This is a genomic window from Yersinia alsatica, from assembly GCF_902170305.1.
GTDB classification, from domain to species: Bacteria; Pseudomonadota; Gammaproteobacteria; order Enterobacterales; family Enterobacteriaceae; genus Yersinia; species Yersinia alsatica.
The window spans coordinates 115343-173013 of the sequence record NZ_CABHWW010000007.1 but is presented as its reverse complement, the minus strand read 5'-3'; the positions used below and the strand labels follow the sequence as shown (position 1 = coordinate 173013).

Below are 57671 nucleotides of genomic sequence, written 5' to 3'. Positions count from 1 at the left end.
AAACGGCTTATAACACCAGCGGGAGTAGTTGGAGCCTTGTTTGGCGGCATCACAGCTGAACAGAGTGGCGAAGAAGTTGTCTGGGTCCCCATTGTCCCCGGTCCACCCCATCATCACAGTTTCATGTTCGCCGTCTTTAGCACGTTTGAGGTACTCGCCCCACTCGTAAGTCACGATTTTGGCTTTCACGCCAACTTTCGCCCAGTCAGACTGGATCATTTCAGCCATACGACGAGCATTTGGGTTATAAGGGCGTTGAACTGGCATAGCCCACAGGTCGATGGCGAAACCATCTGGCAGACCCGCTTCTTTCAGCAACTCTTTCGCTTTAGCCGGATCATATGGGTAATCTTTCACCTCATCGTTGTAGCCCCACATAGTTGGTGGGATCAGGTTCTTGGCCGCTTGGCCCGCGCCCTGATAAACCGCATCGATAATGGCTTGTTTATTAACTGCCATGGTCAACGCTTGGCGAACTTTCACGTTATCCAGTGGTTTTTTCTCAACGTTGAAGGAGAGGTAACCGACGTTCAGGCCCGGTTGCTCCATCAGGCTGATGGTTTTGTCTTCTTTCATGCGAGCAATGTCAGCCGGGTTAGGGTATGGCATAACCTGACATTCATTTTTCTGCAATTTCGCATAACGAACAGAGGCATCTGGTGTAATCGAGAAGACCAGACGATCAATTTTCGGTTTGGTGCCCCAGTAGCCATCAAAGGCTTTGTACAGGATGCGAGAATCTTTTTGATATTGCTGTAACTGGAACGGGCCAGTGCCGATTGGGTTCAAATCGACTTTTTCTGGCGTGCCGGCTTTCAGCATGCCGTCAGCATATTCAGCAGACAGAATTGACGCGAAGTCCATCGCCAAGTCAGCCAGGAATGGCGACTCTGGACGAGCCAGCTCGAAGCGAACAGTATTATCGTCAACTTTAACAATATTGGTGATCAAATCACCCATACCCATACCCTGGAAGTATTCATAGCTGCCGCCAGACACTTTATGGTACGGATGTTTATCATCTTTCTGACGCATGAAGGAGTAGATCACGTCATCAGCATTGAAATCGCGGGTGGGTTTGAAGTCTTTATTATCTTGCCACTTCACACCTTTACGCAGATGGAAAGTGTAGGTTTTGCCGTCTTCACTGATTTCCCATTTCTCAGCCAGACCGGGTTCAATTTCGGTCGTCCCGAGTTTGAATTCAACCAGACGGTTGTAGATAGGTACCGAGCTTGCATCATATGTCGTGCCAGAGGTGAAAAGCTGCGGGTTGAAACCTTCCGGAGAACCCTCAGAACAATAAACCAATGTTTTCGCTTGTACACTGGCCGCGACAGTCAGTGCAATCAGCCCAATACCGAATTTCAGTATCCCTGTTTTTCCCAAGGAAATCGTCATCGCTTGTGCTCCATTATGGTGATGTGTGTTGTGTGTACGGCCAGGCCCTATAATTTTTTAGTCCGCGGACTGTGCCGTTTTTGCCCATTAATAGCAGGGATGCGGGATTGAGATGCCGGATAAATGCTATCGCGACGACAATTTTGAATGAGTGGAATCAGCCAAACTGCTCTCGATTACTACCCCTGAGGGTACCAATTTGGCAACAGTTGATGGCAACGTCAATACGGTCTGAAAGGATTTATCAAGACAATGAGAAACAGCATGCAAACATAAAAAAAACTTCTTGTTAACATTATCAGCATTAAAATTTATGCTATTAGCAATTAACTAGAGGGATTAACTGGCTAGATTAAATAAAGCAGTTGCAACATCCACTGACAAACAAAAAAACTTTGTTGCGAATTGATGTCTATCTGTTCAGATTTTTTTGTAATATCGACAGAAAATAGATGGAAATGCTGTTGCCGCAGCCGATAAGTGACGTGAATGTTGTCACATACAACCGGAATCACGCACATCCTGCGTGCTGCTAAAAAAGCGAAATATTCACTCGGCAATAGATTATAGCCAACAGCCGCTATAACACACCGACCCGACGCACAATATTGGCGCCCCAAACCAGTGCATGGCATTTTACCTGGTAATAGAAGCGGTAAGGTTTACCGACATTGCCAAGACAATGGCGTCGCAATGGCAACACCGAATTGCAGCATTGAGCATGAGGATGGCTACATTGATGGCTTAGGGCTTAATCGTTCGATTGACTTCAATACCTGCGTGTATAATCCCCTCCTCGCTGATTAGTGTTTTATAACCCAGATCCACGTTTTTAAACGCGCTGATAATCCTACCTTTATTATTTCTTAACTCAGAGGCATCAATCTGTATATTCTGAGATGTCACTATTTGGCCATAATCGTTGGTTATTATTTTAGCCTTTATTCTGATGTCAGCAGGCCCAGAAAGCGCATTTGATTTAATGACACCATCCCAATTATTAAAAAACCCCTTAGCTTTAATCGACGTGTATCCACTGTTAGCATAGATGCTCCCAGCTCGGTTATTAACATTCCGCCCTGAAATCCTAATACCGAACTTCTCATTAGCCTGATAGTCCAAGCCGTGCCGCTCACTTTTAATCTTCCCATCTATATTATCAATATCGCCTACACTTCTGAGTTTTAACTTAGGGGCGTATATCCTACCACTGCTATTTTTAATAAATGATGTTGAAACTAAATTAGCCACCGTTTTAGCATCTATCATTCCTTTATTCTGGACACCACCACTATTGGCATAAAGGAATATTTTATTAGTATACATCCCGCCCAACTTAGTCACATCAATGGCAACATTAGCACTATTATAAGGGCAATTATCTCTCGGTTTAATATCAAATTTTTCACCAATATCAGTAAAACTAATATGGCTTTTCCCTATCACCGCCAAGATATCCTCCGCTCTGACTTCTCCTTCCACAGTGAGTGAAGTAGAAAATAAATTGAGAAAGGTATCTGAGCCATCATGGTGTTTTAGCCCATTTCGGCCAATACTCACCGCGCCTTGCTGAATATCATAACCCATTAAAATATCAGAATTAAATACAGGCACCCCGGTAGTAAGAGTGACATGGCCCATATTACTAAATTGACAGTTATTGCAATAAATCCCTGATGGGTTAGCAATAATAACATGGGCTTGAGAACCAATAACGGCCAAATCTCCATGCAACAGACTTGGCTTATTTGATGTTACTTCATTTAAAATAACCTTTGCTGTTTTATCGACTAAATTAGGGTTACCAACAAAGCCAGGAGCATCAATTTTCTGGTTATTAAAAAATAATTTATTATGCCCTGGACCAAACGTCAAACTGAGTTCATCGTACTTATTATGTGAAATCCCTTGTTCATTTGGTGTTACTATATTTATAGTCGTAAATATAGCCCCCTGACAATGAGCATTTTGAGTCATACATAATTTTTTATTCTCAATATAATGATGTATTTCTGGTTGCTGATCTTTGGGTGCTTGAGTGTCGGCAATAATATTGGCAAATGAGTAAAAGCTCATGGTTGCTAATAGACAGTAAATAATCAAGAATAATTTATGAATGAAAATTTTATATTTTTCTACTACATAGCAGTATATGCCCATTATTTTACCTCACTGCTTTTATAAAAATATAATTGTAGTGAGTTACATACTCAAATAATCAGCCAATGACCACAAGCTTAAAAATACAAAGTATATATATTAATTATGATATGCCCTACTTATATAAGGATCATTAGCTAGTATTGCCAATTAATCATAAAACCCAAAACTAAGGCATCAGTTTGAAAATTAGCCGGTTTATAGAGCGGAATGCCAACATTCAAATCATAACCAAATCGATGATAGCCACCGCGAATACCTGCAACAGCACCAACTAAAGTGTCACCAAGTAAGAATTGCTCCCCTTTTTCACTCACTTGACCATAATCCATCCCCATATAGAGCTGGCTACCAATATGTTGATTTACCCATACAAGGTCATTTTTCAAAAACCACCCTTGAGAACCGGTTAGCACATTGCCGGTCGAGAAGCCGCGTACTGAATTACGCCCTCCAATAGAGAATTGGTCCTGCATCTTAAGATTGGACCGTGAGTATTGATGGCTAAATTCAGGTTGAAAATGAAATCGCTGTTCACCCAGCATAAAAGGGATGTCCAGCGCCGCGGTGACATTAACCAGCCTAGTTGCCTGGAATGCGGTTGTGCCTGCCGAAGAGCCGGAGCCAAACCATTGAGTGCCTTGCTGATAATTAATCCCCCCAGTTATCGTGGCCCAGTGGGTATAGTGAAGATGTCGAAAACCGAGTTGCCAATCGACAGTATCCTGTCGCTGAATTTCCAGTTCAATATCAGCAAAAAAACGATTGGATTTACGAATTAATGCGCCAGTGTAGCCCACCGTTTTATAGTTATGGCCTCGCATTAACAGCCGTTGAATTTGTATATCCAGGGATTGCCAGTATGTACGATATTCAAAGGCAGTATCGGCTATCAGTAATGTTTGATAGTAAGTCCCCTGACTACCCGTAATACTCCACAACCAATTCCCAAAGGGGACGGAGTAATGTAGCGAAAGGTAACCACTCCCCTTATCATGATGATTGTCCAACTCCCGGCTAGCAGACAGATAAACCAAGTCACTTAACGATAAGGGATTATCCAGAAATAACGTCGCTCCAGCACGATAACGACCGACGGCATCATAGCCCGCATTATCAAGAAAAGTATTGATACGCCAGAAACGGGACTGTTGCCGATTCACCACAATCTGGCTAGTTAAATCCTCCTGATTTAATTGAATTTCCATAGTGGCATCTACCGACGGCAGGCGCTGCAGATTCTCCAGCCCTTGTTCAATATCGCGCAAATTTGCCAAGCCACCGGCCTTGCTCGGGAATAATGTATTGAGCTGTGCATAACTATCACTATTTTCATGATGCTCAATGCCATTCACTCGACCAGGAATTAAAGTCAGAGACAGTACCCCATCGGCATAGCTGTCTTCCGTGAAAGTTACCTGTGAAGTGATATAGCCGTCATCCACCAGTTGCCACTGAAGATTATTCTGCAATGCTGATAGCCCTTTCTCACCTAAGCAGTGTCCCTGAGCTTGTTTTGCCCATTGCGCTAACCGGGCTGCATTGGGAAAGGCACTCATATTAAGCAGCTCGACGCGGTCAATAACCAAACAGGATATTTCATCTGAAGAGATAACACCGTCCAGTGTCGCTGATTCACTCTTCATTTGAGTATGTGATAATGGCGGCGTGAGGCTATTTTTTAACTCTCGCTGCTGTTGTTCTAAAATAACTGCTTGAGTTGAATTGACATCGGCATAAGTGATTAAGGGGAAAAAAAATATAAAAGTCCGTAAAGACAATAAGATTGCTGTTATCCATTTTTTATTATAGCCACGTGAAACACCCTCACTTACTGCTAGCAGCTTCATGCCATAAACTCCATTTCAATTAAATTTTGAAAACAGTTAGCCACAGATATAGCCAACTGTTTTTATTAAAATAATTACGGCTTATTTACTATAAATTTCTTTCTATTAGAACTTAATTCCCGCTAATTTATATAACATCGTCTTAATTATATTTAACCTTTATATTCTCAACATACACAGTGTCATAACCACTACGATGTATATCTTTATCTTTTATTGTCATCTTTTCACCAGAATTATAGATATCACCTTTAGCACCGATATATAGCTGACCATTTGCCACTTTCATATTCGGATTCTTTATCACATTAGCATCAGAAATAATACGTATCCTCTTAGCATACATTCCCCCAACATCACTAATATCAATAGCTGTGTATTTATTCGCATTATCCAAACGTTCAGATATTTTCTTAAACCCACTCGGATTCCCATCTGAGTCTACTTTTATTTGATGGCCGCCGGCCAGTATATCAATCCCATCGGCATAAAAGTTACCACTTGCTTTTAGATCATAGGAGTACATTTTTAAATATAGAGGAGCATCTCTTTTACTAAATCCATGAATATTGATACCACCGCTCATAACGTTGAAACCTTCAAGCTTTCCATTATTAAATAATGGGTTACCCGTGGTTAAAGTCGCATTAGTTATGCTGGTACTTAAACACCCATTACAATCAATACCCGCTGGATTAGCAATAATTACATGAGCATCCTGTCCGGCAATACTCACTATTCCATTTAATTGACTTTTTTTATAAGAATTTACCTCATTTAAAATAACTTTAGCAGGAACTCCTTTTAAATGTGGATTGCCATTTTCTTCACTAGACAATTTATTATTCAGAATGATTTCGTCAAAAAAACCATGGGTATTAAATTTAGTATATTTATTATGTGATAAACCATTGTCATCTGGTAATTGAATATTAACAACTGTTGTACTTCCACAACCGCCAGGCGTACGACAATCAAAGTGAACGGTCGTATTTTTTATATCAGCTTGTTGATGACTTGGTGCTTCTTTATCGGCAATAACACCAGCTGATACAGAAGCAGAAATACCACAAAGTGAAAGGGATATAGAAAGAGGCAAGACTGATAGCTTTATTTTATTGTTTTCATGAATTGAATTCATATAATCACCTTATATATTAATTGGTTCGCTTATAATATTGTTTATATTGTCGATTAAAAACGACGATTAATTAGCGGTTTTTTATAAAACAAAGTCAATACAGCAAAGTATATAAAATATATTATAAGAATGATAAATATAGGTTTTAAAATTAGTAATATATATAAGATAAAAAGAGATCATTGTGAAAACAAAGAGGGTTTATAGCAGTGAGGATTGAGAAAAAATGAGGTTAGATTAAACGCTATCTGAGTTAATTAAGAAAAAAACACAAAAAAACCCTGACGTTTCCGTCAGGGTTCTTAAATTTGGTCGGCGAGAGAGGATTCGAACCTCCGACCCACTGGTCCCAAACCAGTTGCGCTACCAAGCTGCGCTACTCGCCGAATTGGGCCGCATCTTACTGCTACACATTTGGGCCGTCAATCACTTTTTAACAACCCGCTGGCGACTGTTGTTAAAAGCATCACCCGCGGTTAAAACTGAATCACTCAGGCTATACCTGAGCTTCGGCGGTTTTTAGTTGAGGTGATTGCGCCCGCAGGAATGGCAGTAAGAAGAAGGCAGATAAACAAGCAGCAACTGAAATCACCACAAAGAAACCATTCCAGTGCCAAACCTCCATCACACGGGCAATCGGATAACCCGAAAGCGCGGCACCCAAGTAAGCAAATAACCCAACAAAGCCCGTCGCAGCCCCAGCTGCATCCTTATGCGAACATTCTGCGGCAGCCATACCAATCAGCATCTGAGGGCCAAAAATAAAGAACCCAATGGCAAAGAAACATCCCGCCTGCAACACATAGCTGATACCGGGCATCACCCACAGTGATGCGACAGAAAGGAAAATACCGATGGCGAATATCAGATTCATTGGGCCACGATTACCACGGAACCATTTATCTGACCCCCAACCCGCGACCAGAGAGCCGATAAACCCACCCACTTCAAATAATGAAATGGCAGAGTTAGCGGTCATTAATGAATAGCCTTTCTCTTGAGTCAGATAGAGATTGCCCCAGTCATTAATTGCCGTGCGAACGATATAAACCAGCACATAGGACACTGCCAGCAACCAGATATATTTATTGGTTAACACATAGCGCTTCACAATCTCTTTGTTCGATAGCCCCTGACCTTCAGACTCCTGCACCAGTTCCATGGCATCATTGCGCCACTTACCCACACTTGGCAGCCCCATGGTGCTGGGCTTGTCTCGCAGACGCCAACACATCAGCAAACCAATGACCACACCAATAATACCGGGGATAATCATGCCGTAACGCCAGCTAAAGTGCAGAGAAATAAAACCAACTAACAATGGAATCAATGCGCCACCAAAATTATGCGACGTATTCCAGATCGCCCACCAGCTACCGCGTTCTGAGCGAGAATACCAACTGGTGAGTATTTTGGAACATGGCGGCCAGCCCCAGCCCTGAAAGAAAGCATTGATAATCCACAAGCTACCGAACACTAACAGTGAGGAACTCATACCAAACAGGATATTGATAACCCCGGTCATGACCAGGCCAATGCCCATAAAATAACGGGGATTTGAGCGGTCGCTAATCATCCCCGAAATAAATTTTGAACACCCATAAGTGATATAAAACAATGTACCTAAAATCCCAACATCTGACATCGTCAGGCCCAAGTCGCTGAGCATGGCTGGCATAATGAAGTTAAAGCTTTTGCGAGTGAAATAAAAAGCCGCGTAGCCGATATACATCGTCCACATTAATTGAATGCGCCAATATTTATAGGACGAATCAATCTGCTCTTGATTCGTTACCACCACTTCGCTATCGCGACTTTTGAGGAAAGACCACATGTTGAACCTCAGAATATTTTACAAGTGCAGTCATCATGCTGCGCACGCGCGCGAAACTAATTAGGGAAATTCCCGCTGCATACGAGAATATTTCTTAGTTTCCATCAATGGGTTAGGAAACTGTGGGTAGGATCACATTTAAACAAGTGCCCTGATCCACACTCAAGTTAAAACTTCCCCCCAGCGCGCTCACCCGCGATTGCATGCCACGTAGCCCATAACCCGGCGTTAGTGTAGCCAAATCTATACCTTTTCCATTATCCCGAATCGTCAGATATATCTGCTGGCTATCCTGCCTCGCATTAATCTCAATCCGGCTGGCGGCACCATGCCGATAGGCATTGGTCACCCCTTCCTGACAAATCCGGTATAGCGTAATTTTGAGTGTTTCATCGATAGGATTATCATCAAGCTGCCAGTGCAGCACACCGACAACAGATTGATCTTGCGGAATAAGCTCACGCATTAGTGCCGCAATGGCCGCCGACAGCGGTAAGTTATTTAATGCCGCTGGCCATAATTTAGCTAATACATCATGGACACCGTCATAGACCCGCAATGCCTGTGTTTCGATCATTTCGGCGCTGGTCAGCACCGGCTGCTGTGTAGTTAAGCGCTTAATAACACTGGCCTGAGTGCGGATAACCGTCACCGTCTGCCCGACCTCATCATGCAGTTCACGCGCCACATCACACCGGGCGTGTTCCTCTGCTACCACCAATGCTTTGGCTAGCTCGCGATTTTCATTCAGCCGTATTTGCAATTGCTGGTTCAGCTCCCGCTGCCGCTGAATTCCCGCTCCCAGTAATAACCCCGTCAGGCTTTGTGCCAGCAGTGATAACAGCAGGTCGCGGTGAGAATCTAATTGCAAAGGAGTATTGATTAATAACACCACGCCATTCAGTAATGTTGCGACAGATGCCCCCTGCCAACCATAACGATAAGCCATGAAAACAATAGGTATCGCCAAACAGAATGGGGCAAACAGGTATAAATCTGATTCAGTGACTTGATTCTGTAGCCAGATACTCAAGGCAAAGAGCAACAGATACCACATGATATGGTGCAAACGCAGATTAATAGGCTTATGAATCAGCCCCGGCTCTAAAGGTAGCCAAATCTGGCGTGCCAGATAGTGCCACAATAACAAGCACGTCGGCGCAATGGTGAAGCCACCGACTAACCCCAGTAATAAGGCCATTGCCCCTTGACCACTGGCAATTTGCCATCCCAAAGCCTGTATCAATACCGCCCCAACAATCACTGCACCTTGCATTAAGGGCCATTGCCATTCGTTCTGATTTTTCTGATGGCGTAATAACCAAGGGGAGGCAAAAAAGGCCAGCAACGTCGTCGCCAATAGCAGTGGAATAGCGCACCACAGCAGATCTACATAGCCAAACTGGTCAGTCAGCAACCACCATAGCAAGGCATCCCCGAGCAGAATTCCCGGCCAGTACTGACGCGGGCTTTGCAATAAAATCCCAATACGCAAGCCAAAGGGGAACAACAGCAATGCCTGTAAAGGGCGGTCAACAAGCTGGGTGCCGACTGACCATAAACAAAAAGCTGCAGTGGTATAGATAAAGAACAGTGCCAACACCATGACCAACCGCTGCATCATAGATTCAGCACCTGCTTCGCCAGTTCAACATTGTTATTAACACCGAGCTTGGCAAATAAGTTAGCGCGATGGACATGGACGGTTTTGGGGGATAGCCCAAGTAACTCGGCAATTTCGCGCACTTCTCTACCTTGCGCCAATAATATGGCGACCTCACGCTCACGGCGGGTCAAGGGATCGACTGCAATACGGGCGAGTTTTTGTGCAATTTCGGGCATCAGATACACCCCTCCACTGCCCACGGTTCGGACGGCAGAAACCAAATCTTCCGGTTTACAACGTTTGGTGAGAAAGCCACGCGCACCGCGCTCTAAAGCCATTTCGACTAAAGCCGGGCTATCATGCATCGACAACATAATGACGCCCATTCCCGACGGGAGATCTTTCAATAAATCCAAGCCACTTTCATCAGGCATAGAAATATCACAAATACAGATATTCGCCTGCAAGCCCGGTAATCCGGCACGCGCCTGTTTTGCCGAGCTGAATTCTCCTACCACCTGAATATCATCTTCCAGAGAGAGAAGCTGGGCAAAACCGGAGCGCACAATGTCATGATCATCAATAAAGGCAACACGGTAGGTCATGGCAGACTCCAGCCGGGAAGGGATATGAGCTGAAGTATACCGCAACCTTATAATTGCGATGTGAATTGGTATCAAGGTTTACGCCATATCAGATGTTACCTACATCAATTGGCTATATTGCAGGCTGAGCCTGCCGGTCAGGTGCGCGGCACCAGTTATTCTCTGCATTAATTCCACCATCCGGTGAGGTATAACCTAAGCAACCCAGAATTGAGTCAAACAGTTCAACCTGACGGTGAGTTTTGCCGACCCGCTGCTCTGCCTGGAGCTGTTCGAAAGCAGTGAGGTGCTCCGGTTGTGCCAGAAATTTATCTGATGCCCAGACCATCAATGGCACTCTAAACTGCTCCGGTGGTGCCATTTCTCGTGGGGTGCCGTGGAAGTGAGAGTTATCGTCAATAGATTCGCCATGGTCGGCGGCATAGAACACTAAGGCTTTTTTATCTCGCATTTGGTCAATCACATTAGCGATAAATGAATCGGTATATAACACGCTGTTATCAAAAGCATTAACCAACTGCTGTTTGCTGCAAAAATCATCTACGCCCATACATTCCGGTTGATAGCGGGCATAGCTGCGGGGATAGCGCTGAGAATAAAGATAATGGGAGCCTTTGGTGTGGAGCACCACCAGATGCTTGCCCGCAGGATAACGCGCCAGTGACTCTTTCAACTCATCCACCAGCAACATGTCATCTACCGGCTTATCATCATTGCGCTTCTCGGAAGCGATCAATTCTCGGAATGAATAGTTATCGGTATTTGCATTATTGTAGAACCACATCTCGCTCTGCATCGCGAACAACTCGGAGGTGAAGCCCAGCGACTTCATCACCGCGAACACATTTTGCTCTTTCAGCGTGCGCTGAGGGTTATCTTCTGTGCCGCCCTCCCGCACAAACATACAGCGCAGTGAAAGTTTGGTCGAGGTGTCACAGGATGTGCCACGAAAAGCGACTAAATTCTTTTCTTTACTGAGACGAGGGGTGGTATCTCGTGGATATCCCAGCAAGCCCATATGGTCCCAGCGAGTTGTTTCACCAATGATAAACACAACATAAGTGTCATCAATACCAGCAGGTGCAACATAAGTGTGATGCTCCGCGGGGTTGTACAAAGTTGCCGCGTCATACTGCTCATCGTACTGGGTATAAACGTATAAACCCAATGCTGCCAACCAGTTAGAAGGTAAGTAGGAGTGAGCAACCACACCACCATAGCTGGGTAAATCTACCGTTTTTAGCTGTTCATCAGCATGCTGCACTTTATCCAGATAGCGAATAGGCAACCAAACCAAGGCGACGGTAATCAGCATCAATAAGACCGGTTTAATACGTTGGCCCGGCGTGCGCAATTGCTCCAACAAAGTTAAGTGCAGGGTATTTTTCCAGATAAGCAGTAGAGGCAATGCGCTGACCAGCGCCATCCAAATGACAAAATGGAGGCCAATGACCTCTTTAGAAAGGTCGGTATCCGTGGTCAATACGGAAATAACGATGCCATAACCAATCACGACATTGAAAAAAGTCATGTAATAACTGGCGGCGACTGAAATTAATACCAGCAGGGTGGCAACCACGCGGTAAAACCACCGCCCACCAAGGGAGATAACCCGCATGACAAAGAAGGTAAACAGAATAATGGCTATCACTTCAGTGATAGCTGACACGACTTTTATGCCTTGAATACCTTGGCTAAAGGTGTCAAAACGACGATAAAAGACAGAAATATTCAGGAAAATACCAATATAAACTGCCAACAACAAAGAGATGCTTTGCTGCGATAAAGATTTAACTCTGTCCATATAACGCAAGGTCTCCAAAGACACTATTTGTGGCTTGAATCAATCAGACAGTGAACCCCTCCTCAGGTTCAGTGCAGAAAAGATAAGCGTGCTATTGATTTTAATTACAAGAATTATCTTAATCATTCTTAGTGAACAAATCCGCGAGCCAGCGCTTAATACGAGGAGTATATATTCGTCTATTTGTTTGAAAACAGGGGATAAGAAAATGTAAGAGAATCACGTAACACTCAGAACCCCACAAGATAATTCTCATGAGATTCTGAGGCGAATTATTGAGTTACTTGATATTCAGAGTGACGTCGATATTGCCACGTGTGGCATTAGAGTATGGGCAGACAACATGTGCTTTCTTCACTAAATCTTCTGCTACGCTGCGTTCAATTCCCGGCAAACTGATATCCAACTGAACTTCAATGCCAAAACCTGTTGGGATCGCCCCGATACCGACGGTACCTTCAATACTGGCATCATCAGGTACTTTTATCTTTTCTTTTGATGCAACAAACTTCAGTGCCCCGAGGAAGCAAGCAGAGTAACCGGCAGCAAACAGCTGTTCTGGGTTAGTCACCGCACCACCTGCGCCCCCCATTTCTTTAGGAACACCCAATTTCACATCCAGCACGCCATCAGAGGATGTTGCCCGACCGTCGCGGCCACCAGTGGCTTTAGCTTTGGCACGGTATACGACTTTTTCAATAGACATAGTGCTTTCCTTTAAGGGTCATTAAATATGAATATACCCTGCATATCGGGGTATAGGCTTATGATACAACTAGTTAAATAACTTGCGATTAAATCGCACACTACTTAATTAGTTGCATACTAATAAGTGTAGAACATATCCCATACTTAGCCTCTGCAGGCCAAGTAATGCATCTCAGTTGGTAACGGTTGTTTCTATCCAACCCAGCGACATCATTCAACTAATCAATAATATTTAGCCGTGCTGTAGCAGCTTGCCACGTAAGGATTCAAGTTGCTGTTTAATATCAACTAACTGATCAACATCGCACTCGCTTGCACACATAATTGCTGCAGGAATTGACTGCGCCTGTTCACGTAAGTTTCTGCCCTGCTCAGTCAGACGAATGATGACCTGACGTTCATCATCCATGGCGCGTGAGCGAATTAATAAACCAGCACTTTCCATACGTTTCAGCAAGGGCGTCAATGTAGCGGAATCCAGAAACAACCGCTGACCAATATCAGAAACCGTTAATTCATCCCCTTCCCATAACACCAACATGACCAGATATTGCGGATAGGTTAGGCCCAACTGATTCAGCAACTTACGGTAAACCTTATGCAAGGCCAGATTGGCTGAATACAGGGCAAAGCACATCTGCTGGTCCAGCAATAACGGATTTTTCACCTGAAACTCACTGCGTGGTGGATCAATACACTCAATATAGATAGCGCACGATATAATAGCAAGCGTGTTTTTTATGAACGGCTAATCATGAAATGCGGGCTATAAAAAAGCCCCCAATTTGGGGGCTTCAGAAGCAATCTTATTTAGCCGGTGTATCTATCTTGTCGTCTATGCGCTGCAACATATACGGATAGAATGGGTTTGATGAAATTCGCATCAGTGAATCTAATCCAACCACCAGAACTGCACGCTCACCACGAGCAGCAAACGTCCCCAAGCTGATACCGTATTGGTCACGTGGATCGGGATAACGACCATATAACGAATCACTCATTGGGAATGGCAATGCCACATGAGATAACGAGAAGATATCTGGTGGATAAATCAGCCCAGTCGGCACGGACGTCTCGTTAGTCTGACCCGCCAGAGTAGTCAGCGCTACAGTTTCATTACTTTGCGGCGAAACGTTGGTGATCACCGTGGCACTGTAATTACGTGGTGGTGGCGGTAACAAGCGCGCCAAAGCAGTATAAGAAGAAGTTCTCAATAACGGGCCGAAGCTAGCCGCACGGTTCAAGTCGAACAGCACCACTTCGCTGCCATTTTTCGGCAAGTGGTTATAAAGCGCGGTCACTACTGCTCGAGTACTAACCGTCGAGTCCATTAATGACTGGAAGGTCAGGATTGGCGGTAACTCTTCCATCTTATTGTTTCTGGCATCGCGCGCAATTTGCTGTTGCAACACAGAGGTCAGTAAATACGACTGACGAGCAGCATTAACCGGGAATGAGTTGTATTTGAAAGGATTAAACTCTGGCACTATCCCCAGCCAAGCCGCTTTGGCAAAGGCAGGGAAAATAGCTGGCCAACCGGCAATACCTGCAAAACGCGCAAAGCTTGTTACGCCAATCATTGGAGATATCAATATGACCCGCGCGGGTTTTGCCAGTGTTGGATCATCCATTGAGTCCAACGTGTATTTCATTGCCAACGCGCCGCCATTAGAAAAACCAACAACATGCAGTGGTAAATCTGGGCCACTCAATGCTTTAGCTTCACGAACTGCCAGCCGTGTTGCCGCGAGCCAATCTTGCCACTCAACATCGGTCAGGCCCGCTGGCACAGTGCCATGAGCAGGCAAACGAATACCCACGGCAACATAGCCACGTTGACGATAGTTCTCTGCAATATGGCGCAAGCTGTAAGGGGTATCAGTTAAGCCATGCAGTAATACGACCGCACCTTTAGGTTTACCTTCGGGTTGCAGAATATAAGAACGGTTCCAATCATTTTTAAAATGAGGTGGATAAATCGCGCTACCAGAATAATAACGATTTAATGGAACCTGGGTTCTTGGTTCCAATTTCTCGGTAACATTAATCCGAACTTCATCAAAAAGATTATTTTCGGCTTTGATGTAATCCGCCCAATTGGCTTTATCAATTTCAGCGGCGCGCATATCGTGAGGAACAAACGTATGCCAAAGCTCAAGCTTCGGGCCTCGTTGTGTATCGTAAATTCGTATTGCCAGTATGGTAACGGACATTACCACCAAAACCAGAACAATCCGTTTAATCCACCGCTTAATGGCTATGGCAGGCATGGGCCGTTACTCCGTATCTATATAATTTTTCACAATTGAGGTCAGTTTATCACCCTCTATCTACGCCGCTACTTTAAACGCAAAACATTATCTTGGTATATAGTGCGCTATTAATAAAATTAGTATGTAGTTATTACTGTCAAAGAAACCGTCTTAAACAGCTTAATTTCCCGTTATTCATCTCATTTCACTATAGTATTAAATAACCTTGTTTAGCTTTATTGCGGTAATTTCATATCAAAACCGCTCACTTGCCAGGATTGCCAACTATGAAAACGACTGAATCGGTGACCGAACAGCAGCCAATCCGCCAGCGGAAAGTAGATTACTTTCGTTTCCATCGCCCACATGAGCATTTATCTAACCCTTTCGGTAATGGCTGGTTTGCCCTAAAAGCTGAAGCTTTCGCACGCTTTTTTGGCACACCGGTTTTTCTCGGCGCACAGACATTAATTGTGGTGGTATGGATTGGCCTGAATGTAATTGGCGTCGTCAAGTTTGACGTTTATCCCTTTATTTTGCTGAATTTAGCTTTCAGCTTGCAGGCGGCCTATGCTGCCCCACTCATTTTACTGGCACAGACTCGTCAAGCCGAGCGTGATAAAGCCAACGCCGACGCCGATGCACAACACCGTGAAGCGCTGGCCATCGCCAATGAAGAACGCCAAAAAATAGCGGCACAAAATACGGAGGTAATGTTGGAATTACTGCGGCAGAATACCGAATTAACGGCCCTGACTAACCAATTAACAACTCGCCTTGAGAGCATGGCACTGGAGTTACATCAGAAATTGGTGCTCAATCCCCCCACTCCGCCGCATGTCTGAAAATAGATCGGGCCACTCACCCTATGATTGTGGCCCGAAACAGTGTTATCGCGGCTACGCTTCGCGACTTTCTACCGGTTCTTGAATGATACGTGGTGGCGCTTTGCGCAACCAAATCCACCAGGCAAGTGTCATTAATGCCACCCAAGCCAGGCCGACATACATGGCAATTCGGGTGTCAGGGAAATACCCCAGAACCGCAATAATAAATACCATAAAGATAATGGTCAGAATCGGTGCTGCTGGCCAGAAGGGAACAGGGAAGGCCAGACGGGCAACATTTTCTTTGCTCATCGAGCGGCGCATCGCCACCTGTGATATCAGAATCATTAACCACACCCAGACCGTCGCAAAAGTCGCAATTGAAGCAATAATCAGGAATACATTTTTCGGAATCAGATAGTTCAACACCACGCCACATAACAGCGCAATTGCCATCACCAAAATAGTCATCCATGGCACACCATTGCGCGTCAGGCGGCTAAAGCACTTAGGTGCTAATCCTTCCTGTGCCATGCCATACATCATACGGCCCGCACCATAGATGTCGCTGTTGATCGCTGAAATAGCCGCAGTGATCACCACTAGATTCAGAATATTGGCTGCGGAGCTAATACCCAAGCTACTGAAAATTTCCACAAAAGGACTGCCATTTTGCCCAATACTATTCCATGGATAGATGGCCATCAGAACAAATAGAGTCAAAACATAGAACAACAGAATGCGTACCGGAACAGTATTGATAGCGCGGGGCAATACTTTCTCTGGATTCTTCGCCTCACTGGCGGTTACCCCAATAATTTCAATACCGCCAAAAGCAAACATCACTACGGCAAATGAAGCAATCACGCCCGAAATTCCATTGGGCATAAACCCTTGATGAGACCATAAATTGCTGACCCCGGTACTCTCATGACCCGCACCAAAGCCAAACATCATAATCCCCAGCCCTGCTGCAATCATGGCGATAATCGCGGTCACTTTTAGCAGAGATAACCAAAACTCCATCTCACCAAAAACTTTGACTGAACAGAGGTTTAGCGCACCAATAAAGAAAATAATGCTCAAAACCCAAACCCATTGCGGGGCATCAGGGAACCACAGGCCCATATAAATCCCAAACGCCGTGACATCGGCCAGCGCCACAATAATCATCTCAAAGGTATACGTCCAACCGGTCAGAAAACCGGCCAGTGGCCCCAGATAGCGGCTGGCATAGTGACCGAAAGAGCCTGCAACCGGATCATGTACGGCCATTTCGCCCAGTGCTCGCATCACCATAAACACTGCAGCGCCACCAATCAGGTAAGCCAGTAATACTGCCGGCCCTGCCAGACGAATTGCCTCGGCAGAACCATAAAATAAGCCGGTACCAATAGCGGAACCTAACGCCATGAACCGGATATGCCGGGCACTAAGGCCGCGTTTCAGCGTGGATGAATCATTCTTCATGGTACATTCTCGCAAGATTTGTGCCCTTTCAGGCAGGGGTTCAGAGAGGGTGATCCCGGTTACCGGGATCACCTATAGGTCAATATAATGACTGCTTATTATTCGATTAGTTATTAAAGACTTGGTAGTAGATGCGGAGGCATCAATTCATTCATATGATGCTGAGCAATAAGTTGACTTGCAGCTTCAATATCGGGGGCAAAGAAACGATCTTTTTCGTAGTAGGCAACATGCTTACGTAACAAGTGGCGCGCGGGTTCCAGCGCATCTGATGTTTTCAAGCCTTTACGCAAATCCAGCCCCTGACACGCCGCCAGCCACTCGACAGCCAAAATACCGCGCACGTTCTCAGCCATCTCCCATAAGCGTTTACCTGCTCGTGGAGCCATAGAAACATGATCTTCCTGATTGGCTGAGGTTGGGATGCTATCGACACTCGAAGGGAACGCCAGCCCTTTGTTCTCACTAGTGAGGGCCGCGGCCGTGACCTGAGCAATCATAAAGCCAGAGTTTACACCGCCGTTTTCCACCAAGAATGGCGGTAACTGCGACATATGTTTATCCATCAATAGCGAAATACGCCGCTCGGATAACGAGCCAATTTCCGCCAATGCCAGTGCCAGATTGTCCGCCGCCATAGCCACCGGCTCTGCATGGAAGTTACCACCAGATAACACGTCGCCTTGCTCCGCAAACACCAATGGGTTATCTGACACTGCGTTTGACTCAATTGCCAGCACTTCTGCTGCCTGACGCATTTGGGTCAGGCAGGCACCCATGACCTGTGGTTGGCAACGCAGAGAATATGGATCTTGCACTTTGTCACAATTTCGATGAGATTCAGAGACTTCGCTCCGCTCGCCAAGTAAATGACGATAAGTGCTCGCGGCATCAATTTGCCCACGCTGGCCTCTCACTGCATGAATACGCGCATCAAATGGGCTGCGAGAGCCTAATGCCGCTTCCACCGTCAAGCTGCCAAAGACCGAGGCCGCAGCATACAGATCTTCTGCTTCAAATAAGCCGCGCAGTGCATAAGCGGTAGAAACCTGTGTGCCATTAAGCAGTGCCAGCCCCTCTTTTGCCGCGAGAGTCAGAGGTTGCAAGCCCGCTTTAGCCAATGCGGCGCGGGCATCCAGCCACTCCCCTTGATAACGAGCTTTACCTTCACCGAGCAATAACAAGCTCATGTGAGCCAGCGGAGCCAGATCACCAGAAGCCCCCACTGAGCCTTTTAGTGGGATATGCGGGTAAACTTGTGCATTAACCAAGGTGATTAATGCTTGAATAACCTCTAGACGAATGCCGGAGAAACCACGAGCCAGGCTATTGATTTTTAACACCATAATCAAGCGCACAATAGCATCATCATTTGGTTCGCCAACACCTGCCGCATGGGACAGAACAATTGAGCGTTGCAGGTTTTCTAAATCTTCGGTCGCAATACGGGTCGATGCCAGTAGGCCAAAGCCGGTATTGATACCATAAGCTGTGCGCTTCTCTGCCAATATGGCCTGCACACAATCCACACTTTGTTGAATAGCCGCATAAGCATTTTCATCCAGAGTGATATGAACTGGATGTTGATAAATATGCCGCAAGTCAGCCAGAGTCATCTGGCCGGGGCGCAGGGTCATGGTTTCGAGGGTTGTTTTCATTATTTTTTACCTTGAGTCGCGGCAACCATTGGCAGGTTCAACCCCTGCTCTTGTGCGCAATGAATAGCGATGTCATAACCCGCGTCAGCATGGCGCATCACGCCAGTCGCCGGATCGTTATGTAATACTCGGGCGATACGTTCTGCGGCCTCGTCACTGCCATCACATACCACCACCATGCCTGAATGTTGTGAGAAGCCCATCCCCACACCGCCACCATGATGCAGTGACACCCAAGTTGCACCACTGGCAGTATTTAGTAATGCGTTAAGCAGCGGCCAGTCAGAGACGGCATCAGAGCCATCCTGCATCGCTTCGGTTTCACGGTTAGGGCTGGCCACTGAGCCAGAGTCCAGATGATCACGACCAATCACAATCGGAGCCGATAATTCACCGGTACGTACCATCTCATTGAAGGCCAAGCCTAATTTAGCGCGCTGACCTAAACCGACCCAGCAAATACGAGCCGGTAGCCCTTGGAAGCTAATACGCTCACGCGCCATATCTAACCAGTGATGCAAGTGCTCATCATCAGGGATAAGTTCTTTAACCTTAGCATCCGTTTTATAAATGTCATCCGGGCTACCAGAGAGTGCGACCCAGCGGAATGGACCAATGCCACGGCAGAAGAGTGGGCGAATGTAAGCAGGAACAAAACCAGGGAAATCAAAAGCATGGGTCACGCCCATATCTTGTGCCATTTGGCGGATATTATTGCCGTAATCAAAGGTCGGGATGCCCATATTGTGAAAGGCCAGCATCGCTTCAACATGTTCAGCCATAGAGGTTTTCGCTGCGTTAACCACTAGCGCTGGCTCACTTTCAGCACGTTGACGATACTCTTCCCAGCTCCAGCCTTTTGGTAAATAACCATTTAGTGGATCATGAGCACTGGTTTGGTCGGTCACCATGTCCGGGCGAACCCCGCGGCGTACCAGTTCAGGTAAAATCTCGGCCGCATTGCCACACAAGGCGATAGAAACAGCATCACCCGCCGCGGTGTATTTTTTGATTCGAGCTAATGCGTCATCCAGATCAATGGCTTGTTCATCAACATAACGAGTTTTCAGGCGAAAATCGATGCGACTCTGCTGGCACTCAATATTGAGAGAACAAGCGCCAGCCAAGGTTGCTGCCAGCGGCTGTGCTCCCCCCATGCCACCCAATCCTGCCGTCAATACCCAGCGCCCTTTTAGACTACCGCCAAAGTGCTGTCGACCGGCTTCCACGAAAGTTTCATAGGTGCCCTGCACAATGCCTTGGCTGCCGATATAGATCCAACTGCCCGCCGTCATCTGGCCATACATAGCCAGCCCTTTAGCATCTAATTCGTTAAAATGTTCCCAATTAGCCCAATGAGGCACCAGATTCGAGTTAGCAATCAATACTCTAGGTGCATTACTGTGAGTTTTAAATACTCCCACCGGCTTGCCTGACTGGATCAGCAAAGTCTCGTCATCATTCAGATGCGTCAGACTTTCCACAATCTTGTCATAACATTCCCAGTTGCGGGCGGCACGGCCAATACCGCCGTAAACCACTAATTCTTTGGGATTCTCAGCGACTTCAGGATCAAGATTATTCATCAACATACGTAGCGGAGCTTCAGTCAGCCAACTTTTGGCAGTAAGTTTTGTGCCACGCGAGGCTCGAATCTCATTATCACGGAATCTGTTTTGGGCAGTCACGGCAATTTCCTTCAACCAGTTTTTCAGGTATCGACGACATTACTTAGCTTGAGTATTTATTAACATATACTCGTATAGACAAGTACAATCAAGCAGCAAAAAAATGATGAACGCTCGCAATGCCTCAAAAAAACAGAGACAGTAATTTTCTTTAAAATTAGTTAGTTATATAAAACCCCATTCTATATTAAGGCCAAGCGGGAGGATTTTTGACATGATTTCAGCAACCAAAGCAGCATAAAATTGGTTTGTTTTTGCGCACGAAGTCACATATATTTCACACGAATTTTACATTACATCACCAAAAATGCGGGATGCCTCGCGTGACAATTGAGGGATATTTGCCACTTAACTTAAGAAGGTCAGTAGCAAAGAGATAGCAGAAAGGGTCGATTAGAGTTGCGGTTTGCCCTAGTAACCCCTGCCAACCTATTTATTTGTGATGAGCCTGGCTATCAACGGGCGCCTGCTCTCGTTCCGTTAAACCATAGTCCCGCACTACCGTCGCAACCCGCAGACGATAACCGGCGAAGACGCCATCACGCCCAGCCTCTTGAGCCATTCGATGCTGTTCAATATTTCGCCATTGCTTAACCGCATCTTCATCACGCCAGAATGACAGCGACAGTAATTTTTGTGGGTGGCTCAAACTTTGAAAACGCTCCACCGAAATAAAGCCATCCATTTGTTCTAACAAGGGTTTTAATGCTGCGGCGTAGTCTAAATATGCATTGTATTCACCCTCTGCGGGTTCTACTTCAAAGATGACTGCGATCATAGGGTTACTCCTGCCAGTCGGGTCTTCAGAACAGCACGGTTTTGCTTCTAAAGTCAGTTCGCTATAGCCAAGTTATTAGCAACTAAGCCAGTGCTAATGAACTGCATTCGTTATGACGATATCGGCAATGTAATCAAATAGTTCGAAACTTTATAGTGCTCATTTTTAGCTGACGCTGCAATTCACTACCTCACATAGCCCCAACTCCATACCTATCTTCATAGCGAAATGTGATCCACTGCTGATTATTATTTACTCACCTGAACTATTATTTGGACATTATTAAATGCAAACGTTGTCATTATTCTCTGTGACAGCCTTAGTGTTTATATCTATTAATTTGTTTTGTATGAGATTATTTTTTTAATCATTTATGCAAACGTTGTCATTAAGGTGATGCATGGCCAATATAATTGATATTGCGAAGAAAACAGGTCTTTCTGCCTCAACCGTGTCACGCACCTTGACCCGGCCCGAGAAGGTCGCGGCGGCAACGCGTGAACGCGTGATGAAAGCCATCGATGAACTGGGCTATGAAGCCAATATCTTTGCCCGTAATCTTCGCCAAGGCGGCTCACAAGTCATTGGTTTGGTGGTGTCCGATATTCTCAACACTTTCCACGCTACCATTGTGAAAGCGGTACAGGACGTTGCTTATAAAGCAGGTTATACCCTGATTGTCGGCAGTACTGATGAAGACTCGCTACGTGAAGAGCAACTGATGACACAGCTGCGTAGCCATATGCTACAAGGCCTAATAATCACTCCAACACATAACACACGCGATAACTTACAGCGTTTTACCAATATTCCGGTGGTAGAAATAGACCGAATTTCAGGCCATGCCGGTAGCGATACTGTATTGCTGAATAATATCCTCGGGGTGAATATGGCAGCCCGTCACCTGCTGGACTTACAGCATTCCCGTATTGCTTATATTGGTGGTAGCACACAGACCATCACTTTTGCTGAACGTTTGGCGGGTTTTCGCCAATCTTGTCCCGAACAGGCCAATACCGATGTGATTGAAATTCCAGCAACAACATCACTGTTTGCCGATGCCTGCGAACAAACTCATCTGTTGATGTCCAAACCCGCCGCCCAGCGCCCAACGGCAATTATTGCAGCAAATAACGATATCGCCGCGGGTGTAGTGCATGCCATTTATCAGCGCAATATCAGAATGCCTGATGAAGTCTCAGTGGTCGCCTTTGACGATCCGGATTGGGCCAGCTTCTTCCCATGCCCACTCACAACAATTCGCCAGCCGGTATATGACATGGGGAAACATGCAGCTGAGTTATTAATAGAACGCCTACGAGGCAATATCAGCGGAGCTGCTGTTTCAGAACGTTTTGATCCACAACTCATTGTACGCGCATCAACAGCACGGCCTTATTGAGGCCAGCTTTTTTTGTTTTTTTAAACCAATACCAGGGAATTATTAGAGGATAAATGATGACTATAGCCTTACATACCATCCCATTAATTGAGCCAACTGCGGAGAACCTTGCCCCCTTTGCCCGTTGGGTCGGTCAACCCACAACCTCTCCCACATTGGCAAGAGGCGATATCGATTGTTATCACAACATTTGTGATGCCAATGATTTCAATGAGCATCCGGTCGCCAGCTACCTGATTTGTTATCCACGTCCGTTATTAATGGAGCAAATAGAGCGGCATCGCTTAATGGAAGAAGCTTTTATCCCCTTAAAGGGAGACAGTGTGATGGTACTTGGCGCTCCCGGTGAGCTTGATCCGCAAAAACTGGTCGCAGTTTATATGGATGGATCGTTTGGATTAATTCTTTACCGTGATACTTGGCATTTCGCTCCCTTTGCATTAGGACAACCAGCAACCTATATGCTGCTGTCAGGTAAAGATTCGGGGCCAGATATCGAAGTCGTTGATCTCGGTCCGTATCCTATTAGCCAACCGGAATATCAGGAGCGAAAATGAAACGGATTATTTGTTATGGCGAGAGTTTGATCGACTTTACTCATGACGGTCATGCTTTTATTCCTCACCCCGGCGGCTCACCCTATAACGTGGCTATTGCACTTGGTCGCCTGGGCTCACAGGTAGATTATTGCACGCAACTCAGTACCGATATGTTCGGCAATATGCTATTGCAGCATTTACAGCTCAATCATGTGGGCACCACCACCATTAGCCGTAGCCCAGCACCTTCAACATTGGCATTTGTATTAACTCATCCGGAGACTGAACCCGAATATGCATTTTATTCCCGTCAGGCCGCAGATGTTATTATTCAACCAGAAGATCTCCCCGCACCAATTGATGCAAAATTACATCATTTCGGGTCTATTTCTTTGATGCAAGAACCCTGTGGAACAACATGGGAACATTATTTAACACGACTTGATGGTTTTATTTCCTTTGATCCTAACATTCGCTCAAGTTTAATTCCTGAACGCCAGGCTTATCTTGACCGATTTAATCGCATCACCCGGAAAATACAATTATTACGCCTCAGTCTGTCTGACCTTCAATGGCTAGCTCCCGATGAAACCGTTGAGCATTTTGTCGCTCGAATGTTTGCACAAGGCATTTTGATGGTGGCCATTACCAGTGGCAGTGATGGTGCTTGGGTTTATACCCCACAGTCGAAGCAATACCAACCCGTCACACCAGTGGAAGTGGCTGATACCATTGGGGCTGGCGATACATTTACTGCAGGACTATTGTCAGTTCTGGTGGAGGGGATTGAAGGCAAAACCTTGGCGAAACTGAATGACAGTATGCTATTACGGGCACTGAAAACCGGCAGTATCGCAGCGGCATTAAACTGTTGTAATAAAGGAGCAAATCCGCCAACAGCAGATGAAATAAATAAATTGATGTAATTATTCACCCTCTTACAGATAAAAGATATGCCCTTCCATGGGTAGGGCCACTTTTATCTGAAAACAAAAAATCATGGGGTAATATTATGAGCATAAAAAATATGTTCACCACGCCTGATGGAAAAAACCACGGGTTTACATTCTTTCTTCTTACCTGTCTTTTTTTAGTATTAGGTTTCAGTACCGGGTTAATTGATATTCTGAATAAACATTTTCAAAATACCTTGCAGGTTTCTAAAGCTGGCTCTGCATTAGTACAATTTGCTAACTATATCGGTTATTTCGTCATGGCAATCCCCGCGGGGATACTGGCTCGACGTTATGGATATAAAGGCGGTATTTTTATTGGGTTAGCATTAATCGCACTGGGAGCATTCTGGTTTATTTCTGCTGCCAGCATCGGGGAATATTGGGCGTTTTTGGTCGGGCTATTTATTCTGGCAACCGGCCTAACCTGCATTGAGACGATTGCTAATCCTTTTGCTACTGTGATGGGTTCACCTGAACAGGGTGCGGCACGTCTGAACTTATCGCAATCCTGTACCGGTATTGGCTTGATATTTGGCCCACTGATCGGCGGACACTTTATTTTATCGGCCACCGGCGATGTAAATACCAGTAATGATGCTCTATTCATTCCATATATGGGCATTGGTTTGGCAGTCGCCATACTGGCACTGGTTTTTTTCTTCACAAAAATTCCAGATATCACCCCCGAATCGGATATTCCGCAAGAGGGATATACCCAGAACACCCCTTCTTTATGGCAGCGCCCCCATTTTGTGTTAGCCATTGTTGCCCAGTTCTTATATGTGGCAGGGCAAACCGGTGTATTTAGCTTCTTTATCAACTATGTTGTCGACCACTCCCCTCTATTTAGCCAAGTTGTCGCAGCATTTTTACCCGATAGCTGGAGCTGGCAATCACCTGATGGTTGGAAATTCACTGAACGAGGTGCCTCACAGTTATTGGCATTTGGTGGCTTTGGGTTATTTATGATCGGACGATTCACTGGCGGTCTGCTATTGAGCAAGATTTCAGCTCACAAACTGCTGTGGATCTTTGCCGCAATTGACTGTGTATTGATGGTTATCATTATGTTTGCTGAAGGCTGGTTGGCAGTAACATCACTGATTCTTAGTTTCTATTTCATGTCCATTATGTTCCCGACCATCTTTGCCCTGGGTATTTTTGGGCTAGGTGAGCAAACGAAAAAAGCCTCGTCCTATATTGTTATGTCGATTGTGGGTGGAGCCGTGATGCCGATGCTCATGGGTGGCATTGCGGATGCCTATTCAATGGCGCTAGGATTTATCATGCCACTAGGGTGCTTCGTTATTATTGGATTGTATGGAATATTTTGGACAAAACTGCATGCACAAAGCATCAGCCAGCTTAAAGCGATGCCCTTAAATCCAACGCCATAGCGAGAATATTCATAGTTTGTAGCTGAGTATTCTATTCAGTCCCCATGCCACCAACAGAATTCATGCCTGCTTGGTGGCTTCAACATTTTATAAATGACTTATGATAGGAATAAAGCCAGTCCAATACCTATAAACGACAAGTCATATCCATGCATCTAAGGTTGGTTTGTGCTAACTGCGATGGATAAAAGCTTTCACTGATTAGTGTAAAACCATTCTTTTCATAAAATGCAGAGGCATTAGGTGTTGAAGCAAGCAACAGTGTTGTGAAGCCCCGCACTCTGGCTTCATGCTTGATAGCATCCAGAATCAGAGTAGCCATACCCCGACCTTCAAATTCCGGTAAGGTGAAAATAGCCTCCACACTACCTGACGATAAATCCAGAAACCCCGTCGCAACAGGAACTTGGCTGTTTGGATCATCAACCACGAAGAATGGATTATTCGCCACCGCTTGCCGGTATCCTTCAGGCATCAAATCCGGGGTCCATGCCGCCAATGTTTTGCCATCATAAACATCTCTACACCCATGCCTAATGGCTTGATTTCTCACCCACCAAAGCTGCTCTGCTTCATCAGGTGACGCTAACCTGGCTTGCATACATCCTCCTGTTTTTATTCGCTATAACTCCATTGTAAATAATAGCTGGCCCCAAAATGATAAAAGCCCCGACTAGATTTAGTCAGGGCTTTTAAGGTACTACACATTTAAAATTAAACATTAATCAACTTAATAACGTGATACTGACTTTCGTACTGTTTATAAAGATGTACATGATTTACAGGAATATTTTCGTTGGTAACTAACTATGCCCTCCAATATATTAACTGAATGGTAACATTCCCAGTCTAATTTAATTTAGCCATGTTTTTGATAACGCTAGCTAAATTAGTACACCACCCTCGCGATATATACTCTTTGTTACGTGGCTTTACTTTCGTCGCGATATTCTCGATCTCATACTGATGTACACAAATCGCGAACATTACTATTAACAACAAAGCCTTAACTCATCGCGTATCGTCCACAAAATGCGATTATGAAGATTTACTGCGTGACCTTAAAGCATCATCGCATGAGTCAATTATAGGAAAACTCATAGCGAATCTCACATAAAAAAATATTTCGTGACCTTTATCGCATTATTTAAATCTGCTACATGGACACCGGCTAAATAAAAGTTTGCTACTAATTGCACCGGTGTTGAATTCCAATCTACGTGTTATAGATGAGATGTCAATACTGTTTTTAAGCACATGTCTTTATTATCAGTACTATTGCAAAATTTATAGCGATTTATTGATTTAAAATAACTTCCATCATCGGCTTTAGGACAAAAAATACACAAAGACCTTGCCGCACTGTTTTATGGAAGCAAAAAAATTTTCCCATGAAAACTATGGGTTTTGAGAAGAGTGGTACGGAAGCGTTTTGACAAAAGATCATAGATAAGATTAACAATGAGTATATCTATCCTGTTATCTATCAAGAGATTGGTACGTTAAATGCTTAAGTGACGTGAGGTGGCGTGATTCTTAATCTTTAAAGGTATCCCACGATGCCTTTTTGTATTTTGGCGGTTATGCCGCAGTTTCTAGAGGCTCGTTGAGATCTTGATAGTTAATGCGAGAGAGGCCGCGTTTGTGGGTGAAACATGGATAACGTCAACAACTATGCCTAATTAGTAATTGCTAAATCAAACCCATAAATCAACCTAATAGGTTAATTAATTGCTACAAATAACCTACTAGGTTATATTTGTGGGGTGGGATTTGCTCAAGGATGGCAATGAAATGGAGAAACGGACTCCGCATACTCGTTTACTGAAAGTAAAAGAATTGGTATCGAAAGGGAATGTTAAATCGACTCGAACTGCCAGAGATGGGGCCGAGGAGTTGGGACTAAGTTTTAGTGATATGTGTGATGTAGTTTGCCAACTGACTAGCACTGATTTTTATAAAAGTATGACTACACATCAAGATCATACCATTTGGCAGGATGTGTACCGACCTATGCTTTCCTGTGGTCGTGTTTATTTAAAAATCACGATTATCGATGATGTTTTGATTGTCTCGTTTAAGGAGCTTTAATGATGAAATGTCCAGTTTGTGGTGGTGCAGAATTAATCCACGAAGCGCGTGACGTTCCCTTTACTTATAAAGGGCGTAAATTCATCGTCGATAACGTGATAGGACAACATTGCCCGGCATGTGGTGAAACTGTTATGACCGAAGCAGAGTCCGATGCCTATGCAGCAAAAACGATGCTTTTGCGAAAAATGGTCAATACAGAATCAATTAAACCTGAATATATTGTTCAGGTCAGAAAGAAGTTGGGCTTAAATCAGCGAGAAGCTAGTGAGATTTTTGGCGGTGGAGTTAATGCATTTTCACGTTACGAAAAGGGCAAGGCATTGCCACATCCATCAACAATAAAACTATTACAAGTCCTTGATAAACACCCTGAACTATTGAATGAAATTAGGTAGTTTTTGATTACGAGAGAACATGGGAGACAACCTTTGGCGGAAGATCACAGGAGTTGAACCTGCCAAGGACCGCTGGCGGCCCCATCTGGATTTGAAGTCCAGCCGCCCCACCGGGGACGATGATCTTCCATAAGGAAAGATGGTAAGGGGGGGATTATAGCGTGTTTATTGTATGGTGCTATCCATTAGATAAGTATCATGAATAAATCACCCGACCAGACGACGGGTAAAATTATCATCATCGGCACGGAAATGGCTAATAGCTGACTTCGCCATATTTATCACGGTGTTCTTTCGGGGTAATCGAATAGCCTTTTTTGAATACCGAATAGAAATATTGCAGTGATGGATAGCCACACATTTGCGAGATTTCATTGATAGGCAATGATGTCGCCGACAGTAAATTGCGCGCCCGATCGAGTTTTTCTTCATGAATAACACCATGAATAGTCTGCCCAATGTCATCTTTAAAGCGCTTTTCCAAATTTGATCGCGACATTCCCACGGCATCCAGCACCTGCTCGACTTTAATCCCCTTACAAGCATGATGACGAATATAATGCATGGCCTGAATCACTGCCGGATCACGTAATGAGCGGAAATCAGTGGAGCGCCTCGCCATCACTTTAACGGGTGGTACCAAAATGCGCTGCAATGGCGGGGATTCTTGCTGTTTCTGGCGCTGGTTAAGGCGTTGATGCAGCATCTTGGCTGCCCGATATCCCATCTGCCGAGTGCCTTGCACTACCGACGACAGCGCCACTCGCGATAAATAGCGGGTTAACTCTTCATTATCAATGCCAATGACACTCAATTTCTCTGGCACTGCAATATCCAAATGCTCACACACTTGTAATAAATGGCGCGCTCTAGCATCAGTGACAGCAATAATGCCCGTCTGATGTGGCAACGTCTGCACCCAATCTGACAACCGGTTTTGCGTGTATTGCCAATTAGCGGGCGCCGTCGCCATCCCCTGATAAACCACGCCCTGATATTGCTCCGCTGCCACTAATTGTCGAAAAGCATATTCCCGCTCCTGTGCCCAGCGCTTATCACTGCTGGCAGGTAATCCGTAGAAGGCAAAACGGTTTAATCCCTTCTCTTTCAAATGCATAAAAGCAGCCTCTACCAAAGCCGCATTGTCAGTCGCAATATAATCTACTGGCGGATAATCTTCTGCTTGATGGTAAGAGCCTCCCACACCAACAATCGGGACATCAACATTCGCCAACAATTGCTCTATCTGCCGATCATCAAAATCTGCAATGACACCATCACCTAACCAATCCTTGATATTATCAATGCGGCAACGAAAATCCTCTTCAATAAAGATATCCCAATCACATTGTGATGCTTGCAGATACTCGCCGACACCTTCCACCACTTGCCGGTCGTACACTTTGTTAGCATTAAATAGCAAGGTTATCCGGTAGCGTTTCTCAAACATGGAATAGCTCCTGAAATGAGTGGAATAGAGGAATTGAGTAGTAAAGAGATCAATGCAATATCGCATTGATCTCTTTGCCGTGGGATGGGGTTACACCCGGCGTTTTGTGGCGGAATCCATCCACACAGCCAACAGTAAAATGGCACCTTTGACAATGTACTGCCAGAAAGTCGGCACATCTAGCATGCTCATCCCATTGTCGAGAGAAGCCATGATAAATGCCCCCATGACTGCCCCGGCAACGCTGCCTATCCCACCGGCAAGACTGGTGCCGCCAATAACACAGGCGGCAATAGCATCCAGTTCGGCAATGTTTCCCGCAGAAGGTGAACCCGCCCCCAGACGTGAGCTGAGAATCAAGCCTGCCATGGCGACCATCAGGCCGTTAATCGCAAATACCGCTAATTTAGTGCGTTCAACGTTCACCCCAGACAAGCGGGCAGCATCAATATTGCCACCAATGGCATAGATCCGACGGCCAAATGCGGTGCGGGTCGCCATAAATATCCCAGCCAGCATCAATGCCGTAAGAATTAATACCGGAGTAGGAACACCACGATAATCATTCAATAAATAGATGGCACCAAGAACAATAACCGCGGTAATAGATTGGCGGGTCACATCCCCCTGTGGAGCCGCTACGGGTAGGCCCAACCGGATGCGGTGACTGCGCCGACGCCACTGCCAGGCAACAAACAGCATCAGACCAATGGCACCAATACCAAATCCGAGTCCATTCGGCAGATAACTTTGACCAATTTGTGACATGGCACTACTGGTTGGTGACACCGTGGTGCCGTTGGTGATACCAATCAAGATGCCGCGAAAAGCGAGCATCCCAGCAAGTGTGACAATAAACGAGGGCACTTTGCGATAAGCAACCCACCACCCGTTCCAAGCGCCGAGCAGCAGGCCCAATCCCAATGTCACCACGATAGTGAGCGGCAATGGCCAGCCGAGCCACACGTCAAAAATTGCCGCGATACCGCCCAACAACCCCATCATTGAGCCAACCGACAAATCAATTTCTGCCGAAATAATGACGAAAACCATCCCCACAGCCAAAATGCCAGTAATGGCGGTTTGCCGCAGTAAATTCGAGATATTTCTGGCGCTGAGATACGCCCCTTCGGTGGTAAAAGTGAAAAAAAGCATAATAACGGCAATGGCCGCCAGCATGACAAAAACCTGTAAATTAAGCGATTTTAGCCGAAATAATGGCTTTTTATTGCCATTTTCTGGTGTGTTTGCTTCAGTTTGATTAGCTTGCGACATGGGTTTCACTCCTGAGTGCGGCTTCCATGACCTTTTCTTGAGTCAGGTTATGGTTAATGAGATCAGCTTTAATGCGCCCTTGATGCATGACCAGCACACGATCACTTAATCCCAATACCTCCGGCAATTCAGAGGAAATCACAATAACCGCTATCCCCTGCTGGACCAATTGATTGATAAGCTTATAAATTTCATATTTTGCACCGATGTCGATGCCGCGAGTCGGTTCATCGAGAATCAAAATTCGTGGGTTCAACAGTAAGCATTTGGCAAGAATCGCTTTTTGCTGATTGCCCCCACTCAGGCGAGCAATTGCCAGTTCCGAAGAGGACGTTTTCACTTTTAAGCGGGCGAGGGACTGCACGATAGTTAATTGCTCTTTAGCGTCATCCAGCATGCTAAAAGCACCGGTAAAATCATCTAATGCAGCCAGTGTGATATTGGCTCCCACCCCCATAACCGGCACGATGCCATCTTTTTTGCGATCTTCCGGCACCATCGCAATGCCCAGTTTCATGGCCTGCTGACAATTAGTGATGGTTACCGCCTGACCATCAATAAGAATATCCCCCTGCCAGCGGCCTGGGTAAACACCAAACAAGCATTGCACTGTTTCTGTCCGGCCAGAACCCACCAGTCCGGCAACGCCAAGGATCTCGCCGCGTTTCAAGGAGAAAGAGACCTCATCCACTCGGCGGATATGGCGATTTACCGGGTGCCAGGCGCAGAGATTTTCTACACGGAGAATTTCTTCACCAATATGATGAGCTTCGTGGGGATAGAGCTCTTTTAGTTCGCGCCCCACCATCATGGCGATGATGTCATCCTCACTCATGGTTGCCGCCGGGCGCGTACCAATATGGCGACCATCGCGAATCACACAGATATGGTCCGATATAGCTTTCACTTCATTTAGCTTGTGCGAAATATAGATGCAGGCAATACCGTGATTACGTAGGTCACGAATAATATCCAGCAAAATAGCGGTTTCGCTCTCAGTGAGAGAAGCCGTTGGCTCATCCAGCACCAACAGCCGCACTTGTTTGTTTAGCGCTTTCGCGATTTCAACCAATTGCTGCTGCCCTAACCCCAACTCACCCACCGGCGTGTGAGGGTCTACCACCAGTTTTACCTGTGCCAGCATCCGCTGGCAGCGCAAATACATGGCATCGTAGTCCATAATGCCGAAACGCCCCCATTCGGAGCCGAGGAACATATTTTCTAACACTGACATTTGCTTCACTAATGCCAATTCCTGATGAATTATGGCAATGCCTTTTTGCTCTGTATCACGAATATTTTTGGCCTGAAGCGTTTCACCTGCAAAAATTATTTCCCCTTGAAAGGAGCCTATAGGGTAAATACCACATAACACTTTCATTAGTGTGGATTTTCCAGAACCGTTTTCCCCGCACAAAGATAATACTTGTCCAGCCTCAAGTGTCAGGCTGATATTATCGACAGCTTTAACAACGCCGAATTGCTTGGTTATTTCTTTCATTTCTAGCAGGTAGGGCATAATTCCCCCATATAACCTTCGTACTTGAGGCTGTAAAGTGTTAGCCACAACCTCAAGCACTTTGGCATATATGAAATAACAGTTAATTTAATAAGCCAGATAAAACCCCGGCAGTAAATTAATTAATATCTGATTTTTTGTGGAACCCATCAGCAATAACTGTACTATCGATATTGTTTTTATCCACAGAAATTGGCGTTAATAAATAAGCGGGAACATCCTTAATACCATTATTTAATTTGCTGTTTGATTGCGGTTGTTCGCCTTTACCTAAGGTCACGGCAATTTCTGCAGCATCATTCGCTAATTTACTGATTGGCTTATATACCGTCATGGTTTGGGTGCCAGCAACAATACGTTTTATTGCTGCCAAATCAGCATCCTGCCCGGAGATAGCCACTTTGCCGGCCAACCCTTGTGCTGCCAATGCCTGAATAGCCCCCCCTGCAGTGGCATCATTAGAGGCGACAACAGCATCAATATTGTTATTGTTCGCTGTTAACGCATTCTCCATGATTTTTAACGCATTTTCCGGTAACCAGGCATCAACCCACTGGTCGCCCACAATCTTTATTTTCCCGTCTTTTATCAAAGGATTAAGGACATTCATTTGCCCCTGACGGAACAATTTGGCGTTGTTATCGACCGGGGAGCCACCCATCAGGAAATAATTACCCTGTGGCACTCTTTCAACCAAACTTTTAGCTTGTAATTCACCGACTTTTTCATTATCGAAGGAGATATAAAAATCAATATCAGCATTATTTATCATGCGGTCATAAGCTAAAACTTTTATCCCTTCTCGTTTTGCTTCAGCAATAACATTACTTAATACTTGTCCGTTGTAGGGAATAATAACCAACACATCAACGCCGCGATTAATCATATTTTCAATTTGCGACATTTGAGTTTCTTCATTGCCATTTGCTGATTGGACAAATACTTTAGCACCGAGTGACTCAGCTTTGTTAACAAAAATATCGCGGTCTTTCTGCCAGCGTTCAAGACGGAGGTCGTCTATCGCCATACCGATTTTAATTTCTTTACTGAATCCGGGCTGGCTAATCATTACCAGTGCGGCGCAAGCGGAGAGTAAAATGTTCTTAAATTTCATCTTTCGGTACCTTTCTTATTGTGCAAGCAGGGTAAGAGAAACGGTAAACATCAACTGCAATAGGGATTGTTGACGCTTATTTGTCCATCGGCAATTACAGATTTTTATCCACCAATTATGTTTTTTGGTTTAATGTTAATTTTATGATAACGATCATGTTTTCTTTCCTACAAAATACATAATTCCAGCCAGAGATGTTATCAGCGCAATGAATATTAAGGTGTTTCTATAATTAATCGGTTATTTATGAGATCTACGCCACAATTAATAATTCTCTGAATTTAAGTGTGAAATAACGTAATTGAGAGAATGGCCAACAACTCCGAAGATAAAAGCTCACCAGCCCGGCGATGCGGGCCAGCTTCCAAGGAGTATTGCATGCAATCTTATTTTGATGAATTAGAACAAGTGCGTTACGAAGGCAGCCAGAGCGATAATCCGCTGGCATTTCATCACTACAATCCGGATGAAATTATCCTTGGTAAGCGGATGGCTGACCATCTGCGCTTCGCCGCTTGTTACTGGCACACATTCTGCTGGGCCGGTGCCGATATGTTCGGTAGCAATGCCTTTAACCGCCCATGGCAACAACCGGGTGATGCAATCACCTTGGCGAAACGTAAAGCTGATGTCGCTTTTGAGTTCTTCCACAAACTGAATGTGCCTTATTACTGCTTCCACGATATCGATGTTTCTCCAGAAGGGGCATCTCTTAAAGAATATCTGAATAACTTCGCAGTAATGACCGATGTATTGGCCGAGAAACAAGAGAGCAGCGGCGTAAAACTGTTATGGGGTACTGCCAACTGCTTCACTCATCCGCGCTACGGGGCCGGAGCTGCAACCAATCCAGACCCAGAAGTCTTTAGCTGGGCGGCGACTCAAGTCTTCACTGCCATGAATGCCACCCAAAAACTTGGCGGCGAAAACTATGTGTTATGGGGCGGACGTGAGGGCTACGAGACACTGTTAAACACTGATTTACGCCAAGAGCGCGAGCAAATTGGCCGCTTTATGCAGATGGTCGTCGAGCATAAACACAAAACCGGTTTCCAGGGCACCTTACTTATTGAGCCAAAACCACAAGAACCGACTAAGCATCAATATGATTATGATGTTGCGACTGTTTATGGCTTCCTCAAGCAGTTTGGGCTGGAAAAAGAGATTAAAGTGAATATTGAAGCCAACCATGCCACTCTGGCTGGCCACTCATTCCATCATGAAATTGCTAGCGCCATTGCTTTAGGCATTTTTGGCTCGGTAGATGCAAACCGCGGAGATCCGCAACTCGGTTGGGATACTGACCAGTTCCCGAACAGTGTGGAAGAGAATGCGCTGGTGATGTTTGAGATTCTTAAAGCGGGCGGTTTTACCACCGGTGGCCTGAATTTTGATGCCAAAGTACGCCGCCAAAGCACCGACAAATATGACCTGTTTTATGGCCATATCGGGGCGATGGACACCATGGCGTTAGCCCTGAAAATTGCGGCCAAAATGATTGAAGATGGTCAATTGGATCAACGCGTCGCCAAACGCTATGCCGGTTGGAATACTGAACTGGGTCAGCAGATCCTGAAAGGCAAAATGTCGCTGGAAGATTTGGCGCGCTATGCCGGCCAACATAACCTGAACCCGCAGCACCAGAGTGGGCATCAAGAGCAACTGGAAAATCTGGTGAATCGCTATATCTTCGGCTGATAGACCCAGCGAATAGATAGAGGTTTAGATATTCCCAAATAGTTAATAGGCGTAATTGGCGCAGGCAGTTTGGGCCTGGACAGCGCACAGGAGCCGGAGCGTACACGTAGTACGTGAGGATTCCGAGCACTGCTCAGGCTCAAAATGGCAAGTGAGATAGCCTATATATTAAGGAAAACATATGTACATTGGCATCGATCTGGGCACCTCCGGCGTTAAAGCTATTCTGCTGGCTGAAAACGGGCAAGTGATTGCCAGCCAAGGTGCTGCGTTATCCGTCTCTCGTCCACATCCTTTATGGTCAGAACAAAACCCTGCCGATTGGTGGCAGGCAACTGATCAAGCCATGCAAGCCCTTGCCGCAAAACATGATTTACAGCAGGTCAAAGCCCTTGGGTTGACCGGGCAGATGCACGGCGCGACCTTACTGGACAATCAGCGTCAAGTGCTACGTCCAGCCATTTTATGGAATGATGGCCGCAGTTACTCCCAGTGTCTGGCGCTGGAACAAGCAGTGCCGCAGTCACGTCAGATTACCGGTAACTTGATGATGCCGGGCTTTACCGCGCCGAAACTGAAATGGGTGGCAGAACATGAACCAGATATTTTCAGTCGGGTCGATAAGGTGCTGTTACCAAAAGATTATCTTCGTTTTCTTATCAGTGGTGATTTCGCCTCTGATATGTCAGATGCCGCCGGAACAATGTGGCTGGATGTCGCCAAACGTGACTGGAGTGATGAAATGTTGGCGGCCTGTGGTTTGAATCGCCAGCACATGCCAGCCCTGTTCGAAGGCAGCCAAATCACCGGCCATGTCAGCGCTGATATTGCAAGCCGCTGGGGAATAAAACCAGTGCCGGTAGTGGCAGGCGGTGGTGATAATGCTGCCGGGGCCATCGGCGTTGGTCTGTATCAAACCGGGCAAGCGATGTTATCGCTGGGCACTTCCGGTGTCTATTTTGCGGTCAGTGACGGCTTCCTTAGCAATCCCGCCAGTGCAGTTCACAGTTTTTGCCATGCATTACCGAATACCTGGCACCTGATGTCCGTCATGCTGAGCGCCGCATCCTGTCTTGATTGGGCTTGCCAACTCACCGGAGCCGAGAGTGTTCCCGCACTCATTAAAACCGTGGAAAATACGCCACCAGCAGACACGCCGGTGTGGTTCCTGCCCTATCTCTCTGGCGAGCGCACGCCTCACAATAACCCAAATGCTAAAGGGGCTTTCTGGGGCTTTACTCACCAACATGGTCAGGCAGATTTAGCGCGTGCGGTGCTGGAAGGAGTGGGATTCGCATTAGCCGACGGGATGGATGCCCTGCATGCCAGCGGGTTGCAGCCTAAATCGGTCACATTGATTGGCGGTGGCGCACGCAGCCCCTATTGGCGGCAAATGTTGGCGGATATCAGCGGCCAAACACTGGAGTATCGCACCGGAGGGGATGTCGGCCCAGCACTGGGTGCGGCTCGATTGGCACAAATTGCTCTGAATCCGGATATTCCATTGGCAGATTTACTGCCCGCACTGCCGCTGGAACAGACCCATTATCCTGATGCTCAACAGCATGAGTATTACGCTGCTCGTCGCGGCACCTTTAAACAGCTTTATCAGCAATTATTGCCCTTAATGTAAATCACCACGCTGATCTGGTCTCTTTTGTTCCCTATGATGGCCGGATTTGGCATTCCACTTAACGTAAAACGCGGTGATGATGGCCCTCTACCCATACAACGGAGGGCCGGAAATGACTAACAGCGCATTACTGATTATTGATGTCCAACAATCGTTCGAGCATAAAGATTTTTGGCAGCCGCAAGATTTACCGGCATTTTCTGCGGCATTAAACCAGCTAATAACGGGCTGCAAGCAGCGGGGCGTGGCTCTGGTGGATGTCTTCCATGTGGCCGCTGAAGGGCCGTTTTCACTGGCTTCTGGCTATGTTAAACCTATGTCGCTGGTTTCCCATCAAGCGGATGTTACCGTGCAAAAGCGGGTGCATAATGCACTGACTGACTCGGGGCTGGATCAATGGCTCAAGGAGCGGCACATCAATCACCTGATTATTGCCGGGATGCGCACGGAGCAATGCTGCGAAACCACCGCTCGCGTGGCGTCAGATCTGGGTTATCAGGTAACATTTGTCACCGAGGCGACACTCACCTTCCCGATGACCCAACCCAATGGCGTGCTACTCAGCAGTGCGGAACTCAAGCTGCGCACTGAAACCGTGCTGGTTGAGCGTTTTGCCGCCATCAAAACTGTGGCACAAGCTCTGGATGCATTGGATTCACAACCGCCCGTCACCGCCGCTGAAAAAAACCTCAGCTGGCAACCACAACCTTATTTACCTCGAGCCATCACGCCCAGCGGTATCAAAAACCTGAGCCGTTGGCAGTTGAAACGCTATGTTATTCGTTATTCGCAGGCTCAAGGGGCAGCTCCCGATTACACCCCGGCTTATCAACTCGTTAGGCAGTGGTTACCTAATGAAGCTGAAACGGTAAATCGCCCCGGGGTAGGGTTGGTGATCGAGCATCAAGGTAAGACACTGAATTACTTGATTGTCGGGTGGTGGGATAATGAAAATGAATTGCGGGTGAAAGTCTGGGTACAGGAACAGGGAGTTTGGCGCGCGGCACGAGATGAATCTTTCTGTGTGTGGGATTTGCAGGTAATCGCCTTTGAGCGCGATGCTTTTGTTGATACTTTGCTACAGCATGCTCCGGATATTCCGGCTTATATGAACCGCACTCTGACGGTAACTGTGGATTAATTATGCAACGAAATGTCTACTTTCTCTTGCTGCCCGGCGTGTTATCGCTGGATTTAACTGGCCCGGCGGAAACTTTACGGCTGGCGGGGTCATTTAAACTTGCCTATATCAGCCCATTACCCGAGGTGATGTCCTCCACCGAGATGATGTTGGGCCAGTTACAGTCACTGCCTGATAATTTGCCAGAAGGCAGCTTGTTGGTGGTGCCGGGAGTGAGTGATTCGCGCCACTTCTTTGCGACCGAAACAGCAGCCATCGCCCGTCAGTGGTTACAGCAGCAGAAAGCCGCCATTGCGCAGCAAAAAACCATCTTAGTCTGTGTTTGTTCTGGCGCATTGCTGGCGGCCCAAGCCGGATTACTCGATGGTTATCAATGCACTACTCATCACCACGTTTTGGAGCGGTTGCGCCAACAAGCACCGCGCGCGCAAACCAAAGAGAACCGGATATTTGTTGAAGACCGTGGGGTGTATACCAGTGCTGGAATTACGGCGGGTATTGACCTGTCTTTGCATCTGATTAGCCGCTATTGCAGCCCACAAACTGCATTAGAGGTGGCGCGAGAGATGGTGGTTTACTTCCGTCGCTCTGGTGATGACCCACAGCTTTCACCTTGGCTACGTTATCGCAATCACCTTCATCCGGCAGTTCATCGCGCCCAAGATGTAATGTCCGCAGAACCGCAAGCGGAGTGGTCGCTGCTACAGGTTGCACAAAAAGCACATGTCAGCAGCCGCCATTTGACCCGACTATTTCGCGAACATGTCGGTATCAGTGTGCGTGAGTTTCACGAGCAATTACGGGTGGCAGTGGCTGAAGTCCGTTTGCAGGAAGGGCTTAATCTGGAGAAAGCGGCGCTGGCAGCCGGATTTTCATCCGGACGCCAGCTACGTCGCGCGCAACAACGTGGGCTCGCCGTGATTAACTGACCAAACGCCGCCGGTCAATGCACTGTAGCCCCATCGATAATAACGTGCTCAGTATCAGAGCCAAGGCGAAGACATAGAAAATATCCAGTATCGGATAAGCAGTAAAATCATAATGATGGGTACGGATAAAATGAATAATCAGCGCGTGGAAACCGTAAATTGCCAGTGAATGCCCGGCAAGCCAACTCAACCAGGCAATCGGCTGGTTAAGGCAGTTTTTAAACCACACCAGCAGTGACACGGCAGCAACAAAGACCAGCGGGCCGCAATACATATAAAAAGTATCGGCGAAGCTACCATTGATTCGTGTCTGTTTCTCCGTCGAGATGGCAATCAATATGATACTCACGATAAACAGCAATGCCGCCCCCCAACTGATGGCCCGCCCTTGAGTTTCCAGCATGCCAATTGCCCGCCCCAGCAGGGCATACAGCAGATAATAGAAAGTATCGCCATAGATATAGAGGTTTATCGGCAGTAAATGGAAGCCGCCAATCGAATATTTACTGGCCTGTGGATTAGCCAGCACGGCCAACAGCAGGATGATAACGGCCAAATAACGGCCCGATACCGGCTTGACGTTAATCAGCGGGGAAACCAAATAAACCACGATAATGGCGTAGAAAAACCACAAATGATAAAACACCGGCTTTTGCATGATATTCATCAATGCAGCCCAACCATTGATGGAGGTCAGGGTCGAAATATAAATCAACGCCACCAAGCTGTAGAACAACAGACACAGCCCGATACGGGTAAAGTGCTTTGGCTGCGCGCTTTTTTCACCAAAAAACAGATAGCCGGAGATCATAAAGAACAGTGGCACACATGCCCGAGACGCCGAATTCAGCAGATTGGCAATGTCCCAGTTTGCTTCCCCCACCTGCGCACCGCTGGTGACGTAATAGGTGGTGGCATGGATCATGACCACCATAATGCAGGCCACAGCCCGCAGATTATCAATCCAGCCAATCTTATTGGTCATGCATACTCTCTATCACCCGTCTTACTGTTACCGACATAAAAGACTTATCTATTTAGAATGCAAATAATAAGATGGCAAACAATAACGTAAATTAGAATATATACGCAAAGTAAATACCTAAAGTCATTAGCATTCCAGTCAGCCAATAAATCCGGCGGAGCCAAGGACGATGGGTAATTGTTGCTATACGGTTATATTGACGGCAAAATAGCCGTCCCGACATGCTCTGATTGTACATCCTGCTTGAGCGGTCTCATTTTTTTATGTTTACTATTAATAGCTTAATCTATGCAAACTTCATTTTCACCCGCGACGCGTTTAGGTCGACGGGCGCTTTTATTTCCTCTGTGTTTGGTATTGTTCGAATTTGCCGCCTATATCGCCAACGATATGATTCAGCCAGGTATGCTGGCGGTGGTGGCAGATTTTAACGCCAGCGTAGAGTGGGTTCCGACTTCCATGACCGCTTATCTAGCGGGCGGTATGTTCCTGCAATGGCTACTTGGCCCCTTATCGGACCGTCGTGGGCGACGCCCGGTGATGCTAGCTGGCGTGGCATTCTTTGTCGTGACCTGTCTTGCTATTTTACTGGTCAATACCATTGAACAGTTTATTGCCATGCGTTTCCTGCAAGGCATTGGCTTGTGCTTTATTGGCGCGGTGGGTTACGCCACCATTCAGGAATCATTTGAAGAAGCGGTCTGTATTAAAATCACCGCACTGATGGCAAACGTGGCACTCATTGCTCCACTGCTTGGACCATTGGCCGGTGCTGCCCTGATTCATGTGGCCCCGTGGCAGACTATGTTTGTGCTATTTGCCGTGCTGGGAGCCATTTCATTTGCTGGCTTGTGGCGCGCTATGCCGGAAACCGCCTCGCGCAAAGGTGAGAAACTGTCAGTCGGTGCAATGTGGCACGACTATAAGCTGGTGCTCGCTAACCGCCGCTTCCTGTGCGGTTCGCTGGCATTGGGCTTTGCCAGCCTGCCCCTGCTGGCGTGGATTGCTCAATCTCCGGTCATTCTGATTAGTGGTGAGCAGCTCTCGACGGTTGAATACGGTATCTTGCAGGTTCCTATCTTCGGCGCACTGATTATTGGTAATCTGACACTGGCAAAATTGAGTGGCAAAACCAGCGTTCCGCAGCTTATCCGCTATGGCGCAGGCCCGATGATTATTGGCCTGATGGTTGCCGCTGGCTCAACACTCTATTCATCCCACGCCTATCTGTGGATGACCGCTGGGCTGAGCCTTTATGCCTTTGGTATTGGTCTGGCAAACGCCGGTTTGGTACGACTGACACTGTTCTCCAGTGATATCAGTAAAGGGACGGTATCCGCCGCCATGGGGATGATCAGCATGATGGTCTTCACCCTAGGAATCGAATTTGCCAAAGTGGCTTACCTGTGGGGCAATAGCGGCGTCTTCAATCTGTTTAATCTGATCAGCGGCTTGCTGTGGCTGGGCTTGGTGGTGATATTTATCCGCCGTCAGCCGGAGACAATAGCAGTGGAGTAATGTTATTAAATGCTGAAGGAATCTCTTCTTCAGCATTTAATAAAGATGATTTACAGCCGAAAATCGGTGTGTAGTTGCAACCAATGGGCCCTTAATATTTTTTTATGGGCTTCATTCATAGGTAATAAGGCTAACATATCAGGCCATGTTTGACGGGCAATTTCCATTGCATCATCTAAATGGGCCTTAATAGCCAGATAAGGCGCATCTATTCTCTCACACCATTTTTTGAACGTGGAAAAATTGATTAAATACCACTGTTTCTCTTTTGCCATTCTCAATGCAAGTTCGGACTCATTTGTCATATACACTTTAGTGCATACAATGTCATATGCAGGGGATAACTTTGCATGACGCCCATCAGGGTAAGTCACCGTCCAATTTTTCAAATGGGCATCCCCATTGGCTAATAAGATATTGCCTAATAGGCGACGAGCCATTTGTTGCAGATCGGCTAAACCACCAGCATCGTTATATAAAACAGCGGCAATTTGTTCATAATTTTTATCTGCGTATTTTTTGCTGGGATACAAATTAAAAATTTGTGCAAAATCCTCCGTGTGTATTCGCCCTGTTCCTTTTGCAGAACGATCAAAACGGCGGATAAGATAAGCATGCTCACCTGTGGGGAGTTGGATATCAGGTAAATTATCGATCTCGTCTAGTGAAACCAAATTTATTTCGGGGATCTCAATGCCAATGGCTTGCGCCAGGCGCATCACTGAGTATTCATTTTCGGGAACATTTTTATGCACTGTTGACGGTGTTTTAACAATCCAGTCATCCTCACCCACTTCGGTGGTTATCAAGTATCGCCCATCTTGATAACGAGATGAAAACTTCATCTGTATACCCGCCAAAGAAAATTTATCCGCTATATTTTTTATATCTATCTGTACTGCTTCTATTTTATTGTGAGCGGACAGTGCCCATTGTGGAATACTACCTCTGAGCAGCGGGCGGGCAACTAAAGCGCCAGCAAGATTCTCACCAGCCCGCGCTAATAGCGGAAACTCATTATCTTCATGAGTTTTTAACTGTGTTGTCATCATCTTCCGTAGCGCGCCTTCAGGTAATAAATTAGATAATACTGGTGGTAATCTTTGCTTATTAATTTGTACTTTCCGTAAATAATCTGGGTCAACTTGCTGAGTTAAGGTAAAAATTGGCCGCCGTATTTCTGGCATCGCGATATAATCAGGATCAAACGATAAAGCATTGCGCCCACCGGTATAGTGAACCAAAACGCCAATGCGGATATCACCTAAATAAAGCGCCAGCCCCTCTACTTGCTCAACTTGCTGCGCCATCAGCTAGTCCTCCAGATTTTTATATTTTGTTTGCCAGGGATCATTCTGTGCTGTGATGTTTTCATCATCTATTACTGTGTTTGTCGTCATCCTGCCCGCGCGAATTTCCTGTGCCTGTTCTCTGGTCACTAACAGTATTTCCAGATCGAAACCAGCCAAAATGCGTAAAAAGGTGGAGAGCTGAATATCCCCCCCTTTTTCAAATTTGGAAACCTGCTGCTGCGTCATGCCGTTGACTAAGCGCATATCTGATTGTTTCAGTTTTTTCTGTTGGCGGATCTCTTTCAGCTGTGTCGCCACATCATTGAGTGTTCTCATTCGGCCCTCATGACATTAATTATGATGTACGCTAAGACTAGCACATCTAAAGAGATGTAATTGAGAGATAAAACATACGATAAGATGTGTAAAACACGAAAAACATCAATAAGTATGTGTCAGAGATTAAATACATCTTATATTATGTATTTGATTCAATTTACATTAAATTCGATGTATTTAATGAATAAAACATCTAAAGAGATGTTTAGGATGATGGCAGAGGAGGAGAAAACAATCCTCGGTCGCGCAAGAAGTGGTCGTTACCCCGGCGTCGGGTAAATCCGCTGCGGTCAAAGAATTCGAGAATCTGAATGGCCAGCTTGCGGCCAATGCCCAGCCGATCGCGAAAATCTGCGGCGCTGGTGCTACCTTGACTGGCATCCAGCTCACGAACTAAATCAGCAAACTGCTCAATACACTGACTCAGATAGTAGCGGTCCGGAACTATTGCGGTGATATGGCCCAGTTGCGCCGCTTTTCGTAGCAGGCTACGCATCTCATCTTCATCTATTGGCAGTGTGACGGCCAAATCACGTACCCACCACGGAGAATCAACAAAGTAGGGAGCGACTTGCTGCCATAACTCCTGCTCCTGCTCGGTAAATGCCAACCCATGCTGCGGTAGATGCAACCAGCCACGGGTATTTTTTAGCGCCCCTTGCACCAGCAAGTTATCAATCAGGCGAAATACCAAACCCTCATCTAATGTCGGCAATGCCATACGCCGCAAACGTGCACGGCCTAGCCCCAATTGATCGCCATGTTGCTGATGATATAAGCATAAAACATGTAATAGTGTCTGCTGCGCCTGCTGAGCATGTGGGGGTGACAACGCGATATCACCGGCCACAATGCTATTCGTGCTCGCCAGCAACGCGGCGGTATCAGCGTCTTTAAGCTGGCGCGCCCAACTGAACTTATGTATCGAGACCGGCCCTTGCGTCAAATGCAAATCCAAGACTTCACGATCACTGGTTGCCTGCGCCAACTCGGTTAACCAAGTCAAGAATGCTGGCTGCCGTTTGCCCCGTTTAGGGACCGCCAAATGAATGACCCGCGCCCCGCCCAAGGTCTTCTTCGCGGCAATATCCCGCAGGATTAAACGATCATTCTCAGCCAGCCAAAGAGGGTTATCCAGTAACAGCTCGGCCAATATCAATTGAGGTTTATCATCAGCGGGTTGCGGGCTGCTGAGCAGCGAAAAACGCCCGGTGATATGGCTGGCCGCATGGTGCAAATGCAGCGGTTGCCAATGCTGTATCGGCGCGTCTGCATCAACGACAACCAGCACGCGATCTAGCGCCTCTGGCGGCTGTTGCGCTAAGAGCCAGTCCCCGCGATTAATCTGTTGCTTGCTAATATCGCCGCTGATATTCAGGGCAATACGTTGACCGGCTTGCGCCTGCTGAGTATCTTGGTTTTGGGCATGGATACCACGAACTCGAACCGGGCAATCACCACCGGTGAGCCACAATGTATCGCCCACCGCGACCTTGCCTGCCAATGCCGTGCCAGTCACCACTAGACCGGCACCTTTCACACTGAATGCGCGGTCAATAGCCAGACGAAAACGCCGTTGCAACCGGCTGTTATTTTCATCTGGCGAATAACAGTGCGCCAAATGTTCGCGTAATTCACTGATACCCAGAGAGGTGGTCGCCGCGGTAACAAATAGCGTCACTTGCTCTGCTTGCCAGCCCTGTGCCGCCACTTCAGCCATCACCTGCTGGCGCACTTGGCTAATGCGCTCGTCATCAACTCGATCGGCTTTGGTTAGCGCGACCGTCAGTGTCGGATGCCCACTCAACCGTAAAATGGCCAAATGCTCACGGGTTTGTGCCATTACGCCGTCATCGCAGGCCACCACCAGCAGGGCATGGTCGATACCGCCTATGCCAGCAAGCATATTGGCTAAAAACTTTTCATGACCGGGCACGTCTATAAACCCGATAATAGTGCCGTCAGGTTGCGGCCAATAGGCATAACCCAGATCAATCGTCATCCCGCGCTGTTTTTCTTCGGGTAGGCGATCGGCATTCACGCCAGTAATAGCCTGTAAAAGTGTGGTTTTGCCGTGGTCAACATGACCCGCGGTTGCAATAATCATGGTGCCAATTCCCTGAGCAAGGTTGCTTCATCCTCAAGACAGCGTAAATCCAGCCATAAGCGCCCATCAGCGACGCGGCCAATCACAGGTTTAGCCAAACTGCGCCAGCGCTCGGTTAGCGCTTCCAAAGCACTGCCGCTGCCATCTTTGGGGGCAAAAGTCACCGCCCAACTGGGTAATCTATCTACCGGTAACGAGCCGCTACCAATCTGCGACCAGCATGGCTCTACTGCCAGGGTAAAATGAGCATAATGGTCGGCCAACGCAGCCCGTACCCGCTGGGCACTCTCGGCGATAGCTTCTGCTGGGCGGGTCAGTAATCGCATGGTCGGTAATAGCTCGGTCAACCGGTCTGGCTGCTGATAGAGGCGCAAAGTCGCATCCAGCGCAGCCAGCGTCATTTTATCGGCCCGCAACACCCGCTTGAGTGGATGCTGCTGCAATTGGTCAATCCACTGTTTTTTACCCAGAATTATCCCTGCCTGAGGGCCACCCAGCAGCTTATCACCCGAGAAAGTGACCAAATCGACACCCGCCACAATCAATTGCTGCGGCATAGGCTCGGCAGGTAAACCATAGCTAGACATATCGATAAGCGAACCGCTTCCCAGATCGGTGGCGGTAGGGATGGCAAACTCGCGCCCCAACGTGGCCAGTTGCTGCTCGGCAACCGATGCAGTAAAGCCTTCGATGCTGTAATTGCTGGTATGGACCTTCATCAACAGGCCGGTATGTTCATTGATAGCCTGACGATAATCTTTCAGATGCGTGCGGTTGGTGGTCCCCACTTCAACTAATTCACAGCCTGCCTGGCGCATCACATCGGGAATGCGAAAAGCACCGCCAATCTCGACCAATTCGCCACGAGAAACCACCACCTGTTTCCCGGCCGCCATCACGGTTAACATCAGGAACACTGCCGCAGCATTGTTATTGACGATGCAAGCATCCTCAGCCCCGGTCAATTCACAGAGTAAATCCGCGACCGCCCGGTCACGATGACCACGACGCGCGCCACTCAGCGAATATTCCAGAGTCACGGCCCCGCGCATGGCGTCATTCACCGCGGAAATGGCAGATTCGGCCAACAGCGCGCGGCCTAAATTGGTATGCAGGACGGTACCGGACAGGTTAAAGACGGGTTTTAATGCGGGCTGACGTTGGCTTAACCGGTGACGTAGAGCAGCAGGCCAGTCGATACACCAATCAGCCAACCTATCAAATTGACGAATATGCTCTCTGGCCTCTAACTGCATCTGGCGTAAAGTTTCAGCCAATAGAACAGAGCCATATTCTGCCAGCAATGGTGCCATTTCAGGCTCACGCAGCAGGCGATCAATTGCCGGTAACTGACGGTATAACAAATGTGATTCTGCGCTCATAGTCACTCAGATATTCGTCACTCTGCGGGTGGATTAAACAGTATTGACGCTAGCATTAAGTATTACTCACCGGGAAACAAAAACGGATTGATACTGCTGCGGGCAAAACCTTCGCCTTCCATCTTGGCATCGAGAATCAGCGAGGCCAAATCATCGGCGACAGCTTCCACTTGAGGGTCTTTTTCCTGATACAAAATTTTCAGGTAAGTGCCGCAATCACCACAGCTTTCGGCTTTCACTGCCGCCAACTCGCTGTCCAATGACCAGTAGTTTAGATCTCGCGTCTGTTCGCAGTTACTGCATTTAATCCGCACCACATGCCACTCACTCTCACACAAGTTACAGTGCAAATAGCGCAAACCATTGTTGGTGCCAATATGTACCACACTGGATACCGGAATACTGCCACATACCGGGCAGAACTGACGGTGTTCACCATACTCTGCACGCGCTTTGCCAGGAATCTGGCTGGCCATTTGTGCCCAATACAGTGACAATGCGGCCCAGATAAATGGCGATTTTTCGCTGCCAATCTGTGCAAACTCGCGGTTTAACAGCGCATCGGCGTACAGTTCCAGCTCATGCACCGAGGCTTTATCCAGATTATCCAATACCGCCTGAATATGGTCGGGAGCATCCGGGCGTAGCTCGGCGATCAGCGCTGACAGTAGCTTGCGCCAATGTTCAGTACGCGGAAAAACACTCAAATCCAGCGGTGGTTTACCACTCGCCGCGGATTGCGCCAACTCGGCTTGCATATCCAGCACCAGCGGATGGTCATGCAGCGCTTTTTGCTGGGCTTGCGTAATTTTAGCCGCAAAGTCCAGATAGTCAGCTAATGGGTTATCCAGCGCTAACTGCTGCAAACGTTCGGTGCGCCGGGTATACAGGCTTTTTAAATTCGCGAAAAGTAACGGCGGGATATTCCCCGCCGTTGTACCTTTTTCGCTCTGTTTTCCTAATTGATCTTTAGGAACAATGCGAATACTCATCAGGGTTTCTCTTCCTGTTTTTTCTGAAGCTGCCGTTTGGCGTTGACCTCACGATACCAGCGTGGATGGTGCTTTTTAGCCCATGCTGCCGGTACCCAACCTTCCACCATCGCGGTAATCGTGCCTTTCACCCATAGGGCGGCATAGATATGCACCATAATCACGATAATCAATCCCACCGCCGCCAGTGAGTGCACTAACAGTGCCAGGCGAATCAGCGGAATCGGGAAAGAAGGCGCAAAGTAAGGCCGCCAAATCACCACGCCACTGGCCAGTAGCAGCACCAGACTGATAATAGCAGCCCAGAATACGCACTTCTGACCAAAATTATAGCGTCCAGTGTCGCCCACTTCCTCATTCATGGCAATTTTGTGGATATTTTTAGCCCATTCCAGGTCTTCCTTGTTAATCAAGTTATGTTTCCAGTAACGGAAAAACATGATCAGGAAGGCTGCGAACATAATCACCCCAGCGAAGGGGTGAAGGATGCGCGCTAGCTGGGGAGTACCAAAAATATTCATCAACCAGTTAAATGACGGGAAGAAGAACCCCAAACCACTGATAGCCGCCAGCATGAAACAGAAGGCAACTATCCAGTGGTTGATTCGCTCCGGCGCACTGTAGCGCTGGATCCGCTTTTCTTTTTTCATTTCCGCGTCTCCCCGTCGTCTGAGTGCTCAGCGGTGGTCTGCTCTGGTTCCTTAGGCGCAGTATCAGAAGGTGTGGCATCCGGCTTATGCTCTTCGTCCTCTTCTTCTTCAACCCGGTTCGGGCCGACACCAACGTAATGGAAGATACTGGCGGCAAAGGTGGCTGCAAAGCCAACCGCCGCCAGTGGTTTCCAGATACCTTTCCAGAAGGTCACTGTCGGGCTGATGGTCGGGTTCTCCGGCAAACCATGATAAAGCTGAGGTTTATCCGCATGATGCAGCACATACATCACGTGGGTACCGCCAACACCCGCCGGGTCATATAACCCAGCGTTATCAAAGCCACGGGTTTTCAGCTCCGCCACTCGGCCGGCAGCCACTTCCTTCATCGACTCTTTAGTACCAAAGTGGATCGCCCCGGTCGGGCAGGTTTTCACACAAGCAGGTTCCTGGCCGACACCCACGCGATCGACACACAGGGTACATTTGTACACCCGATTATCGTCTTTGTTCATGCGCGGCACATCAAACGGGCAACCGGCGATGCAATAACCACAACCGATACAGTGCTCTGACTGGAAATCAACGATGCCATTAGCGTACTGAATGATTGCCCCTTCCGACGGACAGGCCTTCAGGCAGCCTGGGTCAGCACAATGCATGCAGCCGTCCTTACGGATCAGCCATTCCAGTTTGCCGCTATCTTCATCTTCAACTTCAGAGAAGCGCATCACCGTCCATGATTTAGCCGTCAAATCAGCGGGGTTATCGTACACCCCGACGTTATAACCCACTTCATCACGAATATCGTTCCACTCCGAACACGCCACCTGACAAGCTTTACAGCCAATACAGGTGGTGACGTCGATAAGTTTGGCTACCTCTTCCTGATGGTTACGATCCTGTGGCGGCGGCGTAAGGGAGTTGGTGCCGGAGCGCCGGATAATGTCTTGAGTTTGCAGTGACATAGGTTCTCTCCGTTACACCTTTTCCACGTTGACCAGGAACGCCTTAAACTCTGGCGTTTGCGTATTAGCGTCACCGACAAACGGCGTTAGGGTATTGGCCAGGAAGCCTTTTCTCGCCACCCCTTCGTATCCCCAGTGAATCGGAATACCAATGGTGTCCACTTCCTGTCCATGGACATTCAGTGTGCGAATACGTTTGGTCACCACCGCCTTGGCCTTGATATAGCCACGGTTGGAGCTGACTTTTACGGTATCGCCCTGTTTGATGCCCTTTTTCGCTGCCAGTTTTTCGCCAATTTCCACAAACTGTTCCGGCTGCGCGATAGCGTTGAGCAACGCGTGCTTAGTCCAGTAGTGGAAATGCTCGGTCAGACGATAAGTGGTACCGACATACGGGAATTGCTCATGAGAACCCATCGCGGCCAAATCGTCTTTAAATACACGGGCGGCCGGGTTAGATATCACATTCGGATGCAGTGGGTTGGTACCCAACGGCGTTTCGAATGGCTCATAATGCTCAGGGAATGGCCCTTCGGCCATTTTGTCGATGGCAAACAGACGCCCCATCCCTTCAGGCTGCATAATGAATGGCCCAACATCACTGCCCGGCGCAGCCGCGCTGTAGTCAGGAATATCAATCCCGGTCCATTTAGCACCATCCCACTCCAGCAACTGGCGTTTCGGATCCCAAGGTTTACCCTGTGGGTCGGCAGAAGCACGGTTATACAGAATGCGGCGGTTAAGCGGCCATGCCCATGCCCAGCCCAACGTATTACCAAGGCCGGATGGGTCTGCGTTATCACGCCGCGCCATCTGATTACCCGCTGGCGTCCAGCTACCCGCAAATATCCAGCAACCACTGGCGGTAGTACCGTCATCACGCAAGTGAGCGAACGTACTAAGCTGCTCGCCTTTTTTGACCAGAATCTTGCCATCGGCATCGGTGATATCTGCCAGCGCTTTACCGTTGCTCTCCATTGCCACTTCTTCTGGCGCTGGATTTCCTGGGGTCAGGTAATCCCAGGTCATATTAAGCACCTGTTCTGGCACCGCACCGCCTTCCCGGCGATACATCTCGCGCATACGCATAAAGATGCCCGCCAGAATTTCACCGTCGTTCAGCGCTTCTCCTGGGGCATCAGCACCTTTCCAGTGCCATTGCAGCCAGCGGCCCGAGTTAACAATAGAGCCATTTTCTTCAGCAAAGCAACTTGATGGTAAGCGGAACACTTCGGTCTGAATTTTCGCCGGATCGACGTCATTAAATTCACCGTGGTTTTGCCAGAAGTTCGCCGTCTCAGTATTGAGCGGGTCAATAGTGACCAAGAACTTCAGTTTCGACAGCGCCCCTACCACTTTGTTTTTGTTCGGGAATGAAGCAACCGGGTTAAAGCCTTGGCACAGATAGCCATTCACTTTGCCCTGCGACATCATCTCGAAATACTGCAAGACGTCGTAGCCTTTATCCCACTTCGGCAACCAGTCGTAGCCCCAGCTATTTTCTTTCTGGGCTTTATCGCCATAGAAGCTCTTCATCATACTGACAAAGAATTTCGGATAATTGCTCCAGTAGTTTACCTGGCCCGGCAACAGGGTTTTCGGCGTGTTGGCTTTGAGGTAAGTTTCAATATCTGGCTGTTTTTCTGACGGCAGGTTCATATAACCCGGCAGGCTTTGCGACAGCAAACCGAGGTCAGTCAGACCCTGAATATTAGAGTGACCGCGCAAGGCGTTCACGCCGCCGCCCGCCATGCCCATATTACCCAGCAGCAACTGAATCATCGCCATGGTACGAATGTTCTGCGCACCCACGGAGTGTTGCGTCCAGCCCAAGGCGTACAGGAATGAAGCCGTTTTATCGGCAGCACTGGTTTCAGCGATATATTCACATACCGTCAGGAAATCTTCTTTCGGCGTACCACAAATATTGGAGACCACATCCGGCGTGTAGCGGCTGATATGCTCTTTCAGCAGGTTCCACACACAGCGCGGGTCTTGCAGCGTGACATCGCGTTTCGCAAAGCCGTTTTCATCCAACTGGTAGTTCCAGGTGGTTTTGTCGTATTTGCGGTTTTCGGCGTCATAGCCACTGAACAGGCCATCATCGAAGGTAAAATCTTCCCGCACCAGCAAGCTGGCGTTGGTATAGGCTTCGACGTATTCGCGGTTAATTTTTTCGTTGGTGATCAGGTACAACAATACGCCGGACAGGAACGCAATATCGGTACCGGAGCGGATTGGCGTATAGAAATCGGCCACCGACGCAGTACGGGTAAAGCGCGGATCTATCACGATCAGCTTGGCATTGTTGTGGATCTTGGCTTCCATCGCCCAGCGGAATCCCACCGGATGCGCTTCTGCCGCATTACCGCCCATGACGATAATTAAATTCGCGTTCTTGATATCAACCCAGTGGTTGGTCATCGCACCGCGACCAAATGTTGGAGCAAGACTTGCTACCGTTGGTCCGTGTCAGACACGTGCTTGGTTGTCTACGGCAAGCATGCCGAGAGCGCGACTAAATTTCTGGGTCAAATAACCCGTTTCATTACTGGATGCCGAGGCACACAGCATACCGGTACTCAGCCAACGGTTGACGGTAACACCGGCGTCGTTGGTCTTAATGAAGTTAGCGTCTCGGTCTTCTTTCATCAGCTTGGCAATGCGGGTAAAAGCATCATCCCAAGTGATTCTCTGCCATTTATCAGAGCCCGGCGCGCGGTATTCGGGATATTTCAGGCGGCTTTCGCTATGGATAAAGTCCACCAGGCCGGCACCTTTTGGACAAAGTGCCCCACGGTTTACCGGGTGATCCGGATCCCCTTCAATGTGGAAAATACTCTCTTTGGCGTTTTTCGCGCCGTCGCCGAGGCTATACATCAAAAGCCCGCAACCGACAGAGCAATATGTGCAGGTATTCCGCGTTTCACGGGCGCGCAGCAATTTATAATTGCGCGTTTCCGCTAGCGCCACTGACGGCGTAAAGCCGAGTGCCGCGACCGTGGTTCCCGCCATACCGCCAGCGCAGATCTTAAAGAACTGCCTTCTGCTGACCTGCATGGGTCTCTCCTTCATCTCACGATTGTTACAGTGTTTTACCCTTCATACTTCGAGCGATATGTGCGTTGGCTGCTGTCGCTCACCCAAATCACTTACTTAACTAAGCTCATTGGGACTCATTCGCTTGCCACCTTCATGCAACTCGAATTATTTTGGGTATGAATTTAAAATTCAGTCCACGCTTCCCTCAACGAAATGGGAGGCGTTAAAATCGCTTACGCGATATCCAGCTTTTCAGTGTGGGATACATTTCTGATAACAGAATATAGCCACACTATTCTTGATGTGAATGTTACCACATTGTGATTATGGGTTATAACTTTCAGGACCGCATAGTGAGCCAGATCAAACCTTCAGAAAATGACCTTTCCACCGAAATTTGCGGTGCCAAACAACTTAACGTGCTACAGCGTCATCAAATGACAGAGCCACAACTGGATTGGCTGGCGGAAGAAGTGCCGGTTGCGTTGGTGTATAACGGTATTTCTCATGTGGTGATGATGGCGACCCCCAAAGATTTAGAAGCTTTCGCTCTCGGGTTTTCGCTCTCGGAAGGCATTATTTCTGCACCACACGAAATCTATGCCATTGATGTCAGCCCCAGTTGTAACGGCATCGAAGTTAATATCGAGTTATCCAGCCGCCGTTTTGCTGGCCTAAAAGAACGCCGTCGCGCGATGGCGGGCCGTACGGGATGTGGTGTCTGCGGTATTGAGCAGTTGGACGATATTTTCCGCCCCATCGAGCCACTGCCTTTCACACAAACTTTTAATTTGAATCAATTGGACCGCGCGCTTTCACAACTCAAACAAGTACAAACTGTAGGACAACTGACGGGTTGTACTCATGCAGCGGCCTGGATTACTCCACAAGGGGAATTATTGGGAGGGTGTGAAGATGTCGGCCGCCATGTAGCACTGGATAAGCTGCTAGGGATTCGGGCCAAACAACCCTGGCAGCAAGGTGCAGTATTAGTTTCCAGCCGTGCCAGCTATGAGATGGTGCAGAAAACCGCCATGTGCGGTGCCGAAATTTTATTTGCTGTTTCTGCTGCAACAACCTTAGCGGTTGAAGTGGCAAACCGCTGTAATTTAACCCTGGTCGGCTTCAGTAAACCCGGCAGAGCCACGGTATATACCCATCCGCAGCGCATCAGTCAAAAACGCACTTAAGCACTGTGCAAGAGTGCATTTTTCCCGTATGATTATTCAACTGCCTAACGGATGAGGCTGAGAATGGATAAGCATAAAAAGAGAAGTATCGGCAGTTTTCGCGATACGTGGCTTGAGGGTTTCTTCGAGCACGGCGGCAGGCACCGAAAAATACCCGCAAGTATAGAAAATGTGCTCGCCAGAAAGCTGGATATTATAAACGCCGCAATAAGTTATAAAGATTTACGCTCACCCCCCGCCAATCGTTATGAAGAGCTGAATCCGCCATTAGGAGGCTACTCTTCTATTCGTATTAATGATCAGTACCGACTTATATTTGTGTGGGCGAATGGCAAGGCTAACGATTTATACCTTGATGCGCATGGTTACAAGAAGCACAGATAGTCATCTCAGTGCCATTTAGGGTTGAAGAAAATAGTTTGAGGAAAATAATATGGTCCAAGCACAGCGCAAGCCAACCTCTGTTGGTGACGTCTTGTTGTATGAATATATTGAACCAACAGGCATAAAAATTAATGATCTGGCGGAAATGCTTCAGGTGCATAGGAATACCATCAGCGCCTTGGTTAACAATAACCGCAAACTGACCACAGATATGGCATTTAGATTAGCTAAAGCATTTGATACTTCTGAAGAGTTTTGGATAAATCTTCAGGCCAATGTTGATATTTGGGAAGTACAAAATGACAACCGAATTCAAGAAGAGCTGAGTCGGGTAATCACATTGGATGATTTCCTTAAACGGAAAGAAAAATCTAAAAAATTAGCGTGATATTAATGTTCTAAGATCCCACGCATAAACGCTTGCTCGTTGATTCAACCTCAAAAACCACACAAACTGTACGGCATTGATAATCATTTTCAATATCATTTAATTAACTATAATGATCCGAATGCTTACGCGGTGCTTACTTTTTTTGCGCCGCCCTACACCTACGGAGACGATGATTATGAGTTACTCACTGCCATCCCTGCCTTATGCTTATGACGCCCTGGAACCACACTTCGATAAGCAGACGATGGAAATCCATCACACCAAACACCACCAAACCTATGTTAACAATGCGAACACGGTGTTGGAGAGCTTCCCTGAGCTGGCTAAACTGAGTGTTGAAGATCTGATCAAAGATCTGGACAAAGTTCCTGCTGAAAAACGCACTTTCATGCGTAACAATGCCGGTGGCCATGCTAACCACAGCCTGTTCTGGAAAGGCCTGAAATTAGGCACTACCCTGACTGGTGATCTGAAAGCAGCTATCGAACGCGACTTCGGCAGCGTTGACAGCTTCAAAGAGAAATTTGAACAAGCTGCGGCCACTCGCTTCGGTTCAGGCTGGGCCTGGCTGGTGCTGAAAGACGACGGCAAACTGGCGGTAGTTTCTACTGCTAACCAAGACAGCCCGCTGATGGGTGAAGCTGTTTCTGGTGCATCTGGCTTCCCAATTGTGGGCCTGGATGTGTGGGAACATGCTTACTACCTGAAATTCCAAAACCGTCGCCCAGACTACATCAAAGCATTCTGGAACGTGGTTAACTGGGACGAAGCAGCAGCGCGTTTCGCTCAAGCCAAGTAATTAGCGAAAACTCGCAAACGTATCTTTAATCGTGCCAGCAAGGCCTCCTTGCTGGCATTTTTTATTGTTAAAGTTTAGCCAATTCCTGCCGATAGATTGTACAAGAAGGTTGCTGGCATTTATGGCATGAGTCTATGAATGTTGTCACAAAAACGTTTGGGAAAAGTACTCTTGCCAAGGCTGTTCCACGTTCATCCAGTCCCCTTCATTCCTCTAATAATTAGACTCCCCAAAACTCACCTACGCTGATTGATTTACAGCACAAACACCGCATAACGGAGAAGAACATGGCAGCATTTAGCAAAGTTTTTGGTAACTTTGAAAACATGAAGGTTGGAAAAAAGCTGGGATTAAGCTTTTTTCTGATGTTGTTGTTAGTTGGGATCATCGCTGGTACCACCGCTTATCATTTCTCCGTCATTGAAGAACATGCTTATAAAGTCGATCTAAGTTACAAAATAAATGATGAAGCCAATCAGGCAAAATATAACCGTGCGCTCTATGAACGGACCTATGACCTGCAATACATCAAAGAAAATTCGCAACATATCAATAATATAAAAAATCTTTTAACCCAAAGCGAAGAGCTGAGTTGGTCGGCAGAGAATCGTAAAATTATTGGCGGTATTGCCGATGTGGTTGAGGAATATCTGCAACAACAGAGTAATTTCGTGAATGCCGTGACCCATAAAGATGATGTGCGAAAAAGTTGGAATATCTCTGAAACCCAGAAGAATCTCAACGAGTTACAACAAAGCTTGCTCAATGAAGGGGCGGATACCAACACCCAGATTTTACTGGCAGAAATGAATCAGAAATTAATGACCGTGCGCTATAACGCGCGCGGTTTATTGCTGGATCGCAACCAGGAGGCAGAATCATCGCTGATTACCTCAATCAATATTGCCAACAGTGCGGCGAATGCTTTTATGCCGGTATTATCAGCCGACCAACAAAAGCTATTGCTCCCTGTCATCTCTAGCCTCAGTGCCTATAAAGACAATGTGCTGGCCTATCTACCGGCTTATCAGCAAGAGCTGGAAGTGGGAAAAGTGATGGAAGCCAATGCCAATGAGCTGAATAAACTCGCGACTCATCTATTCACCCAAGAGTTGCAAGGCACTCACGACGAAATTAATAATGCACAATTGCAATTAGCCATCGCGGCCATTGCCGCCCTGCTGTTTGGCTTGTTGATCTCGTGGCGTATGACCCGCCAAATTACGGTGCCACTGCGCACCACTCTGGCAATGGCTGAACGTATCGCCACCGGGGATTTAACTGCGGCGACCACATCAAATCGTACTGATGAACTGGGCCTGCTGATGAATGCCGTTGCCCGAATGAATGAAAATCTGCGCGCCATGATTGATGAAATCCGCATTGGCGTCAGCCAAGTTTCTCATGCTTCCGGCGAGATTGCGGCCGGTAACACTGATTTATCATCCCGTACCGAGCAACAAGCCGCTGCTGTAGAGGAAACTGCCGCCAGCATGGAACAGTTGAATGCCACGGTTAAACAGAATGCCGACAATGCCCACCACGCCAATCAACTGGCAACCGAGGCATCACAAACCGCCCAACAAGGTGGCAAGCTGGTCAATGATGTGGTGCGCACCATGAACGATATCTCTGGCAGCTCTAAACGTATTTCTGAAATCACCTCGGTGATTAACAGCATTGCATTCCAGACCAATATTTTGGCACTGAACGCCGCAGTCGAAGCTGCTCGCGCCGGTGAGCAAGGCCGTGGTTTTGCTGTGGTCGCGAGCGAAGTTCGCAATCTGGCACAACGTAGTGCGCAGGCGGCGAAAGAAATTGAAGGGCTGATTGGCGAGTCGGTATCACAAGTGAATGCGGGCACATCATTGGTACAAAATGCGGGGCAAACCATGGAAGATATCGTCCGCTCCGTGACCCATGTGCGCGATATTATGGCCGAAATTGCCTCAGCGTCTGATGAGCAAAGCCGCGGCATCACGCAAGTGAGCCAGGCTATTTCTGAAATGGACAGCACAACACAGCAGAATGCCGCGTTAGTGGAAGAATCTGCCGCCGCCGCTGATTCACTGGCCGAGCAAGCTATCTTACTGGCACAAGCGGTCGCGGTGTTCCGGCTGTCTGAATCAGAGGCTGAAACCAGCCAAAGTCATAGCGCGCCATCTGCACCTAAAAATACCTCAACACCTCGCCCGGCCCCCGAGACGCGTAATAGTGCTTCGCAAGATAACTGGGAAACGTTCTGATTGTTGGCTAAACCTTGGAACCCTGCCGTCGGGCAGGGTATTCTGACACTCCCTTTCAGACG

General features: G+C 47.1%; 46 protein-coding genes and 2 tRNA genes (1 of these 48 cut by a window edge). 17 read left to right on the top strand and 31 right to left on the bottom strand.

Annotated features, from left to right (window positions below; genetic code table 11):
• The 12 genes from dppA to FTA96_RS02650 all read right to left on the bottom strand — a co-directional run.
• Window positions 1-1401 carry the 5' portion of a dipeptide ABC transporter periplasmic-binding protein DppA gene (dppA, locus tag FTA96_RS02705; RefSeq protein ID WP_050110384.1) on the bottom strand. Its footprint begins 207 nt before the window's first position, so the window shows 1401 of its 1608 coding nt (coding positions 1-1401); it begins with the start codon at window positions 1399-1401; the stop codon falls past the left edge of the window.
• 744 nt (window positions 1402-2145) lie between these two features.
• A complete protein-coding gene (locus FTA96_RS02700) occupies window positions 2146-3561 on the bottom strand; it encodes a two-partner secretion domain-containing protein (RefSeq protein WP_050151891.1) in 1416 nt (471 codons plus the stop codon).
• 137 nt (window positions 3562-3698) lie between these two features.
• Complete coding sequence (locus tag FTA96_RS02695) at window positions 3699-5411, bottom strand: ShlB/FhaC/HecB family hemolysin secretion/activation protein (protein ID WP_145573126.1); 1713 nt, start codon at window positions 5409-5411, stop codon at window positions 3699-3701.
• Between the two features lie 142 nt (window positions 5412-5553).
• A complete protein-coding gene (locus FTA96_RS02690; protein WP_145573125.1) occupies window positions 5554-6552 on the bottom strand; it encodes a two-partner secretion domain-containing protein in 999 nt (332 codons plus the stop codon).
• A gap of 309 nt (window positions 6553-6861) precedes the next feature.
• Window positions 6862-6938: transfer RNA gene (locus FTA96_RS02685), tRNA-Pro, on the bottom strand.
• Between the two features lie 110 nt (window positions 6939-7048).
• A complete protein-coding gene (gene uhpC / locus FTA96_RS02680; protein ID WP_050123663.1) occupies window positions 7049-8386 on the bottom strand; it encodes an MFS transporter in 1338 nt (445 codons plus the stop codon).
• A gap of 112 nt (window positions 8387-8498) precedes the next feature.
• Window positions 8499-10010 carry a signal transduction histidine-protein kinase/phosphatase UhpB gene (gene uhpB / locus FTA96_RS02675; RefSeq protein WP_145573123.1) on the bottom strand — a complete coding sequence of 504 codons (1512 nt, stop codon included), beginning with the start codon at window positions 10008-10010 and terminating at the stop codon, window positions 8499-8501.
• A complete protein-coding gene (gene uhpA / locus FTA96_RS02670; RefSeq protein ID WP_050109192.1) occupies window positions 10007-10597 on the bottom strand; it encodes a transcriptional regulator UhpA in 591 nt (196 codons plus the stop codon). The genes uhpB and uhpA overlap by 4 nt, the downstream gene beginning before the upstream one ends.
• A 112-nt stretch (window positions 10598-10709) precedes the next feature.
• Window positions 10710-12401, bottom strand: a complete 1692-nt coding sequence (gene eptB / locus FTA96_RS02665; protein WP_050109193.1) for a kdo(2)-lipid A phosphoethanolamine 7''-transferase — start codon at window positions 12399-12401, stop codon at window positions 10710-10712.
• Between the two features lie 280 nt (window positions 12402-12681).
• Complete coding sequence (locus FTA96_RS02660) at window positions 12682-13107, bottom strand: organic hydroperoxide resistance protein (protein ID WP_050109194.1); 426 nt, start codon at window positions 13105-13107, stop codon at window positions 12682-12684.
• A 234-nt stretch (window positions 13108-13341) separates the two neighbouring features.
• Window positions 13342-13746, bottom strand: coding sequence for a MarR family winged helix-turn-helix transcriptional regulator (locus FTA96_RS02655; protein ID WP_050109324.1), 405 nt, complete (start codon window positions 13744-13746; stop codon window positions 13342-13344).
• Window positions 13747-13915: 169 nt separating this feature from the next.
• Window positions 13916-15379: an alpha/beta hydrolase gene (locus FTA96_RS02650; RefSeq protein ID WP_050109195.1), complete on the bottom strand. Its 1464-nt coding sequence runs from the start codon at window positions 15377-15379 to the stop codon at window positions 13916-13918.
• A gap of 269 nt (window positions 15380-15648) precedes the next feature.
• On the opposite strand from FTA96_RS02650, the gene FTA96_RS02645 reads away from it, so the two are divergent.
• Window positions 15649-16206, top strand: coding sequence for a DUF1003 domain-containing protein (locus tag FTA96_RS02645; protein WP_145538936.1), 558 nt, complete (start codon window positions 15649-15651; stop codon window positions 16204-16206).
• A gap of 54 nt (window positions 16207-16260) precedes the next feature.
• Here FTA96_RS02645 and FTA96_RS02640 read toward each other — a convergent pair whose 3' ends face one another.
• From FTA96_RS02640 to FTA96_RS02625, 4 genes are all read right to left on the bottom strand, one after another.
• Entirely contained in the window at window positions 16261-17658 is a 1398-nt protein-coding gene (locus FTA96_RS02640) for an amino acid permease (RefSeq protein WP_050123661.1), read from the bottom strand.
• A 113-nt stretch (window positions 17659-17771) separates the two neighbouring features.
• Complete coding sequence (gene hutH / locus FTA96_RS02635; RefSeq protein WP_050123660.1) at window positions 17772-19316, bottom strand: histidine ammonia-lyase; 1545 nt, start codon at window positions 19314-19316, stop codon at window positions 17772-17774.
• Window positions 19316-21004, bottom strand: coding sequence for a urocanate hydratase (hutU, locus tag FTA96_RS02630; protein ID WP_050123658.1), 1689 nt, complete (start codon window positions 21002-21004; stop codon window positions 19316-19318). Before hutU ends, hutH begins: the two co-directional genes overlap by 1 nt.
• 433 nt (window positions 21005-21437) lie before the next feature.
• Complete coding sequence (locus tag FTA96_RS02625) at window positions 21438-21782, bottom strand: antibiotic biosynthesis monooxygenase family protein (RefSeq protein ID WP_050151886.1); 345 nt, start codon at window positions 21780-21782, stop codon at window positions 21438-21440.
• Window positions 21783-22182: 400 nt separating this feature from the next.
• Here FTA96_RS02625 and FTA96_RS02620 point away from each other — a divergent pair, with 400 nt between their 5' ends.
• From FTA96_RS02620 to fucP, 4 genes are all read left to right on the top strand, one after another.
• On the top strand, window positions 22183-23184 hold the full coding sequence (locus FTA96_RS02620; protein WP_050109201.1) for a LacI family DNA-binding transcriptional regulator: 1002 nt from the start codon (window positions 22183-22185) through the stop codon (window positions 23182-23184).
• Window positions 23185-23237: 53 nt separating this feature from the next.
• Window positions 23238-23741, top strand: coding sequence for an ureidoglycolate lyase (locus FTA96_RS02615; protein WP_235897412.1), 504 nt, complete (start codon window positions 23238-23240; stop codon window positions 23739-23741).
• The gene (locus FTA96_RS02610) at window positions 23738-24649 is read left to right on the top strand and encodes a carbohydrate kinase family protein (protein ID WP_145506143.1); all 912 of its coding nucleotides are present in this window, start codon (window positions 23738-23740) and stop codon (window positions 24647-24649) included. The genes FTA96_RS02615 and FTA96_RS02610 overlap by 4 nt, the downstream gene beginning before the upstream one ends.
• A gap of 86 nt (window positions 24650-24735) precedes the next feature.
• Window positions 24736-26076 (top strand): L-fucose:H+ symporter permease, encoded by a 1341-nt coding sequence (fucP, locus tag FTA96_RS02605; protein WP_050123653.1) that lies wholly within the window; start codon window positions 24736-24738, stop codon window positions 26074-26076.
• A gap of 127 nt (window positions 26077-26203) precedes the next feature.
• Here fucP and FTA96_RS02600 read toward each other — a convergent pair whose 3' ends face one another.
• Window positions 26204-26677: a GNAT family N-acetyltransferase gene (locus tag FTA96_RS02600; protein WP_050151883.1), complete on the bottom strand. Its 474-nt coding sequence runs from the start codon at window positions 26675-26677 to the stop codon at window positions 26204-26206.
• 1193 nt (window positions 26678-27870) lie between these two features.
• Here FTA96_RS02600 and FTA96_RS02595 point away from each other — a divergent pair.
• Window positions 27871-28167 (top strand): type II toxin-antitoxin system MqsR family toxin, encoded by a 297-nt coding sequence (locus FTA96_RS02595; protein WP_145533010.1) that lies wholly within the window; start codon window positions 27871-27873, stop codon window positions 28165-28167.
• Complete coding sequence (locus tag FTA96_RS02590) at window positions 28167-28565, top strand: type II toxin-antitoxin system MqsA family antitoxin (protein WP_050109207.1); 399 nt, start codon at window positions 28167-28169, stop codon at window positions 28563-28565. Before FTA96_RS02595 ends, FTA96_RS02590 begins: the two co-directional genes overlap by 1 nt.
• A 34-nt stretch (window positions 28566-28599) precedes the next feature.
• Here the strand turns inward: FTA96_RS02590 and FTA96_RS23210 are convergent.
• The 5 genes from FTA96_RS23210 to xylF all read right to left on the bottom strand — a co-directional run bounded on the left by FTA96_RS23210 (window position 28600) and on the right by xylF (window position 33923).
• Window positions 28600-28694 (bottom strand) — tRNA-Sec (locus FTA96_RS23210).
• A 127-nt stretch (window positions 28695-28821) separates the two neighbouring features.
• Window positions 28822-30015: a D-xylose utilization transcriptional activator XylR gene (gene xylR, locus FTA96_RS02585; RefSeq protein ID WP_050109216.1), complete on the bottom strand. Its 1194-nt coding sequence runs from the start codon at window positions 30013-30015 to the stop codon at window positions 28822-28824.
• A gap of 90 nt (window positions 30016-30105) precedes the next feature.
• Complete coding sequence (gene xylH / locus FTA96_RS02580) at window positions 30106-31290, bottom strand: xylose ABC transporter permease XylH (protein WP_050123796.1); 1185 nt, start codon at window positions 31288-31290, stop codon at window positions 30106-30108.
• Window positions 31277-32809 (bottom strand): xylose ABC transporter ATP-binding protein, encoded by a 1533-nt coding sequence (locus FTA96_RS02575; RefSeq protein ID WP_145573122.1) that lies wholly within the window; start codon window positions 32807-32809, stop codon window positions 31277-31279. Before FTA96_RS02575 ends, xylH begins: the two co-directional genes overlap by 14 nt.
• A gap of 118 nt (window positions 32810-32927) precedes the next feature.
• Window positions 32928-33923 carry a D-xylose ABC transporter substrate-binding protein gene (xylF, locus tag FTA96_RS02570; RefSeq protein ID WP_145573120.1) on the bottom strand — a complete coding sequence of 332 codons (996 nt, stop codon included), beginning with the start codon at window positions 33921-33923 and terminating at the stop codon, window positions 32928-32930.
• 378 nt (window positions 33924-34301) lie between these two features.
• On the opposite strand from xylF, the gene xylA reads away from it, so the two are divergent.
• The 4 genes from xylA (at window position 34302) to FTA96_RS02550 (ending at window position 39324) form a co-directional block, all read left to right on the top strand.
• The gene (xylA, locus tag FTA96_RS02565; RefSeq protein WP_050109220.1) at window positions 34302-35621 is read left to right on the top strand and encodes a xylose isomerase; all 1320 of its coding nucleotides are present in this window, start codon (window positions 34302-34304) and stop codon (window positions 35619-35621) included.
• A gap of 181 nt (window positions 35622-35802) precedes the next feature.
• Window positions 35803-37254, top strand: a complete 1452-nt coding sequence (gene xylB / locus FTA96_RS02560) for a xylulokinase (RefSeq protein WP_050123800.1) — start codon at window positions 35803-35805, stop codon at window positions 37252-37254.
• A gap of 112 nt (window positions 37255-37366) precedes the next feature.
• On the top strand, window positions 37367-38395 hold the full coding sequence (locus FTA96_RS02555; RefSeq protein WP_186372840.1) for an isochorismatase family protein: 1029 nt from the start codon (window positions 37367-37369) through the stop codon (window positions 38393-38395).
• 2 nt (window positions 38396-38397) lie between these two features.
• A complete protein-coding gene (locus tag FTA96_RS02550) occupies window positions 38398-39324 on the top strand; it encodes a GlxA family transcriptional regulator (protein ID WP_145532962.1) in 927 nt (308 codons plus the stop codon).
• Here the strand turns inward: FTA96_RS02550 and FTA96_RS02545 are convergent.
• The gene (locus tag FTA96_RS02545; protein WP_145573117.1) at window positions 39317-40309 is read right to left on the bottom strand and encodes an acyltransferase; all 993 of its coding nucleotides are present in this window, start codon (window positions 40307-40309) and stop codon (window positions 39317-39319) included. The genes FTA96_RS02550 and FTA96_RS02545 overlap by 8 nt on opposite strands.
• Before the next feature lie 288 nt (window positions 40310-40597).
• Here FTA96_RS02545 and FTA96_RS02540 point away from each other — a divergent pair, with 288 nt between their 5' ends.
• The gene (locus tag FTA96_RS02540) at window positions 40598-41827 is read left to right on the top strand and encodes an MFS transporter (protein WP_050109225.1); all 1230 of its coding nucleotides are present in this window, start codon (window positions 40598-40600) and stop codon (window positions 41825-41827) included.
• A gap of 50 nt (window positions 41828-41877) precedes the next feature.
• Here FTA96_RS02540 and FTA96_RS02535 read toward each other — a convergent pair whose 3' ends face one another.
• From FTA96_RS02535 to fdnG, 8 genes are all read right to left on the bottom strand, one after another.
• Window positions 41878-43137, bottom strand: a complete 1260-nt coding sequence (locus FTA96_RS02535; RefSeq protein WP_050135221.1) for a type II toxin-antitoxin system HipA family toxin — start codon at window positions 43135-43137, stop codon at window positions 41878-41880.
• Window positions 43138-43140: 3 nt separating this feature from the next.
• Window positions 43141-43455 carry a helix-turn-helix domain-containing protein gene (locus FTA96_RS02530; RefSeq protein WP_050135218.1) on the bottom strand — a complete coding sequence of 105 codons (315 nt, stop codon included), beginning with the start codon at window positions 43453-43455 and terminating at the stop codon, window positions 43141-43143.
• Between the two features lie 208 nt (window positions 43456-43663).
• Window positions 43664-45565, bottom strand: a complete 1902-nt coding sequence (gene selB, locus FTA96_RS02525; RefSeq protein ID WP_145573115.1) for a selenocysteine-specific translation elongation factor — start codon at window positions 45563-45565, stop codon at window positions 43664-43666.
• Complete coding sequence (gene selA / locus FTA96_RS02520; RefSeq protein ID WP_145573114.1) at window positions 45562-46947, bottom strand: L-seryl-tRNA(Sec) selenium transferase; 1386 nt, start codon at window positions 46945-46947, stop codon at window positions 45562-45564. The genes selB and selA overlap by 4 nt, the downstream gene beginning before the upstream one ends.
• 62 nt (window positions 46948-47009) lie before the next feature.
• Window positions 47010-47939: a formate dehydrogenase accessory protein FdhE gene (gene fdhE, locus FTA96_RS02515; RefSeq protein WP_050123816.1), complete on the bottom strand. Its 930-nt coding sequence runs from the start codon at window positions 47937-47939 to the stop codon at window positions 47010-47012.
• Window positions 47939-48589 carry a formate dehydrogenase cytochrome b556 subunit gene (gene fdoI, locus FTA96_RS02510; RefSeq protein ID WP_050109231.1) on the bottom strand — a complete coding sequence of 217 codons (651 nt, stop codon included), beginning with the start codon at window positions 48587-48589 and terminating at the stop codon, window positions 47939-47941. The genes fdhE and fdoI overlap by 1 nt, the downstream gene beginning before the upstream one ends.
• Window positions 48586-49557, bottom strand: a complete 972-nt coding sequence (fdxH, locus tag FTA96_RS02505; protein ID WP_050145993.1) for a formate dehydrogenase subunit beta — start codon at window positions 49555-49557, stop codon at window positions 48586-48588. Before fdxH ends, fdoI begins: the two co-directional genes overlap by 4 nt.
• A gap of 12 nt (window positions 49558-49569) precedes the next feature.
• Window positions 49570-52617: a formate dehydrogenase-N subunit alpha gene (fdnG, locus tag FTA96_RS02500; protein ID WP_145529285.1), complete on the bottom strand. Its 3048-nt coding sequence runs from the start codon at window positions 52615-52617 to the stop codon at window positions 49570-49572.
• A gap of 308 nt (window positions 52618-52925) precedes the next feature.
• Here fdnG and fdhD point away from each other — a divergent pair, with 308 nt between their 5' ends.
• The 5 genes from fdhD to FTA96_RS02475 all read left to right on the top strand — a co-directional run bounded on the left by fdhD (window position 52926) and on the right by FTA96_RS02475 (window position 57609).
• Complete coding sequence (gene fdhD / locus FTA96_RS02495; protein WP_186371054.1) at window positions 52926-53789, top strand: formate dehydrogenase accessory sulfurtransferase FdhD; 864 nt, start codon at window positions 52926-52928, stop codon at window positions 53787-53789.
• Window positions 53790-53852: 63 nt separating this feature from the next.
• Window positions 53853-54173, top strand: a complete 321-nt coding sequence (locus FTA96_RS02490) for a type II toxin-antitoxin system RelE/ParE family toxin (RefSeq protein WP_050123820.1) — start codon at window positions 53853-53855, stop codon at window positions 54171-54173.
• 49 nt (window positions 54174-54222) lie between these two features.
• The gene (locus FTA96_RS02485) at window positions 54223-54561 is read left to right on the top strand and encodes a HigA family addiction module antitoxin (RefSeq protein ID WP_050109237.1); all 339 of its coding nucleotides are present in this window, start codon (window positions 54223-54225) and stop codon (window positions 54559-54561) included.
• A 178-nt stretch (window positions 54562-54739) separates the two neighbouring features.
• Entirely contained in the window at window positions 54740-55363 is a 624-nt protein-coding gene (sodA, locus tag FTA96_RS02480) for a superoxide dismutase [Mn] (protein WP_050099416.1), read from the top strand.
• Window positions 55364-55650: 287 nt separating this feature from the next.
• Complete coding sequence (locus FTA96_RS02475) at window positions 55651-57609, top strand: methyl-accepting chemotaxis protein (RefSeq protein ID WP_087817310.1); 1959 nt, start codon at window positions 55651-55653, stop codon at window positions 57607-57609.
• Window positions 57610-57671: the final 62 nt, after the last annotated feature.

Bases quoted from the DNA above. Each gene is read 5' to 3' on its own strand.
- FTA96_RS02700 (WP_050151891.1), bottom strand. From the start codon at position 3,561: ATGGGCATATACTGCTATGTAGTAGAAAAATATAAAATTTTCATTCAT.
- FTA96_RS02695 (WP_145573126.1), bottom strand. From the start codon at position 5,411: ATGAAGCTGCTAGCAGTAAGTGAGGGTGTTTCACGTGGCTATAATAAA.
- FTA96_RS02690 (WP_145573125.1), bottom strand. From the start codon at position 6,552: ATGAATTCAATTCATGAAAACAATAAAATAAAGCTATCAGTCTTGCCT.
- uhpC (WP_050123663.1), bottom strand. From the start codon at position 8,386: ATGTGGTCTTTCCTCAAAAGTCGCGATAGCGAAGTGGTGGTAACGAAT.
- uhpB (WP_145573123.1), bottom strand. From the start codon at position 10,010: ATGATGCAGCGGTTGGTCATGGTGTTGGCACTGTTCTTTATCTATACC.
- uhpA (WP_050109192.1), bottom strand. From the start codon at position 10,597: ATGACCTACCGTGTTGCCTTTATTGATGATCATGACATTGTGCGCTCC.
- eptB (WP_050109193.1), bottom strand. From the start codon at position 12,401: ATGGACAGAGTTAAATCTTTATCGCAGCAAAGCATCTCTTTGTTGTTG.
- FTA96_RS02660 (WP_050109194.1), bottom strand. From the start codon at position 13,107: ATGTCTATTGAAAAAGTCGTATACCGTGCCAAAGCTAAAGCCACTGGT.
- FTA96_RS02655 (WP_050109324.1), bottom strand. From the start codon at position 13,746: ATGTGCTTTGCCCTGTATTCAGCCAATCTGGCCTTGCATAAGGTTTAC.
- FTA96_RS02650 (WP_050109195.1), bottom strand. From the start codon at position 15,379: ATGCCTGCCATAGCCATTAAGCGGTGGATTAAACGGATTGTTCTGGTT.
- FTA96_RS02645 (WP_145538936.1), top strand. From the start codon at position 15,649: ATGAAAACGACTGAATCGGTGACCGAACAGCAGCCAATCCGCCAGCGG.
- FTA96_RS02640 (WP_050123661.1), bottom strand. From the start codon at position 17,658: ATGAAGAATGATTCATCCACGCTGAAACGCGGCCTTAGTGCCCGGCAT.
- hutH (WP_050123660.1), bottom strand. From the start codon at position 19,316: ATGAAAACAACCCTCGAAACCATGACCCTGCGCCCCGGCCAGATGACT.
- FTA96_RS02625 (WP_050151886.1), bottom strand. From the start codon at position 21,782: ATGATCGCAGTCATCTTTGAAGTAGAACCCGCAGAGGGTGAATACAAT.
- FTA96_RS02620 (WP_050109201.1), top strand. From the start codon at position 22,183: ATGGCCAATATAATTGATATTGCGAAGAAAACAGGTCTTTCTGCCTCA.
- FTA96_RS02615 (WP_235897412.1), top strand. From the start codon at position 23,238: ATGATGACTATAGCCTTACATACCATCCCATTAATTGAGCCAACTGCG.
- FTA96_RS02610 (WP_145506143.1), top strand. From the start codon at position 23,738: ATGAAACGGATTATTTGTTATGGCGAGAGTTTGATCGACTTTACTCAT.
- fucP (WP_050123653.1), top strand. From the start codon at position 24,736: ATGAGCATAAAAAATATGTTCACCACGCCTGATGGAAAAAACCACGGG.
- FTA96_RS02600 (WP_050151883.1), bottom strand. From the start codon at position 26,677: ATGCAAGCCAGGTTAGCGTCACCTGATGAAGCAGAGCAGCTTTGGTGG.
- FTA96_RS02595 (WP_145533010.1), top strand. From the start codon at position 27,871: ATGGAGAAACGGACTCCGCATACTCGTTTACTGAAAGTAAAAGAATTG.
- FTA96_RS02590 (WP_050109207.1), top strand. From the start codon at position 28,167: ATGATGAAATGTCCAGTTTGTGGTGGTGCAGAATTAATCCACGAAGCG.
- xylR (WP_050109216.1), bottom strand. From the start codon at position 30,015: ATGTTTGAGAAACGCTACCGGATAACCTTGCTATTTAATGCTAACAAA.
- xylH (WP_050123796.1), bottom strand. From the start codon at position 31,290: ATGTCGCAAGCTAATCAAACTGAAGCAAACACACCAGAAAATGGCAAT.
- FTA96_RS02575 (WP_145573122.1), bottom strand. From the start codon at position 32,809: ATGCCCTACCTGCTAGAAATGAAAGAAATAACCAAGCAATTCGGCGTT.
- xylF (WP_145573120.1), bottom strand. From the start codon at position 33,923: ATGAAATTTAAGAACATTTTACTCTCCGCTTGCGCCGCACTGGTAATG.
- xylA (WP_050109220.1), top strand. From the start codon at position 34,302: ATGCAATCTTATTTTGATGAATTAGAACAAGTGCGTTACGAAGGCAGC.
- xylB (WP_050123800.1), top strand. From the start codon at position 35,803: ATGTACATTGGCATCGATCTGGGCACCTCCGGCGTTAAAGCTATTCTG.
- FTA96_RS02555 (WP_186372840.1), top strand. From the start codon at position 37,367: ATGACTAACAGCGCATTACTGATTATTGATGTCCAACAATCGTTCGAG.
- FTA96_RS02550 (WP_145532962.1), top strand. From the start codon at position 38,398: ATGCAACGAAATGTCTACTTTCTCTTGCTGCCCGGCGTGTTATCGCTG.
- FTA96_RS02545 (WP_145573117.1), bottom strand. From the start codon at position 40,309: ATGACCAATAAGATTGGCTGGATTGATAATCTGCGGGCTGTGGCCTGC.
- FTA96_RS02540 (WP_050109225.1), top strand. From the start codon at position 40,598: ATGCAAACTTCATTTTCACCCGCGACGCGTTTAGGTCGACGGGCGCTT.
- FTA96_RS02535 (WP_050135221.1), bottom strand. From the start codon at position 43,137: ATGGCGCAGCAAGTTGAGCAAGTAGAGGGGCTGGCGCTTTATTTAGGT.
- FTA96_RS02530 (WP_050135218.1), bottom strand. From the start codon at position 43,455: ATGAGAACACTCAATGATGTGGCGACACAGCTGAAAGAGATCCGCCAA.
- selB (WP_145573115.1), bottom strand. From the start codon at position 45,565: ATGATTATTGCAACCGCGGGTCATGTTGACCACGGCAAAACCACACTT.
- selA (WP_145573114.1), bottom strand. From the start codon at position 46,947: ATGAGCGCAGAATCACATTTGTTATACCGTCAGTTACCGGCAATTGAT.
- fdhE (WP_050123816.1), bottom strand. From the start codon at position 47,939: ATGAGTATTCGCATTGTTCCTAAAGATCAATTAGGAAAACAGAGCGAA.
- fdoI (WP_050109231.1), bottom strand. From the start codon at position 48,589: ATGAAAAAAGAAAAGCGGATCCAGCGCTACAGTGCGCCGGAGCGAATC.
- fdxH (WP_050145993.1), bottom strand. From the start codon at position 49,557: ATGTCACTGCAAACTCAAGACATTATCCGGCGCTCCGGCACCAACTCC.
- fdhD (WP_186371054.1), top strand. From the start codon at position 52,926: ATGGGTTATAACTTTCAGGACCGCATAGTGAGCCAGATCAAACCTTCA.
- FTA96_RS02490 (WP_050123820.1), top strand. From the start codon at position 53,853: ATGGATAAGCATAAAAAGAGAAGTATCGGCAGTTTTCGCGATACGTGG.
- FTA96_RS02485 (WP_050109237.1), top strand. From the start codon at position 54,223: ATGGTCCAAGCACAGCGCAAGCCAACCTCTGTTGGTGACGTCTTGTTG.
- sodA (WP_050099416.1), top strand. From the start codon at position 54,740: ATGAGTTACTCACTGCCATCCCTGCCTTATGCTTATGACGCCCTGGAA.
- FTA96_RS02475 (WP_087817310.1), top strand. From the start codon at position 55,651: ATGGCAGCATTTAGCAAAGTTTTTGGTAACTTTGAAAACATGAAGGTT.